The following is a 57,429-nucleotide window of genomic DNA, read 5'->3' on the forward strand; positions in this document are numbered from 1 at the left end:
CTCGGCTCGGCTCGGCTCGGCTCGGCTCGGCTCGGCTCGGCTCGGCTCGGCTCGGCTCGGCTCGGCTCGGCTCGGCTCGGCTCGGCTCGGCTCGGCTCGGCCCGGCTCGGCTCGGCTCGGCTCGGCTCGGCCCGGCCCGGCCCGGCCCGGCCCGGCTCGGCCCGGCCCGGCCCGGCCCGGCCCGTCGATCATGGACTCGTGGTGGGCGGAACATGAGTCAGCGCCCGGTTTGGGGGGCACCACAACTCCTTGATCGACGGCGCGGGGGCGCGGGCGCGGGGGCGGGGCGGGGGAGGTGGACGGTGGACGGTGGACGGTGTCAGGGCGTTTGTAGGGTGTTGGCCTTTTCGGTTAGCAGCCGCCACGCCTCGTCGATGTGTGCTTCGGTGCTCTGCGGTGAGCCGATCGCCAACCGCAGCGTGTAGCGGCCGGCGACCCGGGTGTGTGTCAGGTGCACCCGCCCGGTGCCGTTCACCCCGGCCAGCAGTGCCGCGTTGGCGTCGTCGTCGGCGCGCAGTCGGAAGCAGACCAGCGAGAACGGGTGCGCCGCCACCACTTCGAACCGGTCGTCGGAGCGGACCCGCTCGGCGAACCGGGCGGCCAGCGCCACCCGGAGCGGATGTGCGCCCGCAGCCCCTCGACGCCGTACCAGCGCAGCACGAACCACAGCCTCAGGGCTCGGAACCGCCGGCCCAGCGGCACCTGCCAGTCCCGGTAGTCGATCACCGCGCCGGATTCGGAGGCCGCGTTGCGCAGGAACTCCGGCAGCACGGTCAGCGCCTCGATCAGCTCGGCGCGGTCGGCCACCCAGAACGCATCGCAGTCGAAGCCGGTGAGCAGCCACTTGTGCGGGTCGAAGCAGTACGAATCGGCGTACTCCAGGCCGACGTGCGACCACCGCAGCTCGGGGCAGACGGCGGCAGCGCCCGCGTACGCGGCGTCCACGTGCAGCCAGATCCCGTACTCGGCGCAGATCGCCCCGATCTCCGGCAGCGGGTCGATGGCGGTGGTGGAGGTGGTGCCGATGGTGGCCACCACGATGGCGGGAACGTCTCCGGCGGCCAGGTCGGCCTCGATCGCCGCGCGGAGGGCACCCGGCAGCAGCGCCTGCGTGTCCGGGTCGACCTCGATCGGCCGGACCCCGTCGGTGCCCAGCCCGGCGATCCGGACGGCCTTCTCGATGGAGGAGTGCCCGTGGACGGAGGTGTACGCGCGGTAGCGCCGGTCGATGCCGGTGTCGCGCCAGCGGCCTCCGCTGGCCCGGTGCAGTGCGGCCAGGGTTGCCACCAGGGTCGCCGAGGAGGCCGAGTCCTGGATGACCCCACCGCCGGGGCCGGTCGAGCGGAACCGCCGCGGAAGGTCCAGCAGTTGGGCCAGCCAGTCCATCATCACCGTCTCCAGCTCGGTGCAGGCCGGGCTGGTGGCCCACAACATGCCCTGCACACCGAGCCCGGAGCTGACCAGGTCACCGAGCACGCTCGGGCCGGAGGTGTTGGCCGGGAAGTACCCGAAGAAGCCCGGGTGCTGCCAGTGGGTCAGCCCCGGTACGACGATCGAGTCCAGGTCGGCGAGGACCGCCTCGACCGGTTCGCCGCCGGCGGTGGGCGGCGCGGTGGGGAGAGCGGCGGCCACCGTGCCCGGAGGATCGGCCGGGGCGACCGGTCGTTGCTCCACCGTCGCCCAGTAGTCGGCGATCCAGTCGACGACGGCGTGGCCGGCGCGGCGGAACTCGGCGGGGTCCATGTGGGGAGCGCTCACCGAACGAGTTGATCAGTCATCGATCATCGGGGCAAGGCCAGGCGTGGTCGTCGGCTTGTCGAGAGCAAGCAACGGTCATCGATGTTGCGCCGTGGAAAGCGCTTGCCATACGATGCGCGGTGGAGTCGGATCCGTGAGTTCCAGGGCGTTCAACCCCCGATCAGATCGCCGTCCACCGCCGTCGCGGCAGACGCGTCCACTGTGCTTCCCGGGCTGGCCGGTGGGTCGCAGCGATCACCACCGGATCCCCGGAGGCAGTCCATGCACTCGTCCAGACATCGGCTGATCCTGCTCGCAGGTACGACGGTTGCCGCCGTCGTGGCCGGCACCCTCGGCACGGTGGTCGCCTCGGCCGCCGCCGCCGGCTGCCGGGTCGACTATCAGGTCACCAACCAGTGGCAGGGCGGCTTCGGCGCCAACGTCACCGTCACCAACCTCGGCGACCCGGTCACCGGGTGGGCCCTCACCTGGTCGTACACCGCGGGCCAACAGGTCACCCAGGCGTGGAACGCCGTCGTCACCCAGTCTGGTGCCCAGGTCACCGCACGCAACGTCGACTACAACGCCACCATCGCCACCAACGGCACCGCCACGTTCGGCTTCAACGCATCGTGGACCAGCAGCAACACGGCTCCGGCCAGCTTCGCGCTCAACGGCGTCACCTGCACCGGCGCCCCACCCACCAACGGACCGACCACCCCACCGCCCACCACGCCGCCGCCCACCACGCCGCCCCCGACCACCCCACCGCCGACCACCCCACCGCCCACCGGTAGTGGGATGCAGATGGAGGACCTGGACCGAGGGCTCATCAGCGTCCGCTCCGGCAGCGGCAACCTGGTCTCCTGGCGGCTGCTCGGCACCGAGACGTCCGGGGTGGCGTTCAACCTGTACCGGGGGTCGACCAGGGTCAACGCCAGCCCGATCACCGGCGCCACCAACTACCTCGACAGCGGTGCGGCGGCCGGCTCGGCGTACACCGTGCGGGCGGTGGTGGGCGGTGCCGAGCAGGCGGCGTCGGCGCCGGCCCTGGAGTTCGGCGCGGGCTACCTGGACGTGCCGTTGCAGGTCCCGGCCGGCGGCAGCACCCCCAGCGGCGAGAGCTACACCTACAGCGCCAGCGATGCCTCCGTGGGTGACCTCAACGGCGACGGCAGCTACGAGATCGTGCTCAAGTGGGAGCCGTCGAACGCCAAGGACAACTCCCAGTCCGGCTACACCGGCCCCGTCTACGTCGACGCGTACACACTCACCGGCACCCGGTTGTGGCGGGTTGACCTGGGCCGCAACATCCGGGCCGGCGCCCACTACACCCAGTTCCAGGTGTACGACTACGACGGCGACGGGCGCGCCGAGGTGGCCATGAAGACCGCCGACGGCACCCGCTCGGGCACCGGTCAGCTCATCGGGTCGTCGTCGGCGGACCACCGCAACTCCAGCGGCTACGTGCTGGCCGGGCCGGAGTACCTGACCATGTTCGACGGACGCACCGGCGCGGTGCTCTCCACCGTCAACTACGACCCGCCGCGCGGCACCGTCTCCTCCTGGGGTGACTCGTACGGCAACCGGGTGGACCGGTTCCTCGCCGGCACCGCGTACCTGGACGGGCAACGCCCCTCGCTGATCATGGCCCGGGGCTACTACACCCGTGCGGTCATCGCGGCCTGGGACTTCCGCAACGGCACGCTGACCAAGCGCTGGACGTTCGACTCGAACGCCTCCGGCAACGGCGCCGCCGCCGGGCAGGGCAATCACCAGCTCTCCGTCGCCGACGTCGACGGTGACGGCCGTCAGGAGATCGTCTACGGCGCCGCCACCATCGACGACAACGGTCGGCTGCTCTACTCGACGGGCAACGGGCACGGCGACGCCCTGCACGTCGGGGACCTCGACCCGGGCCGTGCCGGCCTGGAGGTGTTCAAGGTCGACGAGGACGCCAGCAAGCCCAGCTCCTGGTTCGCCGACGCCCGTACCGGTCAGATCCTCTGGTCCACCCCTGCCTCCGGAGACAACGGCCGGGGCGTCTCCGCGGACATCTGGGCGGGCAGCCCCGGTGCGGAGTCGTGGTCGTCAGCGGTCGCCGGACTGGCCAACACCAGAGGGCAGAACATCGGCCGCAAGCCGTCGTCGGCCAACTTCCTCGCCTGGTGGGACGGCGACCCGATGCGGGAACTGCTCGACGGCACGAAGATCGACAAGTATGGCACCGGTGGCGAGACCCGGCTGCTCACCGGCAGCTCGGTGGCGTCCAACAACGGCACCAAGTCCACGCCGGCGCTCTCCGGAGACATCCTGGGCGACTGGCGCGAGGAGGTGATCTGGCGAACCACCGACAGCCGGGCGCTGCGCATCTACAGCACACCCACACCGACCAGCACCCGGATCCACACCCTGATGCACGATCCGCAGTACCGGGTGGCGGTCGCCTGGCAGAACACCGCCTACAACCAGCCGCCGCACCCGGGGTTCTTCATCGGCGATCAGATGGCCAGCCCACCCACCCCGAACATCTACCTACGCTGATCTGACTCTGGCGGGCCCGAGCGGGGTCGCCTAGGGTGGCAGGCACCGGGCCGCAGCCGCGGAATCCGCTCAGCTCCGGCCCGGTGCGCCACACCGCGGCATTCCCGACCCGTCCCGACCGGGAATGCCGTACCACCACCGGCACCAACATTAGGCACCCCGCGGGTCGCGGGGGTGACGCCGACGTGAAGATCGTGTTTCACGCCTCCCGGCGTAGACCGCCTGCCACCTGCTCGGCGATCAGCTCGTACGACCGCACCCGGTCCTTCACGTCGTACACCAGCGTGGTCAGCATCAGCTCGTCCGCGCCGGTGCGCTCCACCAGATCGGTCAGCTGCCGGCGCACCGTCTCCGGTGAGCCCATCGCCTGACCGTCGCGGCGCTGCAGCACAAACTCCCGCTCGATCTCGGAGTACGGGTACGCCGCCGCCTCGTCGGGCGTCGACAGCGGCTCCGGCCGGCCGGAACGCAGCTTCAGGAACGACAGGGCGCTCGGCCCCGTCAGCCATTCGGCACGCTCGTCGGTCTCCGCGCACACCGCGTTGACCGCCACCATCGCGTACGGCTTGTTCAGCCACTGCGACGGCCGGAAGTTCTGCCGGTACAGGGCCAACGCCGGCAGGGTGTTGGCCGAGCTGAAGTGGTGCGCGAAGGAGAACGGCAGACCGAGCAGGCCGGCCAGTTGGGCGCTGAAACCGCTGGAGCCCAGCAGCCACACGGCCGGCTGCTCACCGCGACCCGGCGTGGCGATGATCTGCCCCGGCCGTTCCCCGCTGAAGTAGTTCATCAGGTCGTCCAGTTCGCGCGGGAAGCCCTCCGCCGACAGGCCCTCCATGGTGCGGCGCAACGCCAGCGCGGTCACCTGGTCGGTGCCCGGCGCCCGCCCGATGCCCAGGTCGATCCGGCCGGGGTGCAGCGCCTCCAGGGTGCCGAACTGCTCCGCCACGACCAGCGGCGCGTGGTTGGGCAGCATCACCCCGCCCGACCCGAGGCGGATCGTCGAGGTGTTCGCGGCCAGGTGCGCCAGCAGCACCGCGGGGGCGGAGCTGGCGATCGCCGGCATGTTGTGGTGCTCGGCCACCCAGAATCGGTGGTAGCCCAGCTCCTCGGTGCGCCGGGCCAACTCGGTGGTGGCTTCCAGGGCCGCGCCGACAGTGGTGCCCCTGGCGACCGGGGCAAGATCAAGAACAGACAACGGTACGGTAATCACACGCTTGGCCAACCCGTCGGCGGCCGGTTTTGTTCCGCGATGCGGTCATTGGTTGGCCAGTTCACCCGCTGCTCAGCCCATCCCGCGGGCCTGTTCGAAGATCAGGCTGGTCTGGGTGTGCTGCACCACCGGATTGACGGCGAGATGGTCCAGCACGAAGTCGCGCAACGCGTCACCGGACGCCGCCCGCACGTGCAGCACGTAATCCTCCGCACCCGCCACGTGGAACACCGACACCACCCCGGGCAGCCGCACCGACCGGGCCCGGAACGCGTCCACCGCCGCCCGCTCGTGCGCGGTCAGCCGTACCGACACCAGCGCCTGCAACGGCAGACCGAGCGCGGCCGGATCCACCTCGGCGTGGAAGCCGCGGATCGCGCCACGCTCGCGCAAGGCCCGGGTGCGGGTCAGACACGTCGACGGCGCCACCCCCACCCGCTCGGCGAGGGCGTTGTTCGGCAGGCGACCGTCCGCGGCCAACTCGGTCAGAATCGCGCGGTCCACCTCGTCCAGGGCCGGGTGGGACCGCACATCGTTCGGCTCAGGGCGCATCTCGCCATCCTCGTCCGAATCCGTCAGCAAAACCAGCCCGCTGAACAGAATTATCTCCCATCCTATTGCCTCTATGTCGGCGGATGTTCGACGCTACCGCCATGACAACGGTGGACACCCGGGCCGTGCACGCCGGCCGCGACGACCTGCGGACGCTCGGCGTGCACGTACCGCCGATCGACCTGTCCACCACCAACCCGCTGCCCTCGGTGGAGGACGGCGGGAACGCCTACGAGCAGCTCGCCACCGGCGGCCTCCGCCCAGCCGAGGGTGGCTCGGTCTACCAGCGGCTGTGGAACCCCACCGTGGCACGCTTCGAGACCGCTCTCGCGGAGCTCGAAGGCACCGAGCAGGCGGTCGCCTTCGCCAGCGGCATGGCCGCCCTCACCGCCACCCTGCTCGCCGCCGCCCGTGACGACCGCCGGCACGTCGTCGCCGTCCGACCCCTGTACGGCGGAACCGACCACGTGCTCGCCACCGGCCTGCTCGGCACCACCGTCACCTGGGCACGCCCCGACGAGGTCGCCGCGGCCATCCGCCCCGACACCGCACTGGTCATCGTCGAGACGCCCGCCAACCCCACCCTCGACCTGGTCGACATCGCCGCCCTCGCCGCCGCAGCCGGTGACGTCCCGTTGTTGGTCGACAACACCGTCGCCACCCCCGTCCTGCAACAGCCGGCCCGGCACGGCGCCGCCCTCGTGCTGCACAGCGCCACCAAGAGCATCGGCGGTCACGGCGACGTGCTCGCCGGCGTCGTCGCCTGCGACGCCAACTGGGGCGCCCGGCTACGCCAGGTCCGCGCGGTCACCGGTGCGATCCTGCACCCGCTCGGCGGCTACCTGCTGCACCGCGGCCTGCAGACCCTGCCACTGCGGGTCCGCGCCCAGCAGGCCAGCGCCGAGAAACTCGCCGGCTGGCTCGCCGAGCACCCCGCCGTACACCGGGTGCACCACCCCTCCGTGCACGACCCGGCGGCGCTGGTCGGCCGCCAGATGGCCGGACCCGGCAGCCTGCTCGCCTTCGAGGTACGCGGCGGCGCAACCGCCGCGGCCGCCGTCGCGGGCGCCTGCCAACTGATTACCCACGCGGTGTCCCTCGGTGGCGTGGACACCCTGATCCAGCACCCCGCCTCACTCACCCACCGACCCGTCGAGGGCGACGCGAAGCCCGTCGGCGCGCTGCTGCGCATCTCGGTCGGCCTGGAGGACCCCGAAGATCTGCGCGTCGACCTCGCCCGCGCGCTCGACACGCTCGGCTGACCGGACACCAGGTCAGATCAGGTCGCGGTTCCCCAACACCCTGTTGGGCGAGCCCTGCCGAGCCACCCGCAGCATCGCCCGGCCGATACCGTCGGTCGTGGTGATCTGATTCGGAAACAACCGGCGCAAGACCGGAAGGAGCGGGCGAGTGATCGCGTACCCGATCCGATAGGCACTGGTCCGCGACACCGCCCCGTACGTCGGCTGGATGAAACCGGGCCGTGCCGCATAGCCGTTGGGCAGCAGCTCGATGACCGCGTTCTCGGTACGACCCTTGACCCGCGCCCACGTCACCCGACCCCGACCCGACGAATCGGTCCCGACACCCGAGACGTAGACGAAGGTGACCTGCGGACTCACCTCGGCCAGCAGCCGCGCCGCCGCGAGCGGGTAGTCGTAGCTGATCCGGGTGTACGCGGCCTCGTCGAGGCCCAACGACGAGACGCCCAGGCAGTAGAAGCAGGCGTCGACACCGGTCAGCTCGGCTCGCACCGCGTCCAACTCGCCCACGTCGGCGACGGTCAGCTCACGCAGCTTCGGATCCTGCCGACCGGTCGGCCTCCGCCCGACCGTCACCACCTCCCGCACGTCGTCGGCGAGCAGGCACTCGCGCAGCACGCCCTGGCCGACCATGCCGGTCGCACCGAAGATGACCACTCGCATCAGTTCCCACCCCTGTCGTGAACTCGCCACCAGCTGTCCCGCCGCATCGCACCCAGGCTGTCACGGCCGACCTGAGCACCGAGGTGGGGGCGCGGCCGTCAGGACTTCGGGCCCACGTGCCGGTCCAGTGTGGCGACAGCTCCTCGCCGCGCCACCGAGAGCGAGTTGCGCCGGTTCATTCGCCAGGCGATGCCGAGCAGGTCGAGGCGAGATGTCCGTCGCCAGGTGGAGGCCGAGCAGGTAAAGGTATGCCGACGGATCTGTCTGATTCTCGACGTTGGGCCGGCAGCGAAAACAGCGTAGTGCGGTGTCGTGTCTTCCTGACTCAGCCCGCTCCCTGCACCAGCCCCGGACGGTTGGGTGGGGGAGTCTCAGGCGTCGAGCGACCTCGGCGACCGTGAGGCCGGCGAGGTGCTGCTGCGCCCGTATGCGCGGTTCAGGTGGATGCACACAGTGAGTTTGGAACAGCCGTACGACAAGTTTGGTGCCCCCGGTGGGATTCGAACCCACACTGTATGGATTTTGAAACCATTGTCTCTGCCATTGGACTACAGGGGCCTTCAGTTTCCCGCCGTGGATAGGTTACCTACTACGCTGAGGGCGGTGACACCCGGCTGGGCGGGTGCTGAGTTCGAACTGGTGGGGGTAGGGCTGGTGGCTGAGATGCCGACGGATGCCGAGCGCAGGCGCGTGTTGATCGCCGAGGACGAGGCGCTGATCCGGCTGGACCTCGCCGAGATGCTGGTCGAAGAGGGCTACGAGGTGGTGGGGGAGGCCGGTGACGGTGAGACAGCCGTCCGCCTCGCCGAGGAGTTGAAGCCCGATCTCGTCATCCTCGACATCAAGATGCCGATCATGGATGGGCTGGCCGCCGCCGAGCGGATCGCCGGCGCGCGGATCGCCCCGGTGATCATTCTGACCGCGTTCAGCCAGCGTGACCTGGTGGAGCGGGCGCGGGCGGCGGGCGCGATGGCGTACCTCGTGAAGCCTTTCCAGAAGAGCGACCTGGTCCCGGCGGTGGAGATCGCGCTGTCGCGCTACTCGGAGGTCGCGGCCCTGGAGGCCGAGGTCGCGAGCCTGACCGACCGCCTGGAGATCCGCAAGACGGTGGAGCGCGCCAAGGGCGCGCTGATGACCACGTACGGGATGACCGAGCCGCAGGCGTTCAAGTGGATCCAGCGCACGGCGATGGATCACCGGATGACCATGAAGGAGGTCGCCGAGCGGATCCTCACGGAGACCGCCGGCGGTGAAGTGGCGCAGCAGCCGACCGTCTGAGCATCCGACCCGCGCGGATTCGGGCTGCTGCGGGGCCACCACGCGCGGTGCTCGGTGACTAGCATCGACGTGTGTCCGTCCGACGGGTGACTGCGGTGTTCGGCCTCTTCGCGCTGCTGCTCGCCGGGTGCGACGGGCCGGCCGCGCCGAGCGGCGCCGGGTCGACGACGGCCGCCGCGCCGACGCTCCGGCCGGATTGGCAGCCCTTGGCGCTGCCGGCGCCGCCGGGTGGCGCGGGCCGTCTGCTGATACGCGACGCGACGTCGTGCGCGGGTCGATGGTTCCTGGTCGGTGGCGTCGCCGACGCCGCCGGCGGCACTCGTCCGGCGGCGTGGACCAGCGTGGACGGTGCGACCTGGACGGTGCTGCCGGTGCGTGCGGATTCCTTCTACGGTCGGCAGAACGTCTTCTTGTCGGTGGCTTGCCGGGACGGGAAGGCGGCGCTGATCGGTGCCAAGACCGGTGGCGCGCATGGCTATCCGCGGGTGAGCACGTGGCGGCAGGTGGCTGACGGTGCGCTGGTCGAGGTGCAGGCGTCGTTCGAGACGTACGGCGGGCCGACGGCGGTGAACGTGTCCCGCCTGGCGGCTGGCGCGCAGGGCTGGTTGATCGTCGGTAACCGTTCGGCGGGTGCGGCCTCCTGGGTGTCGTCGCCGGATGCGGCGGAGTTCGCGCTGGTGGAGGGTGCGCCGGAGCTGGCCAGTGACACCGTCGGGGTGACCTGGGCGTTCGACGCGGTGGCGACGTCGTCGGGCTGGCTGGCGGTGGGGGGTCTGTTGCCGGCCGGCCGGATCGACCGGGACCCCGCGTCGTGGTCGTCGCCGGACGGGCGGTCGTGGCGGCGCACCGTGTTGCCGGGCGGGTCGGAGTACGAGGAGTTGCAGCGGGTGGCGCTGGTCGGCGGGGTGCCGGTCGCGGTGGGGCTGCGCGGGGCGACGTTCGGCGCGTGGCGGCAGGAGACGGCGGGTTGGGTGGCCGCTGGGACGTTCGGGCGACGGGGCGGCGCCGGGGTGCCGGTGGTGTCGTCGCTGGTGTCGTCCGGGGATCGGCTGTTCGCCGCGGTGGCTGATGGGGCGCGGCACTCGGTGTGGGTGTCGACGGATCGGGGTGGGTCGTGGCGGGAGGCCGCGATGCCTCTCGATGTGCCGGCGGCCGTTGATCGGGATGTCACGCTGGTGGCGGTGGGTGACCGGTGGTGGTTGGCGGCGGACGACGGCGCGCGGGCCGGGCTGTGGTGGGCGGGCGTCTGAGCGCCAACGGTCGCCGTCGCGTGCCGCCCGGGTGCGATGCGCTGAGCCGTTTCCGCAGTTCAGTGGTCTTTTCGTCGGGTGGGGCCGGTCCGGGTGGGTGCGGGTGGACTCCGGCCCCGGACGCGGGTTTAAGGACCAAACGACGGGTTCACCTGTTACGGACATCGACGTGATTGCCCACGTCTTCGTAACGGTTTCGTAGACCCAGCGTTCAGGCCTTCCGGGACGGTATGCGGTGTCGGTACGCTCCGCCATCACGAGCCGTAACGCAGGGGCAGTCCCTGCGGGGTGGGTGGAATTGCGGTCTGCTGCTGTCGCCGGTGCTTCGGGTCAGCCGCGTCCGCATCTGGAGGAGGTCTGAAGCCGTGAGGCGAAGCTATGTACGGGCGCTGGGCACCGTTGCGCTCGCCGCGACCCTGGTGGTCGCGGCTGGTTGCCAGGATTCTGGTGGCGACGAGGGTGGAAACGCGTCCGGTGACTGCGGTGGCAAGATCGCGATCTTTGGCGCGTTCACTGGTGACAACGCGGGTCTGGTGATCCCGTCGCTGAACGGCGCGAAGCTCGCCGTGGAGCAGTTCAACACCGCGAACCCGAACTGCAAGGTCACCATGCAGGAGTTCGACACCCAGGGTGACCCCGCGGTGGCGACCCCGTTCGCGAACCAGATCGCGGGCGACAACTCGTTCCTCGGTGTCATCGGCGGTCACTTCTCCGGTGAGTCGGACGCGACGATGCCGATCTACCAGGCCGCGGGCCTGGCGATGGTCAGCCCGTCGGCGACCCGGACCGACCTGACCCAGAAGGGCAACACGTCCTTCTACCGCGTGGTCGGCAACGACGGCACGCAGGCCGGCGCGGTGGCGAGCTACCTGAAGACCCAGAACGCGCAGAAGGTCTTCATGGTCGACGACGCCAGCGCCTACGGCGCCGGCATCACCGACGAGCTGAGCAAGCAGCTCGGCCCGCTGGTCGTGAACAAGGACAAGATCCAGGAGCGGCAGACGCAGTTCGACGCCACCATCTCCAAGATCAAGTCCGCTCAGGCGGACTTCGTCTTCTACGGTGGCTACACCCGTGAGGCCGCTCCGCTGGTGAAGCAGATGCGTGCCGCCGGTGTCCAGGCCAAGTTCGTCGGGCCGGACGGTCTCTACGACACCGCGTTCCCGAAGGGTGCCTCCGGTGGCGCCGAGGGCGCGATCATCACCTGCCCGTGCCTCCCGGCCGACAAGGCCGGCGGCACCTTCTCCGCCGACTACCAGAAGAAGTTCGGCATCCCGCCGGGCTCCTACGGTGCGGAAGGCTTCGACGGCGCCACCATCTACCTGGACGCCTTCAAGGCTGGCAAGAAGAGCCGGGGGGACATCCTGGCGTTCGTGAAGTCGTACGACAAGCAGGGTGTGTCGAAGTACATCAAGTTCGACGCCAAGGGTGACGTTGACCCGACGAAGGTCGTCATCTGGGCCTACCAGATCAAGGGCGAGGCCATCGAGCCGCTGCAGGAGCTCAAGCTCAGCTGACGCCCACGCAATGGAGTGCGGCCGGGGTGTGTGTTCACCCCGGCCGCACTCGATTCAAGGAGACCCCCGGTGCATTTCGATGAACTGATCGGCCATCTCGGCCAGCACACGGTCGACGGCCTGTCCAAGGGCGCCATCTATGCCCTGATCGCCCTTGGCTACACCCTCGTCTATGGCGTCCTTCGTCTGATCAACTTTGCCCACTCCGAGGTGTTCATGGTCGGCACCTTCGCGGTGCTGATCGTCTGGAACCAGCTCGGAGTGGAAAATAACCCGCCTATCGGCCAGGCGATCCTGCTCCTGGTGCTCGGTCTGATCGTCGCGGCGGTCGCCTCCGGCGGCACGGCCCTGGCGCTCGAACGGATCGCGTACCGGCCGTTGCGACGCAAGAACGCGCCGCCGCTGATCTTCCTGATCACCGCGATCGGCCTGTCCCTGGTCTTCGTGGAGCTGTTCGGGCAGGTGCTGCCGAAGCTGCTCGGTGGCGTGTTGCCGGATGTATTCGGTAGGCCTCGGCAGATCGTCGGTATGCCGACGATCATCCAGCAGGAGACCCTATTCACCATCGGCAACACGGCGATCACGAACATCCAGCTGATCGTCTTCGTCGCGGCCGTGGCGATGATGGCGCTCCTGGACTGGTTCATCAACCGCACCCGGTACGGCCGGGGTGTGCGGGCGGTGGCCCAGAACCCGGAGACCGCCGCGCTGATGGGCGTCAACCAGGAGCGCGTGATCATGCTGATCTTCGTGCTCGGTGGCATCATGGCCGGCGCCGCCGCGCTGTTGTGGAGCATGCGGTTCGGCTTCACGCAGAACAGCATCGGCTTCGTGCTCGGTTTGAAGGCGTTCACCGCAGCGGTGCTCGGCGGCATCGGCAACCTGCGCGGTGCGCTGCTGGGTGGCCTCTTCCTCGGCATCGTCGAGGTCTACGGCGCGACGCTCTTCGCGTCCAACTGGGAGGACGTCATCGCCTTCGTGGTGCTGATCGTGGTGCTGATGTTCCGGCCCACCGGCCTGTTGGGTGAGTCGCTCGGGAGGGCCCGCGCATGATCGACAAAGTTCGCTCCGCAGATCGTCGCCGGGTCGGTTTTCTGACCTCGGTCGGCGAGCGCTGGCAGGCGCTGCCGAAGTGGCAGAAGGCCATCGGCGTGGTCGCCCTGCTCGTCTTCGTCTACTCCCTGCCGTACCTGGGCAAGCTGCCCGGTGGTCTGATGGTCCCCGGTCTGAACGACCTTCGCACCGACTCGATCGACGGCGGCAACAACTGGGCGGGCGTGCTCTTCGTCTGCGCCATCTACGTGCTTGTCGCGATCGGTTTGAACGTGGTGGTCGGCCTCGCCGGCCTGCTCGACCTCGGCTACATCGGCTTCTTCGCCATCGGCGCGTACAGCGTGGCGCTCTTCGGCTCGGTGAACTCGCCGGTCGTCAAGTGGATCCAGCAGGAGTTCAACCTGCCGCCGACCTGGGCGGTGACCTGGGGAATCTGCCTCCTGCTCGCGATCGTCCTGACGATGATCTCCGGTGTGCTGCTGGGTTGGCCGACGCTTCGGTTGCGCGGTGACTACCTGGCCATCGTCACGCTCGGCTTCGGTGAGATCATCCGCATCGTGGCCCGCAACGCCACCGGGGTCACCAACGGTCCGGTCGGTATCTCGGCCATTCCGGGTCCGGAGGGTCCGCCGTCGGCGGACAACAAGGTCTTCGGTCTGATCGACGCGAAGCCCTGGTACTGGTTGGCGATCACCTTCGTACTGCTGATGGTGATCCTGGTTCGTCGGTTGGAGCACAGTCGGGTCGGTCGCGCCTGGCTCGCGGTCCGCGAGGACGAGGACGCCGCCGCGGTGATGGGCGTGTATCCGTTCAAGTTCAAGCTGTGGGCATTCGCCATGGGCGCGGCGCTCGGCGGCCTGTCGGGCTTCCTCTTCGGCAGCCGTAACGCGTTCATCGACCCCACCCAGTTCAACGCGAACCTCTCGATCCTCTTCGTCGCCATGGTCGTGGTCGGCGGTTCCGGCAACATGATCGGCGTCTCGCTCGGCGCGGTCCTGCTGGCGTACCTGCCGGAGCGGTTCCGCGACTTCGCCGACTACCGGTGGCTGGTCTTCGGGTTGGCCATGGTGCTGGTGATGATCCTGCGTCCGCAGGGCCTGATCCCCAGCCGGCGGCGGGCCCGTGAGTTGAAGGACCGCGCGGCGGAGGCAGAGGAGGCGCCTGCTCATGTCTGACCAGACCACCAGCACGTCCGCGCCGAAGATCCCGGCCCAGCCGGGGCCCCGGTCGGTACTGCTCGAAGTCGACGACGTCACGCTCCGCTTCGGCGGCGTGGTCGCCCTCGACAAGATCAATTTCAAGATCTACGAGGGTGAGATCCTCGGTCTCATCGGGCCCAACGGCGCCGGCAAGACCACCAGCTTCAACGTGATGACGGGGGTCTACAAGCCGACCTCCGGAGCGGTCCGGTTCCAGGGTCAGCGGGTGACCGGCCGCAAGCCGCACCAGATCAGCCAGCTGGGCATCTCCCGGACGTTCCAGAACATCCGTCTCTTCCCGGAGATGACGGCGCTGGAGAACGTCATGGTCGGCACCGACTCCCGGCACAAGACCAGTGTGCCCGGGGCGCTCTTCCGGTTGCCTCGGCGCAGGCCGAAGCCGCACGAGTTGCCGCAGGTCACCGCCGAGTCGGGCATCCAGCGGTCGTGGCAGGAGATTCGTCGGACGTTCGCCAAGATGTTCGGGCTGTCCCGGCACATCCTGGAGGAGCGGGCGGCCGAGTCCAAGGCTCTCGAACTGTTGCGCTTCGTCGGGATCGCCGACCGGGCCAACGACGAGGCCCGCAACCTGCCGTACGGCTACCAGCGTCGGTTGGAGATCGCCCGCGCGCTGGCCACCGAGCCGAAGCTGATCTGCCTGGACGAGCCGGCCGCCGGCTTCAACCCGGCGGAGAAGGAGGAACTGCTCACCCTGATTCGGAACATCCGGGACATGGGCCTGACCGTGCTGCTCATCGAGCACGACATGCGGCTCGTCATGGGGGTCACCGACCGGATCGTGGTGCTGGAGTTCGGCCGCAAGATCGCCGAGGGTGCGCCCGCGGAGGTCAGCCGCGATCCGAAGGTGATCGCCGCGTACCTGGGGGAGCCCGCCGATGACGCTGCTTGAGCTTGAGGACGTCGCCGTTGCCTACGGCCGGATCGAGGCGCTGCACGGCATCAGCCTGAGGGTCGACGAGGGCGAGGTGGTGGCCCTGATCGGCGCGAACGGCGCCGGGAAGACCACCACCATGCGGGCCATCTCCGGGACCCGGGCGCTGGCCAGCGGGAAGATCACGTTCAACGGTGAGGACATCAGCAAGCTCCGGGCCGACCTGCGGGTGGTCCGGGGGCTGTGTCAGTCGCCGGAGGGGCGGCAGATCTTCCCGGGTATGACGGTGATGGAGAACCTGGACATGGGGGCGTACACCCGGCGGGACTCCGCCGGCATCGCCGCCGACCTGGACCGGGTGCTGACCCTCTTCCCGCGGCTGGCCGAGCGGCGCAAGCAGGCCGGCGGCACGCTCTCCGGCGGCGAGCAGCAGATGCTCGCGGTCGGCCGGGCGCTGATGAGCCGACCGAAGCTGCTGCTGCTCGACGAGCCGTCGATGGGTCTGGCCCCGTTGGTGATCCGGCAGATCTTCGACATCATCACGGAGATCAATCAGCAGGGCACGACGATCCTGCTGGTGGAGCAGAACGCCCAGCAGGCGCTGTCGCGGGCACACCGCGGTTACGTGTTGGAGACCGGTCAGATCGTGAAGGAAGGGTCCGGTCAGGACCTGCTGCACGATCCGTCGGTCAAGGAGGCGTACCTCGGCGTGGCCTGAGCCATCCAACCGGCGGCCGGTCATCCCTCGCGGGGTGGCCGGCCGCCGGCGTTCGGGCCGGCTGTCGTTTCGGCGTCGGGTCACCCGGTGCCGCCGGCCAGGGATGTCGGTGCGACGGACTAGAGTCGCTGCCGTGACAGCTACGACGCCGCGCCTGCTCCTCGTCGACGGACATTCCCTGGCATACCGGGCTTTCTTCGCCCTGCCGGTGGAAAACTTCTCCACCACGACAGGTCAGCCGACCAACGCGGTGTACGGCTTCACCTCGATGCTGATCAACGTGTTGCGTGACGAGCAGCCCACCCACATCGTCGTGGCCTTCGACGTCTCCCGCCACTCCTTCCGCACCGACAAGTACGCGGAGTACAAGGCCGGCCGCAGCGAGACCCCGACCGACTTCAAGGGCCAGGTCAGCCTGGTCAAGGAGGTCCTGGCCGCGCTGCAGATCCCGGTGGTGGAGATGCCGGGCTACGAGGCCGACGACGTCATCGCCACGCTCGCCTGCCAGGCCCGCGACCAGGGCATGACGGTGCTGATCAGCAGCGGTGACCGGGACGCGTTCCAACTGGTCGACGATCAGGTCACCGTTCTCTATCCACGCAAGGGCGTCTCTGACCTGGCCCGGATGGACCCGGCAGCGATCGAGGCGAAGTACGGCGTCGGGCCGCAGCAGTATCGGGACCTGGCCGCGCTGGTCGGTGAGACCAGTGACAACCTGCCCGGCATTCCGGGCGTCGGCCCGAAGACCGCAGCCAAATGGATCACCATGTACGGCGGCGTGGAGGGCGTGATCGCCCGCGCCGACGAGATCAAGGGCAAGGCCGGCGACAGCCTGCGCGAACGGCTCGCCGACGTGATCCGCAACTACGAGATCAACCGTCTCGTCTCCGACCTGGAGCTGCCGCTGCGCCCGGAGGACACCCGGTGGACCGGTTGGGACCGGGAGGCGGTGCACCAGGTCTTCGACACCCTCGAGTTCCGCATCCTGCGTGACCGTCTCTATCAATACCTGGAGGCGGTCGAGCCGGAGGCCGAGTCCGGTTTCGACCTCACCGGCGAGGTGCTCACCGAGCCCGGGGCGCTGGCGGGCTGGCTGACCACGCACGCCCCGACCGGCACCCCGGTCGGGCTGGCGGTCAAGCTCGACACCGGCCCCAACCGCCGGCACACCGCCTCGATCACGGGTCTGGCGCTGGCCACCGCTGGCGGTGCGGCGGCCTGGGTCGACCCGGCGGGGCTCGACCCGACCGACGAAGGCGCCCTGGCCAGCTGGTTGGCCGACGCCCAGCGCCCCAAGGTGCTGCACGACAGCAAACCGGCGGTGCTGGCCTGCGCCGCGCACGGTTGGCAGCTCACCGGCATCGTCCGTGACACCCAGATCGCCGCGTACCTGGCCCGCCCCGACCAGCGGTCCTACGATCTGACCGACCTCGCGCTGCGCTACCTGCACCGGGAGCTGCGGGTGGACGTCCCCGAGTCCGGCCAGCTCACCCTGGACGGGCTGGGCGACGAGGGCGTGGTCGAGCAGAATCTGATGCTCCAGGCCCGGGCCACCCTCGACCTGGCCGACGCGATCGACGCTGAGCTGTCCCGCGACGGCGAGCAGTCCGCCCGGCTGATGGCCGGGGTGGAGCTGCCGCTGATGCGGGTGCTGGCCGGCATGGAGAGCACCGGCATCGCCGCCGACACGGACTATCTGTCCGAGTTGGAGGCGCACTTCGCCGCCGAGGTGAAGGCTGCCGCGCAGGGCGCGTACGAGGCGGTGGGTCGGGAGTTCAACCTCGGCTCGCCCAAGCAGTTGCAGGAGATCCTCTTCACCGAGCTGGGCCTGCCGAAGACCAAGAAGATCAAGACGGGTTACACCACCGACGCCGACGCCCTGCAGTGGCTCTACGCGCAGAACCCGCACCCCGTGCTGGCCCACCTGCTGCGCCACCGGGACGTGGCCAAGCTCAAGTCGACCGTGGACGGTCTGCTCAAGTCGGTCTCCGACGACGGCCGGATCCACACCACCTTCAACCAGACGGTGGCGGCCACCGGCCGGCTCTCCTCCACGGAGCCCAACCTGCAGAACATCCCGATCCGCACCGAGGAGGGCCGGCGCATCCGTCGGGCCTTCGTGGTGGGGGAGGGCTACGAGTGCCTGCTCACCGCCGACTACAGCCAGATCGAGATGCGCATCATGGCGCACCTGTCGTCGGACGACGCGCTGATCGAGGCCTTCAACTCCGGCGCCGACTTCCACGCCACCACCGCCTCGTCCGTCTTCGGGGTGCCGCTCGACGAGGTCACCCCCGACCAGCGCCGCAAGATCAAGGCCATGAACTACGGCCTGGCGTACGGGCTGAGCGCGTTCGGCCTGTCCCAGCAGCTCAGCATCGGCACCGACGAGGCGCGCGGGCTGATGGAAAACTACTTCGCCGGCTTCGGCGGGGTGCGCGACTACCTACAGCAGGTGGTTGCCAGGGCACGCCAGGACGGCTACACCTCGACCATCCTGGGTCGCCGTCGCTACCTGCCCGACCTGGTCAGCGACAACCGGCAGCGCCGCGACATCGCCGAGCGGATGGCGCTCAACGCCCCGATCCAGGGCTCCGCGGCCGACATCATCAAGGTGGCGATGCTGCACGTCGACACCGCGCTTGGCGAGGCCGGTCTGCGTTCGCGGATGCTGTTGCAGGTGCACGACGAGCTGGTCTTCGAGGTCGCCCCCGGTGAGCGGGAGGCGTTGGAGGCACTGGTCCGGCGGGAGATGGGCGGGGCGTACCCGCTGTCGGTGCCGCTGGAGGTGTCGGTCGGCGAAGGGCGGGACTGGAACAGCGCCGATCACTGATTTTCTTGTTGCCCCGGAACCCTGACGAGGGGTTGTGATCGGTGCTGTTCGGCGTTGGTCATCTGAGTGGTTGGGCTGGCGACTCACCTGTCGCGAGCGTTATGACTCAGAGGCATATTTATACCTTTGGGTCATAACGCTCGTTGGGGTGTCGCCCCGGGTGGACCTCACGCTCCGTGTCGCCCCAGCGACGAGGCTGGCCTGGCCGGCTACTTCAGGGGGTCGTGGCCCCAGTTCATGAGGGACCAACGCCATCTGGTGTCGCGGACGTTGCCGGACGGGCGCTGCGCCATGTGCCGGCGTACGTAGCCGACCACCTTGCGCATGTGCTTGTAGTCGCCCTCGGACAGGTCGCCACGCTTGCGACGCAACAGGTTGACGATCTTCCGGCCGGAGTCGTGTCCAACGGACTCGCCGCCACCGGACTGGCCGCCCTTGTGCCAACCGACCTGCTTCGACTCGTCGGTTTCCAGCCAGCCGGACAGCTCGCCGGGCTTCATGTTCACCGCCTCGGTGAACTCCCGGTAGGTGTCCCGCCCGTCGTCACGACCGCTCATGACGCAGCACCTCGGGTCGGTGGGCCACGTCGCGGCCCGAATCGTCGTTGCGGATCCGGTACTGCGGGTCGTCGTCGGTCGCGTTCACGGGGTGCCCGCGTACGTGCGTCCGATCGGTCAGCTTCTCCTTGACCACGCCGTACGCCCGGCCGCTGTGACTGGCCCAGGAGACGTGGTCGCCGTCGCGGAATTCCCTCTGCTCGGCCATACGCTCCGGCTACCCGGCACCGCATGGGCGAAACGGCGGCCGAAGCGGCCGACTACGGCGTGATCTCGGCGATCGGCAGTTTGATGTCGAACGGTTCGGTCAGCTCGATCACGTCGGCACCGTCGGTGATCAGCTCGTACTGCCGCTCACCGCCGGGCCCGACCCGGTCGCGAGACGATCTCCACGGCGAGGACGACGTCCGCCCCCCGCGTCGACGAGTTCGACGCGGGGGGCGTCGTCCGGCAGGGCGAGCAGGTCCTCCAGCGTGTAGTCCGCGAGCGTACCGGCCATCGATGGGGTGGGGGTCGCGCCGCGCGTGCGACGCGGTCAGTCGGCGGGCTTCTCGGTGACGAAGATGGCGGTGCCGGGGAAGAGTCGACCCCGTAGCGGGCTCCACTGCCCCCAGATCCCCTCGTGTCCCTTCGGCCACTCCGGCTCCACCAGGTCCAGCAGCCGGAACCCGACACCGACCAGCTCGCGGATCCGGTCGCCGAGCGTGCGGTGCTGCTCGACGTAGGTGGCCACGCCGGATTCGTCCTGTTCCACGTAGGGGGAGCGGTCGAAGTACGAGTGCACGGCCGTCAGCCCGCCCTCGCCCGGGTCGTCGAGGAAGATCCAGCGCATCGGGTGGGTCACCGAGAACACCCACCGCCCCCCGGGGCGCAGCACCCGATGCACCTCGGCGAGCAGGGCCGCCGAGTCGTCCACGAACGGGATCGCGCCGAACGCGGTGCAGGCGACGTCGAACGACCGGTCGGCGAACGGCAGGGCCAGCGCATCGGCCTGCACCAGCGGTACGCGTACCCCGGTGCGGTCGGCGGCCTCGGCGGCGTGCCGCAACATGCCGGCGGACAGGTCGAAGGCGACCGGCCAGGCGCCCTGGGTCGCCAGCCAGCGGGCGGCCGCCGCCGCGCCGCCGCCCACCTCCAGCACCCGCCTCCCGGGAAGGTCACCGAGCAGCCGGGCGTCGGCCTCGCGCAGCCCTTCCGGGCACCAGACGAAGTCCACGTCACCGAGGAACGCGCCGTGCTCAGCCTGGTAGTCGTCGGCGTCGGTGTCCCACCAGCCGCGGTTGGCCCGCCGGGCCTCGGCGTCACCCACCCGGCGCCGGGTGACCCGGCTGTCGTCATCCACGCGCTCACGCTAGGCCCCGCCACGGCTCCTGGGGGCGGTGGGCGGGGCCGACCCGCCGGGACGCTCGCACCGCCAGTCAACCCACCCGTCCCGTGGTGCTCCTGGGACCGCTGTGACGTAGGAGACAGCAGGGGTGGTTTCCGGGCGATTGTTCGGCTTTCGCAGGTCATCGCACGAAGAGAAGCCGGGAGGGCTTGCACGCTGTGGTAATGCGCACGGTAGGCTAGACGATGCGCTCGCGGATCGTGTGTCTCGGCAGGGAGCAGGTGCGCGGTCGACGGAGTCACATCATGATCTCACTGTGATCGTTCGGTGTGCCCGGCGACGGATCCGCTGGCGCGAACAGGTCACTGCGACACCAGCCTGCTGTGACAACCCACCGACCGGAGCAACCGCCCACATGACGAGCAGCATCGAGGCCCCCTCGAGCGCCACCCGGGTCACCCACGACGATCTCGGTTCCGAGGAGGCATTCCTCGCCGCGATCGACGAGACCATCAAGTACTTCAACGACGGCGACATTGTCGAAGGCACCGTCGTCAAGGTCGATCGGGACGAGGTCCTGCTCGACATCGGCTACAAGACCGAGGGTGTCATCCCCTCTCGTGAGTTGTCGATCAAGCACGATGTGGACCCCGCCGACGTTGTGACGGTTGGTGACCACATCGAGGCCCTGGTCCTCCAGAAGGAGGACAAGGAGGGTCGTCTGATCCTCTCCAAGAAGCGGGCACAGTACGAGCGGGCCTGGGGCACGATCGAGAAGATCAAGGACGAGGACGGCGTCGTCCGCGGTTCGGTCATCGAGGTGGTCAAGGGCGGCCTCATCCTCGACATCGGGCTGCGCGGCTTCCTGCCCGCGTCCCTGGTCGAGATGCGGCGCGTGCGCGACCTGCAGCCGTATGTCGGGCGGGAGCTCGAGGCCAAGATCATCGAGCTGGACAAGAACCGCAACAACGTGGTTCTGTCCCGCCGGGCCTGGCTGGAGCAGACGCAGTCTGAGGTGCGCACCGAGTTCCTCAACAAGCTGCAGAAGGGCCAGGTCCGCAAGGGCGTCGTGTCCTCGATCGTCAACTTCGGCGCATTCGTGGACCTCGGCGGCGTCGACGGTCTGGTGCACGTCTCCGAGCTGTCCTGGAAGCACATCGACCACCCGTCCGAGGTCGTCGAGGTGGGCCAGGAGGTCGAGGTCGAGGTCCTGGACGTCGACCTGGACCGCGAGCGGGTCTCGCTGTCGCTGAAGGCGACCCAGGAGGACCCGTGGCGGCAGTTCGCCCGCACCCACGCGATCCAGCAGATCGTGCCGGGTAAGGTCACCAAGCTGGTGCCGTTCGGTGCGTTCGTCCGGGTGGACGACGGCATCGAGGGCCTGGTCCACATCTCCGAGCTGGCCGAGCGCCACGTGGAGATCCCGGAGCAGGTCGTCCAGGTCGGCTCCGAGGTCATGGTCAAGGTCATCGACATCGACCTGGAGCGCCGCCGGATCTCGCTGTCGCTCAAGCAGGCCAACGAGGGCTTCGTCGAGGGCGAGGAGCACTTCGACCCGACCCTCTACGGCATGGCCGCGACGTACGACACCGAGGGCAACTACATCTACCCGGACGGCTTCGACCCGGAGACGGGCGAGTGGCTCGAGGGGTACGACAAGCAGCGCGAGACCTGGGAGAGCCAGTACGCCGAGGCTCGTCTGCGCTGGGAGGCCCACACCAAGCAGGTGCAGACCTCTCGGGCTGCCGACGCCGAGGCCGCTGCCAACCCGACTCCGGTCGTTCCGGCCGCTGGCGGCGGTGGCGGTGGCACCACCTCTTCGTCCAGCCCGGCCCCGAGCCGGCAGGCCGAGGAGCCGGCTGGCACCCTGGCCACCGACGAGGCGCTCGCCGCACTGCGGGAGAAGCTCGCCGGCGGTAAGTGACCCGCTGAACGACGACAGGCCCCGTCCCCGCGATCTCCGGATCGTTGGGGGCGGGGCCTTCGCCGTACTCCGGCGGGCTGCGGCCAGCGCGCCACGCGCGGAGGCCGGCTGATTACAAGATCGCGCTCGATCCAGGATGTAGGGGCCTCCGTGCCGCCAGAACACCACTACATCCTGGATCGAGCACGATCTTGCGGGGTCGGGGTCGGGCCGCGTGATGTTGCTGGGTTGTTGGTGGGTTTGGCGGCCGGGCTCGTGATCCGGTTGACTGGTCGGGTGCTGAGGGTGGGGTTGACCGGCGGGATCGGGTCGGGCAAGAGCGCGGTGGCCGCGCGGCTCGTCGAGCGGGGCGCGGTGCTCATCGACGCCGACCGGGTGGCCCGGGAGGTCGTCGCGCCGGGCACGGAAGGACTGGCCGAGATCACTGCCGCCTTCTCCGACGCGGTGCTGGATGCCGATGGCGCGCTGGACCGTGCGGCACTGGGCGCGGTGGTGTTCGCCGACGAGACCGCCCGCCGTCGGCTGGAGGCGATCACCCACCCCCGGATTCGGGCCCGCACCGCAGAGTTGACCGCCGCGGCGGCACCCGACGCGATCGTCGTCAACGACGTACCGCTGCTGGTCGAGGTGGGTCTTGCGCCCACGTACCACCTGGTGATCGTGGTGCAGACGGCCGTGACGACGCGACTGGAACGGCTGGCGCGTGACCGGGGGATGGGTCGCGCGGAGGCCGAGCGGCGAATCGCCGCCCAGGCCGACGACGCCCGTCGCCGGGCTGCTGCGGACGTGGTGCTGACCAACGACGAGAGCCTGGCGGCGTTGCATGACGCCGTGGACGCGCTCTGGTGGCAGCGGCTGCTGCCCTACGAGAACAACCTGCGCGAGCGGCGGGTGGTCCCGCCGGGTCGGGTCGACCTGGCCGGGAGCGACGCGAGTTGGCCCGAGCAGTACGCGCGGCTGGCCGCCCGGATCCGGCATGCGCTCGGCTCGGACGACCTGCGGATCGACCACGTCGGCTCGACCGCGGTGTCCGGCCTCGCCGCCCGGGACGTCATCGACGTCCAGGTGGCCGTGCCCAGCCTCGCCGACGCCGACGGGGCGCTGGCTGACCGGTTGGCGAACGCCGGTTTCCCGCGGGTGCCGGGGCAGTGGTGGGACGATCCGCGCCCGGCCGGCGGTGGTCGGTGGGAGAAGCGACTGCACGGCAGCGCGGACCCGGGCCGCCCGGTGCGCCTGCACGTGCGGGCGGCGGGCTCCCCGGGCTGGCGGTACGCGCTGCTGATGCGCGACCACCTGAGTGCCGACCCGGATCAGCGGGCCGCGTACCTGCTGCTCAAGCGGGACCTGGCCGACGCGGCGCCGGAGGCCGGCGACTCCGGCACGGCCGGCCACCCGTGGTTCGACGAGGAGTATCTGCGGGCCGAGCGGTGGGCCACACAGGCCGACTGGCGGCCCTGAGGGGCACGGGTCAGCGGGCGCGGGGCCGAGGGGTCGGCGGGTCAGCGGGCGCCGGGCCGAGGGGCCGGCGGCCGAGGCTTGGCGGCCGGGCGGGGAATCGGGGCCAGTCGAGGCACCACGGCGGGGTTGAGATCCAGTTGGGCCCACGCGCTGGCGCCGGTGTGCAGCTCCAGCCGGCGTAGCGACCCGTCCCGGTCGATCCAGTAGCGCAGCCGCGCGTCGGCCGGGCCCAGCTCGACGACGTCCACGGTCCGCCCGACGACGACGTCCTCGCGTACCCGGACGGCCGCACCGCTCGGCCCGACCGACCCGGCGGCCACCGCGGCGTCAACCAGCAGGCTCAGGTCGTCCCCGCCGGATCGGGAGACCCGCCACGCCCCGGCCGGCGGCGCCAGCGGTGGCCGGCCCGGCGCCTCCGCGGTGCCGCCACCAGCAGCGACCGCCGGCAGATCCGCCCGGGCCAGACCGCCGCTGTCGCGCCGCAGCAGGGTCCGCCGGTCCGGCGCGCCCAGGTCGGCAACCGCGAGGTACGCGGTACGCGCGGTCCAGCTCAACCAGCCGGCGCCCCGCAGGTTCGTTTCCGTGCCCACCGGCGCGGTCAGCGTCACCGTGGCACCACCCTGCGCGCGTAGCCGGGCCGGCAGCCGGTCCAGCCGGCGCTGCTCGGCGTTGGTCAACGCGCGGGGCAAGCCGGGCCGGCCGCCGAGCGCGTCCACCGGCCGCAGTGTCGGTCGGTCCGCCCGGTTGAGAATCATCGTGACCGGGCCGACGCCGGGCAGCCGCGTCACCAGCTTGTGCAGCCGGGCGTCCTGGTCGAGCCAGTACCGGGTCTGCGTGTCCGGATCGGTGCCCGCCGACCCGGCGTCCGGCACGGGTGCCACGGTGCCCGGTGCCGTGCTACCCGGTGCTGCGCTGGCGGCGGGTGGTGTCCGGGCGGGCAGGGGCGCCTGAAGGACGTCCACCGGGCCGCCCGCCATGGTGTCCCGGGAGATCCACCGCGCGCCGCCGCCGGGCACCGTCCGGGTCGTGTCTGGGCGGTCGGCGGCGAGGCCGAGGAGCAGATCGAGCACCGGTGCGAGGTTCGCCCCGGGTGCCAGGCGGTGCAGCCGCCAACGGTCCGATGGAGGCACCAGTGGCGGGGCGGCGGGGGTGGGCACCGCCGCCGGGTCAGGCCGGATCACCAGCACCGGGCCGGCTCTCTGCAACAGCCCGCGCTCGGCACCCGCGCCGGGTCCGCCCACGTCGACGTAGAGCAGTGACCGAGACCAGTCGACCCAGCCCACCAGCTCGATCCGGGCTGCGTCGGTGCCGGCGGTGACGCGGACCCCGGTGCGCAGGTCCCGCAGGTTGGTGACCCGCATGGCGGCCAGCCGCTCGCCCTCCGCGATGGTCAGCGGCCGGGCCGGCTCGGGCGGATCGGGCGCCCAGCTCAACAGCCCGAGCACCAACGCCGTCGCGGACGTCGCCGCGGTCAGGGCGAGCAACAGCAGCACCGTACGTCGGCGACGGCTGGCCGGGGCCGGACCGGCGGTGTCTGCCGTTCGGGAGGCGGAGTCTGCGGTGTCGTCGAGGTGGCTGGTCGTCCCGATTTCCTCGGGCCCCCTACCGGTGGCGGCCCGGCGGGCGCCGGTGGGCCACCCGGCCGTGGACCCGCTGCCGGTGTCGGTGGTCGGGGTGGCCTCGGAGGCGCTGGCCGAGCCGTTGCGGTGCCGTCCGGTGCCTGGCCGCCCGCCGGCGGTGGGGCCGCTGGGACGCCCGGCGGCGGTGCTGTCCGGCCGGGGCGTGCCCCTGGGCGTGGTGTCAGGTGCCGGGGTCGGGGAGGTGTCCACGGAGGTGAAACGGGCGGGGAGGCGCTGGGGTGACGAGCAGGGGCGCTCGCGGCGGCCGGTCTGCGCCTCGAGCGCGACCACACGGGTGCGCACGCCGGACGAGCCGGGTGCTGCGACCGCAGTGCCGGGGGCGGCCGGCCGTGATGACGGCCTGGCCACCGGCCCGGTCGGCCGCCGCGAGCGGCCTACATGGAGAGGGTAGTCCCGGTGACATGCGCCACACAATGGGAATATTGAAGCTGATCACGTACCTGGCGTGACGGCCGTTCCTGTCGGACCTCCGGCGTACCGTTGAGGTCATGGCGCTCGACATTCCTCGGCTCGACGGCCGCTTCCAGGTCGTCAGTGACTTTCAGCCGGCCGGCGACCAGCCGGCCGCCATCGACGATCTGGAGCGTCGGGTTCGGCGCGGCGACCGCAACACCGTGCTGCTCGGCGCGACCGGCACCGGCAAGAGCGCCACCACCGCGTGGCTGATCGAGCGGCTGCAGCGCCCGACCCTGGTGCTCGCCCCGAACAAGACGCTCTGCGCGCAGTTGGCCAAGGAATTCAGCGAGCTGATGCCGGACATCGCCGTCGAATACTTCGTCTCGTACTACGACTATTACCAGCCCGAGGCGTACATTCCGCAGACCGACACCTACATCGAGAAGGACTCCTCGATCAACGAGGAGGTCGAGCGGCTGCGGCACTCGGCCACGATGTCGCTGCTCACCCGCCGCGACGTGGTCGTGGTGGCCACCGTGTCGGCGATCTACGGCCTGGGCACCCCCGAGGAATACCTCGACCGGGCGATCCGGGTCGGCGTCGGCCAGGAGGTCGACCGCGACCAGTTGCTGCGGCGGCTGGTCGACATCCGCTACACCCGCAACGACATGGCCTTCCAGCGGGGCACCTTCCGGGTCCGCGGCGACACCCTGGAGATCATCCCGGCGTACGAGGAGCTGGCGGTCCGCATCGAGCTGTTCGGTGACGAGGTGGAGAAGCTCTACTACCTCAACCCGTTGACCGGTGACGTGGTCCGCGAGGTCGACCAGCTGGTGATCTTCCCGGCCACGCACTACGCGGCCGGTCCGGAGCGGATGGAGCGGGCGATCCGTGACATCGAGGCGGAGCTGGCCGAGCGGCTCGCCGAGCTGGAGCGGCAGGGCAAGCTGCTGGAGGCGCAGCGGCTGCGGATGCGCACCACCTACGACATCGAGATGATGCGGCAGGTGGGCTTCTGCTCCGGCATCGAGAACTACTCGATGCACATGGACGGGCGGCTGCCCGGCAGCCCGCCGCACTGCCTGCTCGACTACTTCCCCGACGACTTCCTCACCGTGGTCGACGAGTCGCACGTGACGATCCCGCAGATCGGCGGCATGTACGAGGGCGACGCGTCCCGCAAGCGGATGTTGATCGACCACGGTTTCCGGCTGCCCAGCGCGGCCGACAACCGGCCGTTGCGCTTCGACGAGTTCCTGGAGCGGGTCGGCCAGATGGTCTTCCTCTCCGCGACCCCCGGTCCGTGGGAGATGGGCCAGGCCCAGGGCGAGTTCGTCGAGCAGGTCATCCGCCCTACCGGCCTGATCGACCCCGAGGTCGTGATCAAGCCGACCAAGGGTCAGATCGACGACCTGATGCACGAGATCAAGCTGCGTACCGAGCGGGACGAGCGGGTGCTGGTCACCACCCTGACCAAGAAGATGGCCGAGGACCTGTCCGACTACCTCCTGGAGAACGGCATCCGGGTGCGCTACCTGCACTCGGAGGTCGACACGCTGCGCCGGGTGGAGCTGCTGAGCGAGCTGCGCAAGGGCGACTACGACGTGCTGGTCGGCATCAACCTGCTCCGCGAAGGTCTGGACCTGCCCGAGGTGTCGCTGGTGGCGATCCTCGACGCTGACAAGGAGGGCTTCCTGCGCAGCGGCAGGTCGCTGATCCAGACCATCGGGCGGGCCGCCCGTAACGTCTCCGGTCAGGTGCACATGTACGCCGACAAGATCACCCCCTCGATGGCGAACGCCATCGACGAGACCGATCGGCGCCGGGCCAAGCAGATCGCGCACAACGAGGCGCACGGGATCAGCCCGGAGCCGCTGCGTAAGAAGATCCACGACATCCTGGACGACATCTACCGCGAGGCGGAGGACACCGAGAACTCCCGGGTCGGTGGTGCGGTGCGTCAGCTCTCCCGGGGCAAGGCGCCGGTCAAGGAGACCCGCAGCCGGAGCCGGGCCTCCGCCACCACCACCTCGCGAGAGGGGATGGCCCGCGCCGACCTTGCCCAGCTCATTCAGGAGCTCAACGACCAGATGCTGGCCGCGGCCCGCGAGCTGCAGTTCGAGTTGGCTGCCCGGATCCGCGACGAGGTCTCCGACCTGAAGAAGGAGCTGCGCGGCATGGACGCCGCCGGCGTGAAGTGACGACTACCCGGTCGGCCACGACCAGTGCTCCGCTGGGGTGCGGTCGGCCGGGGCGCACGAAGGGCGGGCGGGGTTGACGGCGGTGGCACCGGTCGACGAGATGGTCCTCGGGCTGCCCGACGTCCGCCTCCGTCCGTTCGTCGACCGGTACGTCGGCTACCGGGAACGGGCGGACACACCGCTGGTCCGCCGGGAGTCGGCGGGCGTCTTCGTGGTGCTGATCCTGGGTTGGGGCGCGCCGCTGGACGTGACCGACCCGCGCAGCGCGGAGCGCGGCGTCCAGAGGGTCGACTCGTTCGTGGCCGGCACCTTCGACGGCTGGTGCACCACCCGCACGGTGGGTGTGGGGGAGGGCGTCGAGTTGCTGCTCGCGCCACTGACCGCTCGCCGACTCCTCGGCCTGCCGCTGAGCGAGCTGACCAACCGGGCCGTCGGGGTCGGGCAGTTCCCGGGCCGTTGGCTGGATCGGCTGCGCGTCCGGCTCGCCGAGGCGGCGGGCTGGCCGGAGCGGTTCGCTCTGCTCGACAGGATGCTCGCCGCTCGGCTGGCGGCGTCCCCGCCGGTGGACGCCCGGCTCGACTGGGCGTGGCGGTGGCTCGTCGCCAGCGGTGGGCAGGGGAGTGTCGGTGTGCTCGCCGACGAGCTGGGCTGGAGTCGGCGGCACCTCGCGTCCCGGTTCCGGCAGGAGGTCGGGCTGCCGCCCAAGATGGCCGCCCGGTTGTTGCGCTTCCAGCACGCGTGCGCGGTGCTGACCGACGTCGGCGCGATCACCGGACCGAGCGCCATGGGCGGGCCGGGTGCCGGGCCGCCGGCCGGGTCTGGGCAGTCCGAGGCCGGTGGGGGCTCGGCCAGCGCGGGACGGATCGTCGACTGGGCCGCGGTGGCGGCTCGATGCGGCTACTACGACCAGTCTCACCTGATCCGGGACTTCCACCAGTTCGCGGGGGCCACCCCGGCCGCGCTGCTGGCCACCCGGTCGACAATGGCCGGCTGACGCCACCACGCAGCCGAGGGGCGACCTGCCGAGGTCACATTCGTCCAATCCGGATCCGGGCCGCCGGCGGCAGAATCGGGTCATGCGAACCGTCTACCCGATCCTCCGTTACTCCGATCCCCGCTCCGCGATCGACTGGCTCTGCTCCGCCTTCGGCTTCCAGGTGCACGAGGTGCACGAGGCGCCGGACGGCACGGTCGCGCACGCCGAACTCGTCCTCGACACCGGCATGATCATGCTGGGTGGCCGGGCCGACGCGACGCCTCGGCCGGCCGACGACGGCTGGTCCGTGTACGTGGCGGTGCCGGACGTCGACGCCCACTGCGCCCAGGCCCGCGCGGCTGGCGCCGAGATCACACGCGAGCCGTTCGACACCGACTACGGGTCCCGTGACTACGCCGCCCGCGACCTGGCCGGCACCGTCTGGGCCTTCGGCACCTACCGCCCCTGACCGAGCCGCGCCGGCACCGGACTGAGGCCGTGCCGGCCACGGGAGTCACGCCGTGCCGGCGACGGGACTCACGCCGTGCCGGCCACGGGACTGAGGCCGCGCCGGCACCCGCCGCCGACGTGCGGAAACAGCAGGTGCGGGCCGGTCCGGTCGGGCGACAGCGTGGATTGACCTGATTGCGGTGCGCGAGCAAGCTATTGCACTGGGTGATCGTCCTGCGTACTCTCCCTCGGTGGGGAGGCCGGGATGCCGCTGCCAACAAGTCCTGTCATTCGACGTGCACGTCTCGGCGCGGAGTTGCGCCAGCTACGCCGGCGCGAGGCGCTGACCCTGGAACAGGTCTGCGACCGGCTGGGCTGGGCCTCGACGTCGAAGCTGTCCCGCATCGAGCTGGGCCAGAGCCGCCCGGACCTCGCCGATGTGCTGGATCTGCTGGACATCTACAAGGTGCCGACACCGGCCCGCGACGCGCTGATCGTGATCGCCCGGGACGCGGCGACCAGCCGAGGCTGGTGGAAGACGCTGGGCGACATGAGCGAGCGGCAACGCACCTACGCCGAGTTGGAGGCGGGTGCCGCGGACATCGTCGAATACCAGCCGGCGGTCGTGCCGGGGCTGCTCCAGACACCCGCGTACGCCCGGTTGCTGGTCGCGGCCGGCGCCCAGCTCACACCGGAGGTCGATGTGGAGGCCGAGGTGCGCGCCCGGGCGCTGCGGCAGGAGGTGCTGCGCCGGGCGTACCCGCCGCGTTACACGGCGGTGCTCGCCGAGGCGGTCTGCGACCCGGGTGACCTGCCGGTAGCGGTCTGGCGTGAGCAGCTGCGACACCTGGTCGCCGTGACCGGGCTGTCCCATGTCACGGTGCGGCTGCTGCCACGTGGGGTGGCCGGCGGCGGGCTGCACCCGCTCACGCCGTACTCCTGTTATGCCTTTCCCGACCCGGCGGACCCGCGGACGGTGATGATCGAGGCGTTGACCACCGACGTCCGGTTGGCCACCGTGCTCGACGTCGACCGCTACGAGCGGATGACCGAGGCGCTGCTCGCGGCCGCGCTGTCACCGGAGGAGACGGTCACCGTGCTGGCCCGCCGCGTCGGCGAGTGAGGGCCGCGCCGGCCCGATGACGCCCAGGGTGGCGCGCCGCGCGGCCACCGGGCCCGGCGCCCCCGAGCCCGTCGGGACCGGCGGCCGGCGCGTGCGCAGGGCACGATAACCGCGGGGTACGACAGCTCCACTCAGGCCGGTACGTCGAGGAAGTGCTCGACCACGGGCGGCCCGGCGAAGTGCGGCCCGATCAATGCCCGCCACTGCTCGAACCGCTCGGTGGCTCGGAAGTTCTCCTCGTGCGCCTCGACCGAGTCCCATTCGACCAGCAGCACGAAGCGGGTCGGAGACTCGATCCCCCGGGTCATCCGCACGGACCGGCAGCCGGGCGTCCCGGCGAGCACCGGGTGACCCTCGGCGTACGCGGCGGCGAACGCGTCCTCGTGTCCGGGTAGTACGTCGATCAGCGCGACCTCAAGCACCATGTCGAAAGCCTCCCACGGAGGGCGGGGCTCACGGTCTCGCGGGGTCTGTTCCGGCGTCGGCGGTGCCCCTAGGGTGGCATCGTGATCATTGATTGGCTCACCGGCACCGCGTTCCGGGTGGCCGGTACGGGCACCACCTGGGCCGAGCTGCTGGGGTTCGCGACCGGTGTGCTCAACGTGTGGCTGGTGGCCCGGCAGAAGATCGCCAACTGGCCGATCGGCATCGCCAACGTGCTGCTGCTCATGCTGCTGTTCTGGACCGCCGGGCTGTATGCCGACGCGGGGCTCCAGGTCGTCTACGTCGCGCTCGGCTGCTATGGCTGGTGGCACTGGCTGTTCGGTGGCGAACGACGGAGTCGACTCACGGTGAGCCGGACCGGGCGACGGGAGTGGCTGGCGCTGGCCGTCGTCGGGGTGCTGCTCACCGGTGCGCTGTGGGCCCTGCTGGACCGGGCCACCGACTCGACCGTGCCGCTGCCGGATGCGCTGACCACGGTGCTGTCCCTGCTGGCCACGTACGGGCAGACCCGCAAGCGGGTCGAGAGCTGGTGGCTCTGGATCGCCGCCGACCTGATCTACATCCCGTTGTACGCGTACAAGGGGCTGCACCTGACCGCCGTCCTCTATCTGGTCTTCCTCGCCCTGTGCGTGCTCGGACTGCGCGCCTGGCGGGCCGACCTGCGTCGGGTCGACCGGCCGACGCCCGTCCCGCCCGGCCCGGCCCCGGTCACCGCGTGAGCGCCGGGGCGCCGGGCCGTGCGCCGACATCGGGCCAGCCAACGCGGGCGGTTGCCCCTGACTTCGGGCATGGGATGGTGGTGGGGAAGTTCTACCCGCCACACGCTGGGCACCACGCGCTGATCGAGGCCGCTGCCGCTCGCTGCGCCACGGTCACCGTCGTCGTGGCGCCCTCGCCCCGGGAGTCCGTCTCGCTCACGCTGCGGCTGGACTGGCTGCGGGAGGTGCACGCGGACACGCCCTGGGTCCGCTTCGTCGGCCGGTACGACGACCACCCGGTGGACTACGCCGACCCGGCCGTCTGGGATGCGCACTGCGCGGTGTTCCGCGAGGCGGTCGGGCCGGGGCAGGTGGACGCGGTCTTCTCCTCCGAGGCGTACGGCGCTGAGCTGGCTCGCCGCTTCGACGCCGTACCCGTGTCGGTGGATCCGGATCGGCGGACCGTGCCGGTGTCCGGCACGGCCGTCCGCGCGGACCCGGCGGGTCACTGGCGGTGGCTGAGCCCGCCGGTGCGCGCCTGGTTCGTCCGGCGGGTGGTGGTGGTCGGCGCCGAATCGACCGGCACCACCACGATGGCCGAGGCGCTCGCGGCGCACTACGGCACGCCGTGGGTGCCGGAGTACGGCCGGGAGTTGACCGCCCGCAAGCTGGCCCGGTTGCGGGAACGGTTACCGGAGGCGACCGTCTTCGACGTCACCTGGGACCGGGACGACTTCCGCGCCGTGGTCCGCGAGCAGCAGGTGGCCGAGGACGCGGCGGCTCGGATGAGCGGGCCCCTGCTGGTCTGCGACACCGACGCGCGGGCGACCGCGGTGTGGGAGGAGCGCTACCTCGGCAGTGCGTCGCCGGAGGTACGGGCGGCGGCCCGCCGGCCGGCGTTGTATCTGCTGACCGACCACCGGGACGTGCCCTTCAGTGATGACGGGCTGCGCGACGGCGAGCACCTGCGGGGTTGGATGACCGAGCGGTTCCGCACCGAACTGGCCGGGTGCGGGGTGCCGGTGGTGGAGCTGGCCGGGTCGCACGCCGAGCGGTTGGCCCGAGCCGTGCGGGCGTGTGACGCCCTGCTCGCCGCAGGCTGGTCGCTGGCCGACCCGATCGCCGCACCCAACTCGCACTAGTCTCCTAGGACGGCACAGTGGGTGTGACGCGCGCGATATTCCCCGCCGACGAGTGGCCGGCCCCACCGGCCGCCCCGGGTGTGATCACGGGGCGTGGTGGGCAACAATGGTCACCGAGGAGGGGAGTATTCCCCCGCAACGGAGTCGTCAGCACGGTCGATCGCCGGAACCACGGCGGCCCGACCCGGCCCCGTAGGTCGTCGTCCGTTCACGGGCGGCGGCGGAAGAGACCTCCGACAGTCACCAGAGTGAGCGACAGCGGCACGCCAGCCCTTTCGGGGGCGTACGGTGTGCCCGACGCCGCGTGTCTGCCGGAGGAATGAACGTTGGACGTGTCCGGATTGGTGTGGGCGGGGACGCTTGTCGCACTGACTGCGGTCCTGCTCGTCGACCTGTTGATCATCGGTCGGCGCCCGCACGAGCCGAGTGTGCGGGAGTCGAGCCTCTGGGTCGGCTTCTACGTCGGTCTGGCCCTGCTCTTCGGGGCCGGTGTCTGGTTGAGCGCGGGCGCCAGCGCGGCCGGGCAGTTCTACACCGGCTGGCTCACCGAGTACAGCCTCTCGGTGGACAATCTCTTCGTCTTCGTGATCATCATGGCTCGCTTCGGCGTGCCCCGGCAGTACCAGCAGAAGGTGCTGCTCGTCGGCATCGTGCTGGCACTGGTGATGCGCGGCGGGTTCATCGCCGCCGGTGCGGCGCTGATCTCGCAGTTCTCCTGGGTCTTCTACATCTTCGGCGCGTTCCTCATCTACACCGCGGTCAACCTGGCCCGGCAGGGTGAGCCGGACGAGGACGAGTTCTCCGAGAACCTGCTGATCCGGTGGAGCCGCAAGGCGCTGCCGATCTCCAAGGACTACGACGGCGCGAAGCTCACCACCCACGTGTCCGGCAAGCGGCTCTTCACCCCGATGCTGATCGTGATGATCGCGATCGGCACCACCGACCTGATCTTCGCTCTGGACTCGATCCCGGCGATCTTCGGCATCACCCAGGAGCCGTACCTGGTCTTCACCGCGAACGTCTTCGCGCTGATGGGCCTTCGTCAGCTCTACTTCCTGCTCGGTGGCCTGCTCAACCGGTTGATCTACCTGAGCTACGGCCTGGCCGTCGTGCTCGGCTTCATCGGGGTGAAGTTGGTGCTGGAGGCGTTGGCCGACAACAACCTGCCGTTCATCAACGGTGGCGAGCACGTCGGCTGGGCCCCGCACATCCCGATCTGGCTGTCGCTGCTGATCATCATCGGCACCCTGGGCATCGCCACCGCGGCCAGCCTGGTCAAGTCCTCCCGGGACCGGCGCCGCGAGTTGACCGACGCCCGACGCTGACCCGCGTCGCCGGCCGGGTGCGGAAACGCGCCCGGCCGGTCAGACCCGGTGCGCGCCCACGAGCGTGGCGTTCCGCTCGGCCGACAGCGGCTCCTCGATGACCCGCTGCCGGTAGCAGGCGTGCAGCATCCGCCGCCGGCCGCCGTCGCCGGGCGTGGCGGTGACGATGCCGATGTGGTGGATCTTGCGGCCGGGTCGGGCGAAGAAGTAGAGGTCACCAGGGCGTTCCGCCCCCAGCGCCAGCGGGGTGGTGGCCACAGCCTGATCGTCGGCGTCGCGGGGTAGCAGCACCCCGAACCGCCGCCAGGCCAGGTGCACCAGCCCCGAGCAGTCGATGCCGTGCGCGGAAAGACCGCCCCAGATGTAGACCACGTCCAGCATCCGTTGCGCCACCGCGAGTGCCTGCTCGGCGATCGGCGCCGCGGCCGACGCCGCGACGAGGTGACCGTCGGGCAGCCAGAGCGGCGCGGCCTGACCGGGGACGTGCACCGGCCGCCAACCGTCGCGCGCGGGGCCTGCCGGGACGAGGCGGGTGCCGACGACCACGCCGGGCAGCACCACCGGCCCGTCCGGCGCGGCGTGCAGCCCGGTGACCGTGGCGTCGACCACCAGCGGGTCGTCGGTGTCGGTGTCGGTGACCGGGGCGACGGAGGTCAGTTGGTCGGTGGGGAGCCAGCCCGGGTAGCCCCGCGGGTCCAGCTTGGCGGCCGGCTGCTCGACGGCGACGACCCGGGCCCAGCCGTCCGGGCGCAGCTCGCTGACGAGGACCCGCTCGCCGAGCAGGAGCTGGCTCAGCACGCAGTCGCCCACCCGTTGGTCGGTGTCCAGGCCGGAGACCCAGGTCGGGATGTCGGCGCCAGCGGTCAGCGCAGGGCGGTCGACCGGGCGCACCGCCTCGGGGGAGGCCCACAGCGTCGCCACCGCGACCCGGACAACGGCCTCACGGCCCGGTTGCAGCTCCACGTCAACCCCCAGATCGTGTCGGCTGTTGAGGGGACCTTATGAAAAAAACCAACGATCATCAACTACGCGTCTGCACCTTTGCTTCAGTGAGACCGGAGATGCCCAGGCCGGGGGCATCCGGCAGCACCACGGTCGCCCCGTCGTAGCGTATCCCGCCCTGCACCGGCGACCAGGCCAGCCACCAGGCGGCGTCCAGGTCGGAGACGGCGGTGGTGCCGTACGCGGCGACCAGGCTCGCCGCCGCCCCGATGCCCACCTGACTCTCCATCATCGAGCCGACCACCGTGCCGAGCCCATGGGCGGTGGCCAGATCGAGGAGGGTACGCGCCGGATGCAGCCCGCCACACTTGGCCAGCTTGACGTTGACCAGGTCGGCAGCCCGACGGCGGATCACCTCCACCAGGTCACGGACCCCGAAGACCGCCTCGTCGGCCAGGATCGGCACGGACACCCGGTCGCTGACCCAGGCCAACCCGTCCAGGTCCCAGCGGGCCACCGGCTGCTCGACCAGCTCCACGTCGAGCCCGGCGTCCTCGATGCCACGGATCACCCGGACCGCCTCCCGGGGCGTCCAGCCCTGGTTGGCGTCGAGCCGGATCCGGATCCCCGGGCCGACGGCCGCGCGGACGGCCCGCACCCGGTCCAGGTCGCCGGTCGCGTCGGTGCCGACCTTCACCTTGAGAACGCCGAAGCCATCGGCCTGCCGCTGCCGTCCGGCAGCCGCCAGGTCCACCGCGTCGCCCGCCGCCAGCGTGACGTCCGTCGGCACCCGCAGCGTGGTCCCCCCGAGCAACCGCACCAGGGGTACGCCCAGCCGTCGGGCGGCGAGGTCGTGCAGGGCCACGTCCACCGCCGCCTTCGCGGCCTCATTGCCGACCACGGCACGCTGCACCTCGGCGCAACGGGCCACCAGGTCGTCCGGGTCACGGCCGATCAGCTGTGGGCCGAGCAGTTCGCGTACGCACGCCTGCGCGCCGCCGACTGACGCGCCGGTGACCTGCCAGACCTGGGGCGCCTCGCCGAAGCCGGACCTGCCGTCCGTGTCGACCAGTTCGACGACCAGGGTGTCCACTGTGGTGGTCCGGCGTAGTGCGGTGACGAACGGGGTGTGTAAGGGTGCGGAAACCCGGTGGGTGCGTACCGCCGAGATCGTCATGTGGGGCACCCTATACGCAGGCGCACGGTGGGAGGGGAGACCGGATGACCGGGCAGGGCTGGGAGCTGGTGGGCGCACCGAACGCGCGTGACCTGGGTGGGCTCGTCGGTGCGGACGGGCGGCGGGTCCGCGTCGGGCAGCTGATCCGCACCCCGGCGTTGGGCCGGCTCACCGACGAGGACCTGCCGGTGCTCGCGAAGCTGGGGCCGGCCTGCGTGCTCGACCTGCGCGACGGCTCGGAGATCGCGGTCGCCCCGGCGGACCGGCTCGCCGGTGAGCCACGGGTGGTGCACCTTCCGGTGCACGACCCGGAGCACCCGGTCTTCACGTACGTCGCCGCGGTGCTGCTCGGCCACGACCTGGACGCGTACGCGGAGCTGGCCCGGCAGGGCACGGCGGGGGCGATGGCGGCGATCTACCGGTGGTTCATCACCGGAGAGTCGGCGCGGGTCGGTTTCGCCGAGGCGGTGCGGCTGGCCGCCCAGCCGGAGAACCTGCCGCTGGTCTACCACTGCTCCGCCGGCAAGGACCGCACCGGTTGGCTCACCGTCATCCTGTTGACCGCGCTCGGGGTGGACGAGGCCGCGATCCGCGCCGACTACCTGCGCAACAACGCGTTGACCGACAGCCTGCGCGCGGTGATCATCGAGGCGATGCGGCGGCGGCAGCCCGACCTCGACGTCAACGCGGTGCTGCCCGTGCTGGAGGTCCGCGCCGAGTACCTCGACGCCGGTTACGACGAGGTACGCCGGGTGCACGGCTCGTTCGACGGCTACCTGCGCGACGGGCTGGGGCTCACCGACGAGAACCTCACCGGGCTACGGGCGCGGTTGCTGGAATGACCGGCGCGCCGGGCGGCGTTGCGGCGCGGGCGGCCCGGCCGATGACGATCAGCGCCTGGCCGGCCGCGTAACTCGCCATGACCAGCACCGGCGCGCCGGGTGGCTGGGCCACCCCGGCTACCCCGGCGGCGATCAACAGGTCGGAGCCGAGGAACAGCGCGGCGCCGACACCGACCCGCCAGCCCTGGGTGGCGGCGGTGCTGGCCATCGCGGCCAGCGCGACCGCGTACCCGGCCACCGGAACGGCCAGCCCGGCGTCGGTCAGCCCCGCCCACATCCAGCTCAGCGCGATGACGGTCAGCACCGCGTACCCCAGCGGGACCGCGACCAGCGGCGCACGACGCAGCGCGGTCGCGGCGCCGTGCCGGGTGAACGCCGCGAGGTAGCACAGGTGCGCGGCGAGGAAGCAGACCATGCCGGCTATGAACCAGCCGGTGCCGTCGCCCAGCAGCGCTACGTCGCCGCCGGTGGAGAAGGCCAGCGCGGCGAGCACCAGCCGGTCCGGACGGGCGCCGCGCTCGGCGGTGGCCCGCCAGAGGTACGCGGCGAGCAGCGGCATCAGCAGCGGCTTGGTGAGCACCTCGGCCACGCCGCCGCCGGTGGCGTTGGCCAGCAGGTTCGCCGCCGTCACGACGAGGAAGGCGGCCAGAAGGGTACGACTGCGGGGCATTGGCGACTCCGGGGTGGGGGTGCGAGCAGCGTAGCCGGAGTCGGTGGTGCGGGGTCAGAGCTGGTGGCGTGCGGCCCAGACCTGCGCCGAGATGTTCGCGATCAGCCGGCAGGCGTCGTCCTCGGCCTCGTCGCCGCTCGGGCCGCCGTCGGCCAGGTCGGTGGTGGTGCAGACAGCGATCAGGTACGGCGGGGCGTCGTCAGGCAGGACCACCCCGGCGCCGTGCCGGACACCGCGCACCCAACCGTTCTTGTGCGCGATCCGGGTGCCCTCGGGCAGGCCGGCGGCCAGGTCCTCGCGGTGCTCCTGAGCGAGCAGGACGTCCAGCATGGCTCCGCAGGCGGCCGGCGAGGCGATTCGGCCGGGGGTGGTGGCCCCGGTGGCCAGTGCGCCGAGCAGGGCGGCCAGGTCGGCGGCCGTGACCATGTTGGTGATGCCGGCCTCGCGGGCGGCGAAGTCCTCGATGCCCCGGCCCGTGACGCTGTGCCGGGCGCCGGCCAGCGCCCACGCCTCGGCCACCGCGGGCAGCCCGACGTGCCCGATGACCAGGTTGGTGGCCAGGTTGCTGGACCGCACGATCATTCGGTTGGCGAGCCAGCGCAGCGGCGCGGTGCCACCCACCCGGTCCCAGACCGCGTCGTCGTTGTCGTAGTGCTGGGCGCAGGAGAACCGGGGTGCGCCGGGCTGGGCGGAGGCGAATTCGTTGACCACCGGGACCGGGGCGTCCAGCTCCAGCGTGCCGGCCTCGGCCGCGCGGTGCAGCGCGACGAGCACCGCCACCTTCATGGTGCTGGCGGCGTAGTGGGCGGCGCCGGCGTGGCGGGTCCAGGTCGGCGGCGCGTCGAGCCGGCCCACGTACGCCGAGACGGTGCCGGGCACCGTGGCCAGGTGGGCGTCGAGATCATCCCAGGTCATGCCGGTGACCGTAGCCGATCACGGGCGGGCGCCGACCGGGTAGGGTCGCGTACCCCCGCCGGAAAGCCGACGGGCGCGCCGGCCGCAAGCGGCCGACGCGCCCGGTGCCGGGTGCTGGTGAGATCAGCCGGTGTGCTTACGGCGGGCCGCCGCCCGACCACGCAGCTGCTGGTCGAGCACCACCTTGCGGATCCGGACGTTGGTCGGGGTGACCTCGACGCACTCGTCCTCGCGGCAGAACTCCAATGCCTGCTCCAGCGACAGCTTGCGCGGCGGGATCAGCTTCTCGGTCTCGTCGGAGCTCGACGCCCGCATGTTGGTGAGCTTCTTCTCCTTGGTGATGTTGACGTCCATGTCGTCGGAACGGGAGTTCTCCCCGACGATCATGCCCTCATACACCTCGGTGGTCGGATCGACGAAGAGCTGACCGCGCTCCTGCAGGTTGATCATGGCGAAGGCGGTGACCGCGCCGGAGCGGTCGGCGACCAGCGAACCGTTGTTGCGGGTCCGCAGCTCGCCGAACCACGGCTCGTAGGACTCGAAGACGTGGTGCAGGATGCCGGTGCCCCGGGTGTCGGTGAGGAACTCGGTGCGGAAGCCGATCAGGCCGCGCGCCGGAACCAGCCACTCCATCCGGATCCAGCCGGTGCCGTGGTTGACCAACTGCTCCATCCGGCCCTTGCGGGTGGCCAGCAGCTGGGTGATCGCGCCCAGGTACTCCTCGGGCGCGTCGATGGTCAGCCGCTCGACCGGCTCGCAGGTCTTGCCGTCGATCTCCCGGGTGACCACCTGCGGCTTGCCGACGGTCAGCTCGTAGTTCTCCCGGCGCATCTGCTCGACGAGGATGGCCAGCGCCAGCTCACCTCGGCCCTGCACCTCCCAGGCGTCCGGCCGCTCGGTGGGGAGCACCCGCAGCGAGACGTTGCCGATCAGCTCCTTGTCGAGCCGGTCCTTGACCATCCGGGCGGTGACCTTGGAGCCCTTGACCCGGCCGACCAGCGGCGAGGTGTTGGTGCCGATGGTCATCGAGATGGCCGGCTCGTCGACGGTGATCAGCGGCAGCGCCACCGGGTTCTCCGCGTCGGCCAGCGTCTCACCGATCATGATCTCGGGGATGCCGGCGACCGCGATGATGTCGCCCGGGCCGGCCGACTCGGCCGGCTTGCGCTCCAGGCCCTCGGTCATCAGCATCTCGGAGATGCGGACCCGCTGGGTGCTGCCGTCGGTGCGGCACCAGGCCACCGTCTGGCCCTTGTTGATCGTGCCCTGGCGGACCCGGCACAGCGCCAACCGGCCGAGGAACGGCGAGGCGTCGAGGTTGGTGACGTGCGCCTGCAGCGGAGCGCCGTCCTCGTACGCGGGCGGCGGGATGGTGCCCAGCAGGGTGCGGAACAGCGGCTCCAACGAGGTGCTGTCGTCCGGCACCGAGCCGTCGGCGGGCTGGGTCAGCGAGGCGATGCCGTCGCGGGCGCAGGCGTAGACGATCGGGAAGTCGATCTGCTCCTCGTCGGCGTCCAGGTCGAGGAAGAGCTCGTAGGTGTCGTCCACGACCTCCTTGATCCGGGCGTCGGGGCGGTCCACCTTGTTGATCACGAGAATGATCGGGAGGCGCGCCCGCAGTGCCTTGCGCAGCACGAAGCGGGTCTGCGGCAGCGGGCCCTCGCTCGCGTCGACGAGCAGCACCACGCCGTCGACCATGGTCAGGCCGCGCTCCACCTCGCCACCGAAGTCGGCGTGGCCGGGAGTGTCGATGATGTTGATGGTGACCGGGTCGGAGCCATCCGCCGGCAGGTAGTGCACGCCGGTGTTCTTGGCCAGGATGGTGATGCCCTTCTCCCGTTCCAGGTCCCCGGAGTCCATCACCCGCTCGGTCGTCTCACCCCGGGCGCCGTACGCGCCGGCCTGCCGCAACATGGCGTCGACCAGGGTGGTCTTACCGTGGTCGACGTGAGCGATGATGGCGACGTTGCGGAGGTCGGTGCGAAGCTGCATACCCTCTATCCTTCCGCCTGCGCACGCGCAGGCTGCGTCGGGGTCACCCCCAGGTGCCCCTGATCTCTGGTGAAACTGCTGTCCGGGTCGTTCCCCCGGCTGGCATGCTGACTCCCGTGTCCCGGGGGCCTGAGTGCACGACCTGCTGACCTTGGTGCAGGGTCTGCCCACCCTGTGGATCTACCTGGTCGCCGCGCTGATCGTGGCGGGCGAGACCGCGGTGATCTTCGGCCTGCTGGTGCCGGGTGAGGCTACCCTGCTGCTCGTCGGCTTCCTCACCTACAACGGTACCTTGCGGCTGGGCCCGGCGTTGCTTGCGATGATCGTCGCCGCGGTCGTGGGTGACGGGCTGGCGTTCCGCGCCGGACGGCGGTACGGCCCACGGCTGCGTGCCGGGCTGGGTCACCGGGTCGGGCCCGAGCGGTGGGGCCGGGCCGACGCCATGCTGGCCCGGCTCGGTGGGCGGGGCGTGTTCGCCGCCCGTTGGGTGGCCTTCGCCCGCACCCTGGTTCCCCGGCTGGCCGGTGCGTCCGGAATGCCGTACCGACGGTTCGCACCGTGGAACCTGGCCGGGGTGGTGACCTGGGTTGGCGGCTCCGTGCTGCTCGGTCACCTCGCCGGTGAGTCGTACCACACGGTCTCCCGGCTCCTCGGCCGGGCCACCGGCGCGGCGCTGGTGCTGCTCGCCGGCCTGTTGGGTGTGGTGCTCGCCGGCCGGTGGTTGGGCCGCAACCCCGACCCGGCACGCGCGCTGGTGTCCCGGGCGGGCGCGTTGCCCCCGGTGCGCTGGCTCACAGCCCGCTACGGGGTGCTGTTCTTCCTGGTGGCCATGCGGATCGGGCCGGCCTGGACGCTGCTGCTCAATCTGGCTGCCGGGCTCCTGCTGCTCTTCGCCGCCGGGCTCGCCATCGCCGGTCTGCTCGCGGTGGCGGTACGCAACAGTGGGCTCGCCGCGTTGGATGGTGCGATCGCGGGTTGGTTCGCCGCCCGACGCACCCCGGACGCCGCAGACGCCACGATGGTCCTGGTGTCGGTGGTACGCGGGTCGGTGTTGATCGTGTTGGTGGCGCTGGTGGCCGCGGTGCTGGCGTGGCGCAACCGACCCTGGCGGGCGGACCTGCTCAGCGTGGTCGGCACGGTGGGTGCGTTCGTGCCGCTGGTGGTGCTGGCCGTGGTGGCCGAGCTGACCGGGCCGCACGGGACCACCCCGGGCGGCGGCGAGACGGCCCCCCTTTCGACCCAGAACGCCGTGGTCGCGGCGAGCTTCTGCACCCTGGCCTGGCTGGTGTCGCGCAGTGCCCACTGGCCGGTGGCGGTGGCCGCCTGGACGGCCGCCGCCGCAGGGGTGCTCGGCATCGGCGGCGCGCGGCTCTACCTGGGACTGGACACGGCGAGCGGGACCGCCGCGGCGGTGCTGCTCGGGGTGCTCTGGACGGTCGTGTTCATGGTCGCCTGGGCCACCCGGGACCGGGCGGTGGGGGATCGGGAGCAGCCGGCGGACCAGGCCCGGCCGCCGTCGCAGGGGCACCGTCGCCCGGTCGAACCTTGCTAGGGTGCGGCGACGGTCACACGGGGGAGGCACCGGCATGGTTCGACGGACGGCTCGACTCGGCGCCGCGGTGCTCGCCGGGCTCCTGCTCGCGAGCGCGCTGGCCGGCTGCGCCGGCAAGGGGGAGAGCCCACAGGACCTGGCGGCGCCGGTCGCGGTCGCCGATACGCCGACGGACGCACCCTCCGATGAGGTCACCGAAGAGCCGAGCCCGTCGGTGAGCGCCGTGGCGTCGATGGGTGCCGCGCCGAGCCGCAGCGCGTCCCCGACCCCGAAGCCGACGAAGAAGCCGACCCGCGCGGCGCCGAAACCGCGCGCGGTGGCGAAACCGCCCACCGAGACCAAGGTCCCCCCGGCCCCACCGAAGCCGGGGCCGAGCTCCTGCAAGCCGAGTTACAAGGGCACCCAGGCGACCCGGGCCGAGGTGAAGGCGGCGCTGACCGACGCGGCCGGTCGCACCTACTGGCCGACCTCCGCACCGGACATCAAGATCCCGCTCAACCTGCTCAAGGCCACCGCGTGGCAGGAGAGCGGCTGGCAGTCCAACATCTACGCCTGCGACAGCGGCGTCGGGCTGTTGCAGGTGATGCCGGCTACCGCGACCTGGATGAACCAGCGGTTCGAGAAGAGCTACAAGATCGACGCCTACCGGGACAACGCCTACCTCGGCGCCACCTACCTGGCCTGGGCGACCAAGTACATCGGCGACATGTACTTCGACTCCGACTTCCGTCTCGACCCGGCCCTGTGCACCGCCGAGCTGAATTCCTGCCTGCTCAACGCGGTCATCGCCGCCTACAACTTCGGGCACGGTGCGGTGGCGCAGGAGGGGAAACCGCTGGTCATCCCCAACCCGTCGTACGTGCGAAACGTGCGGGCACTGATGACCGAGTGCGTCTGCCTGGACTACTGACCCGACGCCGACGGGGCCGTGGCGGATTCGCCACGGCCCCGTCGCATGCGCGGTGATTCGGTCAGTCGCGAGCGGCGACCAGCTCCCGCGACGCCGGGGTGTCCTCCACACGGTCGCGGGTGATTCGGCCGGGCCACCAGAAACGGTCGCCGAGCATGAATGCCAGCGCCGGCACCAGCACCGTGCGGACCAGCAGGGTGTCCAGCAGGACGCCGATGCAGACGATGATGCCGATCTGGGTCAACGTGATCAGCGGCAGCACGCCGAGCACGGCGAAGACCGCGGCGAGCAGCACTCCGGCGCTCGTGATGACGCCACCGGTGACCCGCAGCGCGGACAGCATCCCGTCCCGGGTGCCCACCTTGCGGGCGTCCTCCCGGGCCCGGGTGACCAGGAAGATGTTGTAGTCCACGCCGAGCGCCACCAGGAACACGAAGGCGAGCAGCAGCACGCCGCTGTCCAGGGCCGGGAAGCCCAGCACGTGGTCGAAGAGCAGCCAGGCCGCACCGAGACTGGCGAAGAACGACGCGATCACGGTGAGCACCAACAGCACCGGCGCGAGCAGCCCACGCAGCAGCAGCACCAGGACGGCGCCGACCAGCAGCAGGATGATCGGCAGGATCAGCCGCAGGTCGCGGTCGTTGGCCTCGTCGGAGTCGTACGTGGCGGCCACGGATCCGCCGACGAGCGCCCCGGACGGCGCGTCGGCGCCGGCGGCGGCCGGAGGTGCGGAGTCGGGTACGGCGGCGACCGCCGCACGCAGCGCCTCGATGGCGCGGTCCGAGGCGGTGGTGCCGGGTTCGGCGTCCAACACCACGTCGACCTGGGCGACGGTGTCGCTGGCGTCGCCGGGGCGCGCCGAGGCGACGCCGGGGACGCTGGTGGCTACGTCGGTGACCGCCCGCACCGCCGTCGGGGTGGTGATCACGGCTACCGGCTGGGTGCTGCCTGCGGGGAACGCCCCGGCCAGGGTCTGCGCGCCGACCACCGCCTCGGGCTCGGCCCGGAACTGCTCGGTCTCGGACAGGCCCGTGCGGATGCCGAGCCCGCCCAGCGCGAGGCCGCCGAGCAGCATGGTGGCCAGCACCGCGACCACCACCGGGCGGCGCTCCACGGCCGTGCCGAGCCGGCCCCAGAGCCGGCCCTCGCGGACCGGGCCACCGACGCGGGGAACGAACGGCCAGAACAGGCCGCGACCGAAGAGCACCAGCACGGCGGGAAGCACGAACAGCGCGGAGAGCATGGCGAAGACCACACCGGTGGCGCAGGCCACCGCCAGTGCCCTGTTCGTCTCCTGCTCACTGAGCAGCAGGGTGAGGACGCCGAGCACCACGGTTCCGCCGCTGGCCAGGATGGGCTCGGCGGTGCGGCGTAGCGCGGCCCGCATCGCGGCGAACCGGTTCTCCTCGCGCCTCAGCTCCTCCCGATAGCGGGCGATGAGCAGCAGGGCGTAGTCGGTGGCGGCACCGAAGACCAGCACACTGGCGATGCCGGTGACCTGGCCCTGCTGGAGGTTGATGCCGAAGGCCGGCACGATCGTGTCCACCGCGCGCAGGGTGATCTGCTCGGTCGCCGCGACGACCACGAGCGGCACGACCCACAGGAACGGGCTGCGGTACGTGATCAGCAGCAGCAGCGCGACCACGGCGGCGGTCACCGCGAGCAGGGTGACGTCGGCGCCGTCGAAGACCGAGGACAGATCGGCGGTGAACGCGGGAGAGCCGGTGACCTCGGCGGTCAGCCCGTCGGGCAGGTCCGCCGCCAGAGCGGCGCGCAGCTCAGTGACCGTCTCGACGACCTCGTCCTGGCCACCGGCGGTGCTGAGCGGCACGGCGACCAGCGCCACCGTGCCGTCCGGGGAGATCTGCGGGGGGCTGACCTGCCCGCCCACCGCGAAGCGGCCCAGCTCGTTGGAGCGCGTGGCCACCGCGGCCCGGTCGTCCTCGCTCAGCGCGGCGCTGTCACCCCGACTGACCACCACGATGGCGGGCTGGACCTCGTTGGACGGCAGTTGGTCCTGCAGGCGCTGCACCTGTGTCGACTGCCACTCCACCGACAGGCCGGTGGCCGAGACCGGTTGGGGGTTGTCCGGCTGGGGCATACCGAAGACGGCCGCGCCGACGACGATCGCGATGGCCACGGTGAGCCAGGCGGCCAACCGGCCGCGGGCGACCCTGGTGAAGAAAGACATCAGGTGACCTCAAGGTCCTTCGAAATTCGAGTATCTTGATTACCTACACTATCCACGACTGATCTATGCTGCAACTCCGAGGACCGACGAGGGGGGAGAACCGGCGCGAGGTGGCGACTCACGGCATGTACCGGCGGCGCGACACACGCCGCGAGCAGCTGGTCGCGGAGATCACCAACAACCTCCGGCGGTACTCGGCGGACGCCCAGCAGGTCGGCCACGCCTTCGCCAACCTGCACGGCCTCAACCCGACCGACCTGCAGGCGTTGATCGCGGTGATGGACGCCGAGCTTCTGGGTGCCCCGATCACTCCCGGCCGCCTCGGTGAGCGGCTCAACCTCTCCTCCGGCTCGGTCACCGCCCTGATCGACCGACTGGAGCGGGCCGGCCACATCCGCCGGGACCGGGACACCGTCGACCGACGCAAGGTGCTGCTGCACTACGCCGACCAGGGCGCCGCCCTGGCGATGGAGTTCTTCCGGCCGCTGGGCGCCCGTACCGACACGGTGATGGCCCGCTTCAGCGAGGACGAGCTGGAAGTGGTGCAACGGTTCATGGCGGAGATGAGCGAGTCTGTGCGGGCGCACCGTGACGAGGTGCGCGCCACCCGGCCCGAGCCGCTCCGCCGCCCGACGGGCTGACCGGTGCCGGCCCGCCTCGTCACCCGCCTCGCCGGCGCGGTGCTGCGGCTGCCACCGACCCGACCCGGCCCGGTGCGGGTCACCCGAGACATCCCGGTCCGGGCCCGCGACGGTGTGATGTTGCGCACCGATCACTACGCCCCGGGCGTTCGGGACGCGCCGACGGTGCTGATCCGCACTCCGTACGGGCGGGGCGGACCGCTGCGGCTGCTCGGCCGGCTGCTCGCCGCGCGGGGTCGGCACGCGGTGATCCAGTCGTGCCGGGGCACCGACGGCTCCGGCGGGACGTTCGCCCCGCTGGTGCACGAGCGCGACGACGGAATGGACACCCTGGACTGGCTGCGTCGCCAGCCCTGGTGGTCCGGGCAGCTCGGGATGTTCGGGGTCAGCTACCAGGGCTTCGCGCAGTGGGCGTTGGCCGCCGACGCCGACGAGGAGCTGCGCGCGATGGTCGCGGTGGTGACCGCCTCGGCCACCCGGGACTCGACGTACGCGGGGGAGTCCTTCGCCCTGGACACCGTGCTGACCTGGGCGGAGCTGCTGCACGCGCAGACCGTGCCGTGGCTGGCCCGGCAGTGGGAGCTCAAGCGGGGACAACCCCGGTTGGCCGCCGCGTTGGAGCACCTACCGCTGGAGGCCGCCGACCGGGTGGCCACCGGCGTGACGATTCCGTTCTTCCAGGAGTGGTTGCGCCACCACACCCCGGAGGCCGTGTACTGGCGGACCCGGGTCTTCGCCGACCAGGTGGCCCGGGTGCGGGCGCCGGTGGTCATGGTCACCGGTTGGCACGACATCTTCCTGCCCGCTCAGCTCGACGACCACGCCACCCTGCGTGCCGGCGGCGCGGAGCCGCGCCTGGTGATCGGCCCGTGGACGCACGGCAGCCCCGGCCTGTTCGTGGCCGCCCTGCGGGAGGGGTTGGCCTGGCTCGACGAGCACCTGGCGGCTGCGCCAGCGGCGGGCGGCCGGTCGCGCCATGACGCGTCCGCACCGGTCCGGCTGTACGTGGGTGGTCCCGCCGGTGGCTGGCGTGACCTGCCCGACTGGCCACCGCCGGCGGTCGAGACCGCCTGGCACCTGCATCCGGGTGGTGAGCTGGCGGTGCGCCCACCGGTCGCCTCGGCGCCGGACGAGTTCCGGTACGACCCGGCCGACCCCACCCCGTCGCTGGGTGGGCCGCTGCTCGTGGCCCAGCGGGCCGGCCCGGTGGACAACCGGCGGGTCGAGGCCCGCCCCGATGTGCTGACCTACACCAGCGCCCCGCTGACCGGGCCGGTCGAGGTGATCGGCCCGGTACGCGCGGAGATTCACGTCCGCACCGAGCTGCCGCACCTGGACGTCTTCGTCCGACTGTGCGACGTGGACCGCCGGGGTCGTTCGTGGAACGTGTGCGACGGTCTGGTCCGGGTCACGCCCGACCGCTTCCCGGCCGACCCGTCCGGGGTGCTGCGGGTCCCGGTGCCGCTCTGGCCGACCGCGTACCGGTTCGCCGTCGGGCACCGGCTGCGGGTGCAGGTCGCCGGTGGGGCCCATCCGCGCTGGGCACGCAACCCCGGCACCGGGGAACCCCTCGGTACGGCGGTGACGCTGCGTGCCGGTTGGCGGCAGGTTCTGCACGACCCGGCGTACCCCTCGGCGCTGTTGTTGCCGATCGTCCACTCTGGCTCGCCGCAACCTCCAATCTGAACTGACCCCCTCTGAGCTGGGCATTCTTCCAAAACGCGGGCTATCGTTGAGCCAACGCCCGGCGCCGTGCAGCAATAGGCCGGGCTCGCCCGAAGCCCCGCACCGCGTACGCGGTGTGACGTCGTGCCCGGTCCCCGCCCATCAGAGAGGGGGACCCCATGACCCGGGCCCCGGCTAACCTGTTGGCCGTCCGAAGCCTGCTTCTCACCTACCTCGACAACGCCCCCGGGCCCGACGATCTGGAGCCGGCGGAGGTCGGCATCGTCGGCGACCCGGCCCACCGGGGCGGCTACCACTGTGGATCGGACCGGGTGGTCGCCGGCGACTACTCGGTGGTGGAGTCACCCCGGGACCGTGCCGGCCTGACCCTCGACGCGGCGGCGCTGGACGTCGGCGGGTTCGAGGTCCGCTCCGGTGGACGAACACACACCATGGCCAGCTTCGCAGTCTGGTGTGTGGGGCAGTGCGCCGCGAACGCGGCCGACACCCGGGACATCCGCGAGATCATCTACAGCCCCGACGGCACCACGGTGAAGCGGTGGGACCGCCTCGGCAAGCGCAGCACCGGCGACAGTTCACACCGCTGGCACACCCACTTCAGCTTCTTTCGTGACGCCATCAAGGCGGGCCGCGACCAGCGGCCATTGTTCCGCCGCTACCTCACCACCATCGGCCTAATCGCCACACCACCGTTGACGGAGGAGACTGAGATGGAACTCACCGACAAGATCAAGCGCGACACCGGCCGCCCGCAGCGCACCGTCGACGACGTTCTGGCCGACCTGTCGAACCTGCGGAACTGGCTCGTGTCGGCGCCCGGCACACCCGGTGTGGTCGGTGCCCCGGCGCCAGGCTCGCCCATCGCGGTCATCGCCGCGGCGGCTGACCGGCCGGCCGGGGATCCGGACGAGCAGGCGATCATCGCCGGCGTGCTGGCCGGGCTGACGCCGGAGAAGATCGCCGCCGCGATCCCGCCCGCCATGGCCAAGCAGGTCGCCGACGAGTTGGCCCGCCGGCTCGTCGCCTGAGCGAGGGGCGGCCCGCCCCCACCGGGCCGCCCCTCCCAGCGTTTCCACTCCGCAACAACTGTTGGGCAATAGCCATTGCGCAACAGTTGTTGCGAATGCCATCCTGACGGCATGGAGACACCCGACGTACGCCAGATCACCGACTCGCGGGTGCTGGCCGCCATGGCCCACCCGCTGCGCCGCCGGCTGATGGACGTGCTCAAGGTGCACGGGCCCTCGACCGTCGGCCTGCTCGCCGAGCGCACCGACCAGGCGCCCGCGAACGTCAGCCACCACCTCAAGGTCCTCGCCGCCGCGGATCTGGTCACCGAGGCCCCCGAGCTGGCCCGGGACCGGCGCGAACGGTGGTGGCGGCTGGTCACCCGAGGGCTGCGCTGGTCCAACACCGACTTCGACGCCGACCCGGCCGCCCGCGCGGTCGCCGACGCGGCCACCTCGCTCAACCTCGACCGGCACGTCGCCCTGGCCCGGGCGTGGCACGCCGCCGACGAGGCCGAGCAGGCATCATGGCACGACGCCGCGTTCTCCACCGACCACTGGCTGCGCCTCACGCCCGAGGAACTGGCCGAGCTGAGCCGCGAGATGATCGGCATCCTCTCGCGCTGGGCCAACCGTGACCTGCCCGACGACGACGCCGAGCGCCAACCGGTGTTCGTGTTCGTCCACGGCGTGCCGGCCCGACCGTGACCGCCGCCACCCGCAGCGGCCCGACCCACGTCCGCCAGGCCGGCGGGCTGCTGCGGCACCGCGACTTCCGGCTGCTCTGGACCGGCCAGACGGTTAGTAGCATCGGCAGCAACGTCACCACTGTCGCGCTTCCGCTGGTTGCGGTCGCCGTCCTGGACGCCGGCACCTTCCAGGTGGCGGTGCTCACCGCCGCGGCCTGGCTGCCCTGGCTGCTGATCGGTCTGCCGGCCGGCGCGTGGGTGGACCGGCTGCCCCGCCGACCCGTGATGGTGGCGTGCGATCTGTTCCGCGCGCTGCTCTTCCTCAGCGTGCCGCTCGCCGCCGCACTCGACCGGCTCACCGTCTGGCACCTGCTGCTGGTGGCGCTCAGCGCCGGCGTGGCCCGGGTCTTCTTCGAGACAGCCGACCAGGTGTACCTGCCGGTGCTGCTGCGACCCGAGCAACTGCCGGAGGGCAACGCGAAGCTGCACGCCGCCCAGACCGCGAGCTATGTCGTCGGGCCCGGCCTCGCAGGTCTGATCGCCCAGCTCATCGGTGCGGTCACCGCTCTGCTGCTGGACGCGATCAGCTTCCTGGTCTCCGCGGTGTGCCTGCTGCGGATCCGTACCGTCGAACCGCGCGTCCGCCGAGTGGACCAGTCCCGGTCACTGCGCCGCGACATCGCCGAGGGACTGCGTTTCGTCGCCCGAGACCCGTACCTGCGGGTGCTGACGGTCTTCGGCGCGGCCAGCAACATCGGGCTGACCGGCTACCAGGCCGTCCTGGTGGTCTTCCTGGTCCGTGAGTTGCGTCTCGAACCGGGCCTGGTGGGCGTCCTGATCGCCGTGATGAGCGCCGGAGGGATCATCGGGGCGTTGCTCGCCACCACGCTGGGCCGGCGCTGTGGCACCGCGCGGGCACTGCTGATCGGGGCGGCGCTCACGGGCCCGCCCGCCCTGCTCATCCCGCTCGCCGCACCCGGCACCGGGCTGGCCTGGCCAGCCCTCGGAGGCCTGCTGATCGGCCTTGGCGTGGCCATCGGGAACGTGGTCAAGGGGGCTTTCCGGCAGACGTACACGCCGCACCACCTGCTGGGCCGCGTGACGGTGAGCATGCATCTGCTCAACTACGGCACGATCCCGCTGGCGGCCGTGTTGGCCGGTGCGATCGGCGCGCGCTACGACGTCGGGACAGCAATTTTCGTGATGACCGCCTGGCTGGCGGTCACCCCGGTGATTCTGTTGATCGGGCCAATCCGAAGGCGGCGGGACCTGCCCGCCGCCCCGGCGGCGTCTTGAGTGCGCTGCGACGGCGGCCGGAGACCGGCCGCCGTCACCGGCACGGAGCTACATCGGGCGGACGTTGTCCGCCTGCGGACCCTTCTGCCCCTGGGTCACCTCGAACTCGACCTTCTGGCCCTCGTTGAGCTCCCGGTAGCCGCTCGAAGCGATGGCGGAGTAGTGGACGAACACGTCCGGACCTCCACCGTCCTGCTCGATGAAGCCAAAGCCCTTTTCCGAGTTGAACCACTTAACCGTGCCGGTTGCCATGCATCTCTCCCTGTTCAAAGCGGCTGACCACCGACCTCTGGCCGGTGATCGCCCGTACCTGTTCGACAGTAACGGGCAAAACCCGGATCCGCTGGCCGAAGTGCCGTAGGTCTTTCTGTGAAGTCGGGTGAACTTCTGCGCGCCGGCATGCGAAAGCCGCCCCGACCACCCGTCGCTGGGGCATGCTTGCGCCGATGAAGGGTGCCGCAGCCGACGCGCTGACCGAGCTGGAACGCGAGATCGAGACGTCCGGCGACGGCCTGGACCGGCTCCGGTTGGTGCCCACCCCGTTCGTTCCCGAGGTGCGGCTGTACCTGGCCGAGGACGCGATCGTCTGGTGGGCTCGAATGGAGGCCGCCGCCGGGCACGCCCTGCCGGCGCCGTACTGGGCGTCCGCCTGGGCTGGAGGCCAGGCCCTGGCCCGCCACCTCCTGGACAACCCGGAGCTGGCCGCCGGTCGCCGGGTGCTCGACCTCGCCTCCGGGTCGGGCCTGGTGGCCATCGCCGCCGCGCTGGCCGGTGCCGCGGAGGTGGTCGCCAACGACATCGACCCGTACGCCGTCGCCGCCGTCACACTCAACGCGCGGGCCAACCGGGTCGCCGTCGACGCTTTCGGGGACGACCTGCTCGACAGCACCGACGCGGAGGCGGACCTGGTCGTCGCCGGGGACGTCTTCTACGACCGCGCCATGGCAGACCGGATGCTGCCGTTCCTGCAGAGGGCCGCCGCCGGAGGTGCCGATGTGCTGGTCGGCGACCCCGGCCGGGGTCACCTACCGGCAGACCGCCTCACGGTGCTGGCCGACTATCCGGTGCCCACCACCGAACCCTCGGTCGACTCGTCGCTACGCCGGGTGCAGGTGCTGCGACCTGCCTGAGCGCAGGCGCGCCTCAGGGACGACCCCGAGGCGGATACCAGGGGTCGCTGGGGGCTCTGACCGGATGTCCAGAGTGGTGGGGCGGCCATAGCGTACGAGGCATGACGCAATGGCTGGCCCAGATCGGCGAACTGCCCCTCCTGCTGCTGATGGGTGCGCTCGGGCTCGTCATGCTCTTCGACGCCGTACCCCTGCTGGGTGTCCTGGTCCCCGGTGACGTGGCGATCCTGGCCGCCGTCGGGGTGGGCCGCCCGACCACCGGGCTGGCCACCTTCGCCGCGGTGCTGGTCGGCTGCCTGGCCGGCTGGTCGTTGAGCTTCCTGATCGGCCGCCGCTACTCCGAGCGGCTACGACGCAGTCGGGTCGGCGGCTGGATCGGCGAGACGCGCTGGACGGCGGCCGAGGGAATCCTGCGTCGCGGAGGCGGCCGGATGATGGTCGTCGCGCCGTTCCTGCCAGTGTTCAACGCGCTGCTTCCGCTGGCCGCCGGTGGGCTGCGGATGTCGTACCGGCGATTTATCGGCTGCGCCGCGCTCGGCGCGGCCGCCTGGGCCGGTCTCTACCTCGCGCTGGGCGCCGCGTCCCGGTCGCTGGCCGGGCTGCTGCCGGGGGCGCCCAACCCGCTGCTGGTCACGATGGGGGTCGGGCTGGTGTTGGCTTCCGTCGTGCTGCTGGGGGCTCGGCGGCGGTTGTTCTCTTTGACTGGTTGAGTTCTTGGTTTCGGTGCGGCCTGTTGGTGCGGGGGCCGTTGGTTGCGGTGCGGGGGCCGGGTCCGTTGGTTGCGGTGCGGGGGCGGGGGCCCGCCGTGCCCGGCTCCGGGCGGTCAGGCTTGATCCCTGCGCCGGGCACGGCGGGCCCCGCCCCCGTCGTGGTGGGAGTCCGTCCGGGGGTGCCGTGCCCAGCGGTGGGTTATGGATCCTGGTGGTTTTCGGTCAGCGTTTACCAGCCTCGGGTTCGCCACTGGGGGAGGGCTGGGCGTTCTGCTCCCAGGGTGCTGTCCTTGCCGTGGCCGGGGTAGAACCAGGTGTCGTCCGGTAGTTGGTCGAACAGCTTGTGCTCGACGTCGTCGATCAGCGCGGCGAAGCGCTCCGGGTCCTTGTCGGTGTTGCCCACACCGCCGGGGAAGAGGCTGTCGCCGGTGAACAGGTGCGGGGTGCCGGCCGGGTCGCGGTAGAGCAGCGCGATCGAGCCCGGGGTGTGCCCCTTGATGTGGATGACCTCCAGCGCGCAGTCGCCGACCGGCACGGTGTCGCCCTCGGTCAGCACCTCCGCCTCGATCGGCAGCCCTGCCGCGTCGTCGGCGTGCACCAGCGCCCGGGCGCCGGTCTTGGCGACCACCTCCTCCAGGGCCACCCAGTGATCCATGTGCTGGTGGGTCGTCACCACGGCGGTGAGGCCGCCGTCGCCGATCAGGTCCAGTAGCCGCGGTGCCTCGTTGGCGGCGTCGATCAGCACCTGATCCCCGGTGCCCGTGCAGCGCAGCAGGTAGGCGTTGTTGTCCATCGGGCCCACCGACAGCTTGCTGATGGTGAGCCCGTCCAGCTCCCGCACCGCCGGCGCGCCGCCGTGGGTGACGTCTCCGCTGTATGTCATGAGGTGTCTATATCCATTCCGGTGGAGTAGGCAGGGGACCGTCGGGAGTGACGGAGAGTGGGTCGCCGTCGGCCCGGCCGATCAGCCAGGCGGCGAGGTCGGAGACGGGGCCGGCGACGATCGGGGCGCCGACGCGGTCCCCGATCACCACATCGTGCTCGCTGCCGTCGAGGCGGAGCACCATCGACGGCGGTTTCGGCCCGTTGGCGTGGTGGCTGGCCGCCTCGCGCAGCAGCCGGTGCGCGAACGTCTCCGACCAGTCTGCGGGTCGGTAGTCGGCGGCCAGGTCGAGGTGGTGCACCTCGATCTCGCGTAGGCGGCCCCAGACGAGCAGGGCGGCGGGCCACGGGCCTCGGCGAGCCTGCACCGTCGCCGCCCAGGCGTCGGCCGGCATCGCCGCGACCGCCTCGGTGAACAGGTCGGCGGTGCGCCGCAGGTCGTCCAGCTGCTCGTCGGGTGGCCGGCCCGCGCCGGCTTCGATGTCCGCGGTGCGGGCCGTCGGCGAGGCGTACATCGGCAGCGGCTCGCCGGTGCGGGCCGCGGTGAGGAGGTTGACGAAACCATCGGCGTTGCGCGCCAGGTGGGCCAGCACGTGGCCGCGCGTCCAGCCCGGGAGCAGCGACGCGGTGGCCAGGTCCGCGGCGTCGAAGGAGGCCGCGGTACGCAGTAGCCGGCTGGTGGCCGCGTCCACCTCGCCCATCAGTAGCAGAGGATCCGTGGTCACCCGTCGACCCTAACGGTCCGCCGTCGCGCCGTCGCAGGGGAAATCGCTTTCGGCGCGTCGGTGCGGACCCTACCGTCAGCGGCATACGCGGCACCGGGACATCGGACGGGGGTGGTGATCATGCCGGACGTGGCACGCGTGTTCCGCCATCACCAGCTTCGACACCGATGAGGATGCCATGACGATCGATCTGACCGCCCTCGGCTGGGACGCCGAGTGGGCGACGTACGCCGCGCGACGCGGCGAGCACCACCCGGGTCGGGTGGCCCGGGCGGACCGGGGGGTCTGCACGGTGCTCACGGCCGCCGGCCCGGTCCGGGCCAGCCTGGGCGGGGCGGTGCTGGCCGCCGCCGCCCGGGACCCGTCCGCGCTGCCCTGCGCCGGGGACTGGGTGCTGCTCACGCACTGGCCGGACCGCCGCGTCACCGTGGAGGCGGTGCTGCCGCGGCGGGCCGCGCTGATCCGGCGTACCGCCGGCAAGGACGCCAGCGGCCAGGTGCTGGCCGCCAACCTCGACGCGGCCGCCGTGGTGGAGCCGGTGCACCCCGAGCCGGATGTGGGCCGGATCGAACGGCTGCTCTCCCTGGCCCACGAGTCCGGCGCCCGCCCGCTGGTGGTGCTGACGAAGGCCGACCTCGCGGCCGACCCGGCCGCGCTGGCCCGCCAGTTGGCCGCGGTCGCTCCCGGGGTGCCGGTGCTGCCGGTCAGCGCCGAGCGTGGCATCGGTCTGGACCCGCTGCGCGCCGAGGTGGCACCCGGCCGCACGCTCGGCCTGCTCGGACCATCCGGTGCCGGCAAGTCGAGCCTGGTCAACGCCCTCGCCGGGGCGGTGATGATGCCGACCCAGGCGATCCGGCGGGTCGACGGCAAGGGTCGGCACACCACCACCTGGCGGGCCCTCGTACCGATCCCCGGCGGCGGCGCGGTGATCGACACACCCGGTGTGCGGGCGGTCGGCCTGCTGGACGGCTCGGCCGGGCTGGGCCGGGCGTTCGCCGATATCGCCGGGCTGGCCGAGGGCTGCCGGTACGCCGACTGCGGGCACGACGGCGAGCCCGCCTGCGCGGTCCGCGAGGCCCTGCACACCGGCGAGCTCTCCACCCGCCGGTGGGAGAGCTGGCAGCGGCTGCAGGGGGAGGTTGTTCACGAGAGTCGACGGCGGGATGCGCGGGCGGCGGCGGAGCGGCGTGGCGGCTGGCGTTCGGCCCGACGTCGGGCGATCCGGCCACCGACGCCCGGAGGCTACTGACCGGCGTCCTCCATCGGCGCTGCTGGCGGCGTCCGATCGGCGGCTTTCATCCGGAGCTGCCAGCGGCGTCCGATCGGCGCGGCCGACCGGGCTGAGCTGGGGGAATGTGCGGGCGGGGAAAACTGTCATACCTCGGGGCTAGAGTTGCCGAGGCGTGTTTTCCGCGCCCGCACGACCGCTCAGAACCACCCCAGAGCGGGACAGATCCTCCGCTTTATCTTCTCCCGGGAGTACACGCACCGTGGCCGACCGACTGATCATCCGTGGCGCGCGCGAGCACAACCTGCGTGACGTCAGTCTCGACCTGCCCCGGGACGCACTCATCGTGTTCACCGGGCTGTCCGGGTCGGGCAAGTCGAGCCTGGCCTTCGACACGATCTTCGCCGAGGGGCAGCGCCGCTACGTCGAGTCGCTCTCGTCGTATGCCCGGCAGTTCCTCGGTCAGATGGACAAGCCAGACGTCGACTTCATCGAGGGCCTGAGCCCCGCCGTCTCGATCGACCAGAAGTCCACCTCGCGCAACCCGCGCTCGACCGTCGGCACCATCACCGAGGTGTACGACTACCTGCGCCTGCTCTACGCCCGCATCGGCGAGCCGCACTGCCCGGTCTGCGGCGAGCGGATCTCCCGGCAGAGCCCCCAGCAGATCGTCGACCGGGTTCTCGCCATGGCCGAGGGCACCAAGTTCATGGTGCTCGCCCCGGTCATCCGCGGACGCAAGGGCGAGTACGTCGACCTCTTCGCCGAGCTGCAGGCCAAGGGCTACGCCCGGGCCCGGGTCGACGGCGTGGTGCACCCGCTGACCGAGCCGCCGAAGCTCAAGAAGCAGGAGAAGCACACCATCGAGGTGGTGATCGACCGGCTCACCGTCAAGCCGAGCGCCAAGCAGCGGCTGACCGACTCGGTCGAGGCGGCCCTGGGTCTGTCCAGCGGCCTGGTGCTGCTCGACTTCGTCGATCTGCCGGAGGACGACCCGGACCGGGAGCGCCGTTACTCCGAGCACCTGGCCTGCCCCAACGACCACCCGCTGGCCATCGAGGATCTTGAGCCCCGGGTCTTCTCCTTCAACGCGCCGTACGGCGCCTGCCCGGAGTGCGCCGGCCTGGGCACCAAGAAGGAGGTCGACCCGGAGCTGCTGGTCCCCGACCCGGAGCGCAGCCTGCGCGAGGGCGCCGTCCAGCCCTGGTCCACCGGGCACAACCTGGAATACTTCCTGCGCCTTCTGGAGGCGCTCGGCGAGGCCCAGCACTTCGACGTCGACACCCCGTGGCGGGCCTTGCCGGCGCGGGCGCAGAAGACGATCCTGCACGGCTCCGACGACCAGGTGCACGTGCGCTACCGCAACAAGTACGGCCGCGAGCGCTCCTACTACACCGGTTTCGAGGGTGTGGTGCAGTGGATCGAGCGCCGGCACTCCGACACCGAGTCCGAGTCGTCCCGCGACAAGTACGAGGGCTACATGCGCGACGTGCCGTGCGCGGCGTGCGGCGGCGCCCGGCTCAAGCCCGAGGTGCTCGCCGTCACACTGGCCGGCAAGAGCATCGCCGAGGTCTGCAACCTGTCCGTGGGCGACTGCGCCGACCTGCTCGCCGGCATCGAGCTGACCGACCGGCAGAAGATGATCGCCGAGCGGGTCCTCAAGGAGATCAACGCCCGGCTGCGGTTCCTGCTCGACGTCGGTCTGGACTACCTCTCCCTGGATCGGCCGGCCGGCACCCTGTCCGGCGGTGAGGCGCAGCGCATCCGGCTCGCCACCCAGATCGGCTCCGGCCTGGTGGGCGTGCTCTACGTGCTCGACGAGCCGTCGATCGGGCTGCACCAGCGCGACAACCACCGGCTGATCGAGACTTTGAT

Annotated in this window: 51 protein-coding genes and 1 tRNA gene (1 of these 52 running past the window's edge); 32 read left to right on the forward strand and 20 right to left on the reverse strand. The window is 71.3% G+C overall.

The genetic code is table 11. The features are described from left to right. Positions 1-216: hypothetical protein (locus ABZT18_RS22335; RefSeq protein ID WP_355252396.1), on the forward strand; the 216-nt coding region annotated here is incomplete at its 5' end. 103 nt (positions 217-319) lie between these two features. On the opposite strand, the gene ABZT18_RS22340 is transcribed toward ABZT18_RS22335, so the two are convergent. Together ABZT18_RS22340 and ABZT18_RS22345 are read right to left on the reverse strand one after the other, a co-directional pair. After that, entirely contained in the window at positions 320-553 is a 234-nt protein-coding gene (locus tag ABZT18_RS22340; RefSeq protein ID WP_355252399.1) for a hypothetical protein, read from the reverse strand. Then, complete coding sequence (locus ABZT18_RS22345) at positions 472-1,758, reverse strand: pyridoxal-dependent decarboxylase (RefSeq protein ID WP_355252402.1); 1,287 nt, start codon at positions 1,756-1,758, stop codon at positions 472-474. Before ABZT18_RS22345 ends, ABZT18_RS22340 begins: the two co-directional genes overlap by 82 nt. Before the next feature lie 261 nt (positions 1,759-2,019). On the opposite strand from ABZT18_RS22345, the gene ABZT18_RS22350 reads away from it, so the two are divergent. Beyond that, entirely contained in the window at positions 2,020-4,281 is a 2,262-nt protein-coding gene (locus tag ABZT18_RS22350) for a cellulose binding domain-containing protein (RefSeq protein ID WP_355252405.1), read from the forward strand. Between the two features lie 199 nt (positions 4,282-4,480). Here the strand turns inward: ABZT18_RS22350 and ABZT18_RS22355 are convergent, their stop codons facing one another. Further along, the gene (locus ABZT18_RS22355) at positions 4,481-5,503 is read right to left on the reverse strand and encodes an LLM class flavin-dependent oxidoreductase (protein WP_355252408.1); all 1,023 of its coding nucleotides are present in this window, start codon (positions 5,501-5,503) and stop codon (positions 4,481-4,483) included. Between the two features lie 60 nt (positions 5,504-5,563). Beyond that, positions 5,564-6,043, reverse strand: coding sequence for an Lrp/AsnC family transcriptional regulator (locus ABZT18_RS22360; protein ID WP_355252411.1), 480 nt, complete (start codon positions 6,041-6,043; stop codon positions 5,564-5,566). Between the two features lie 83 nt (positions 6,044-6,126). Between ABZT18_RS22360 and ABZT18_RS22365 the strand changes: the two genes are divergently transcribed. Continuing rightward, positions 6,127-7,305, forward strand: a complete 1,179-nt coding sequence (locus tag ABZT18_RS22365) for an aminotransferase class I/II-fold pyridoxal phosphate-dependent enzyme (protein ID WP_355252414.1) — start codon at positions 6,127-6,129, stop codon at positions 7,303-7,305. Between the two features lie 12 nt (positions 7,306-7,317). Here the strand turns inward: ABZT18_RS22365 and ABZT18_RS22370 are convergent, their stop codons facing one another. Next, positions 7,318-7,968 carry an NAD-dependent epimerase/dehydratase family protein gene (locus ABZT18_RS22370; RefSeq protein WP_355252417.1) on the reverse strand — a complete coding sequence of 217 codons (651 nt, stop codon included), beginning with the start codon at positions 7,966-7,968 and terminating at the stop codon, positions 7,318-7,320. Positions 7,969-8,450: 482 nt separating this feature from the next. Next, positions 8,451-8,526 (reverse strand) — tRNA-Leu (locus ABZT18_RS22375). Positions 8,527-8,622: 96 nt separating this feature from the next. Between ABZT18_RS22375 and ABZT18_RS22380 the strand changes: the two genes are divergently transcribed. The 8 genes from ABZT18_RS22380 to polA all read left to right on the forward strand — a co-directional run bounded on the left by ABZT18_RS22380 (position 8,623) and on the right by polA (position 18,708). Then, the gene (locus ABZT18_RS22380; RefSeq protein WP_354994970.1) at positions 8,623-9,246 is read left to right on the forward strand and encodes a response regulator; all 624 of its coding nucleotides are present in this window, start codon (positions 8,623-8,625) and stop codon (positions 9,244-9,246) included. Positions 9,247-9,317: 71 nt separating this feature from the next. After that, entirely contained in the window at positions 9,318-10,496 is a 1,179-nt protein-coding gene (locus ABZT18_RS22385; protein WP_354994761.1) for a hypothetical protein, read from the forward strand. Between the two features lie 365 nt (positions 10,497-10,861). Further along, positions 10,862-12,013: a branched-chain amino acid ABC transporter substrate-binding protein gene (locus ABZT18_RS22390; protein WP_354994760.1), complete on the forward strand. Its 1,152-nt coding sequence runs from the start codon at positions 10,862-10,864 to the stop codon at positions 12,011-12,013. A 69-nt stretch (positions 12,014-12,082) separates the two neighbouring features. Beyond that, complete coding sequence (locus ABZT18_RS22395; RefSeq protein ID WP_354994759.1) at positions 12,083-13,066, forward strand: branched-chain amino acid ABC transporter permease; 984 nt, start codon at positions 12,083-12,085, stop codon at positions 13,064-13,066. Next, entirely contained in the window at positions 13,063-14,241 is a 1,179-nt protein-coding gene (locus ABZT18_RS22400; protein ID WP_354994758.1) for a branched-chain amino acid ABC transporter permease, read from the forward strand. The genes ABZT18_RS22395 and ABZT18_RS22400 overlap by 4 nt, the downstream gene beginning before the upstream one ends. Continuing rightward, positions 14,234-15,175, forward strand: a complete 942-nt coding sequence (locus tag ABZT18_RS22405; RefSeq protein ID WP_354994757.1) for an ABC transporter ATP-binding protein — start codon at positions 14,234-14,236, stop codon at positions 15,173-15,175. Before ABZT18_RS22400 ends, ABZT18_RS22405 begins: the two co-directional genes overlap by 8 nt. Beyond that, positions 15,162-15,875: an ABC transporter ATP-binding protein gene (locus tag ABZT18_RS22410; RefSeq protein WP_354994756.1), complete on the forward strand. Its 714-nt coding sequence runs from the start codon at positions 15,162-15,164 to the stop codon at positions 15,873-15,875. The genes ABZT18_RS22405 and ABZT18_RS22410 overlap by 14 nt, the downstream gene beginning before the upstream one ends. 133 nt (positions 15,876-16,008) lie before the next feature. Next, positions 16,009-18,708: a DNA polymerase I gene (gene polA / locus ABZT18_RS22415; RefSeq protein WP_354994755.1), complete on the forward strand. Its 2,700-nt coding sequence runs from the start codon at positions 16,009-16,011 to the stop codon at positions 18,706-18,708. A gap of 209 nt (positions 18,709-18,917) precedes the next feature. Here the strand turns inward: polA and ABZT18_RS22420 are convergent, their stop codons facing one another. The 3 genes from ABZT18_RS22420 to ABZT18_RS22430 form a co-directional block, all read right to left on the reverse strand. Next, positions 18,918-19,265: a DUF3140 domain-containing protein gene (locus tag ABZT18_RS22420; protein WP_354994754.1), complete on the reverse strand. Its 348-nt coding sequence runs from the start codon at positions 19,263-19,265 to the stop codon at positions 18,918-18,920. Further along, entirely contained in the window at positions 19,252-19,473 is a 222-nt protein-coding gene (locus ABZT18_RS22425) for a DUF2945 domain-containing protein (protein ID WP_354994753.1), read from the reverse strand. Before ABZT18_RS22425 ends, ABZT18_RS22420 begins: the two co-directional genes overlap by 14 nt. A gap of 327 nt (positions 19,474-19,800) precedes the next feature. After that, the gene (locus tag ABZT18_RS22430; RefSeq protein ID WP_355252420.1) at positions 19,801-20,607 is read right to left on the reverse strand and encodes a class I SAM-dependent methyltransferase; all 807 of its coding nucleotides are present in this window, start codon (positions 20,605-20,607) and stop codon (positions 19,801-19,803) included. A gap of 301 nt (positions 20,608-20,908) precedes the next feature. Between ABZT18_RS22430 and rpsA the strand changes: the two genes are divergently transcribed. Both rpsA and coaE read left to right on the forward strand, forming a co-directional pair. Next, the gene (rpsA, locus tag ABZT18_RS22435; protein ID WP_354994750.1) at positions 20,909-22,516 is read left to right on the forward strand and encodes a 30S ribosomal protein S1; all 1,608 of its coding nucleotides are present in this window, start codon (positions 20,909-20,911) and stop codon (positions 22,514-22,516) included. A 276-nt stretch (positions 22,517-22,792) separates the two neighbouring features. Continuing rightward, complete coding sequence (gene coaE, locus ABZT18_RS22440) at positions 22,793-23,974, forward strand: dephospho-CoA kinase (RefSeq protein ID WP_355252423.1); 1,182 nt, start codon at positions 22,793-22,795, stop codon at positions 23,972-23,974. Between the two features lie 41 nt (positions 23,975-24,015). Here the strand turns inward: coaE and ABZT18_RS22445 are convergent, their stop codons facing one another. Beyond that, a complete protein-coding gene (locus ABZT18_RS22445) occupies positions 24,016-25,896 on the reverse strand; it encodes a hypothetical protein (RefSeq protein ID WP_355252426.1) in 1,881 nt (626 codons plus the stop codon). A 206-nt stretch (positions 25,897-26,102) separates the two neighbouring features. On the opposite strand from ABZT18_RS22445, the gene uvrB reads away from it, so the two are divergent. From uvrB to ABZT18_RS22465, 4 genes are all read left to right on the forward strand, one after another. After that, positions 26,103-28,211 (forward strand): excinuclease ABC subunit UvrB, encoded by a 2,109-nt coding sequence (gene uvrB / locus ABZT18_RS22450; RefSeq protein WP_354994747.1) that lies wholly within the window; start codon positions 26,103-26,105, stop codon positions 28,209-28,211. An 82-nt stretch (positions 28,212-28,293) separates the two neighbouring features. Then, a complete protein-coding gene (locus ABZT18_RS22455; RefSeq protein ID WP_354994746.1) occupies positions 28,294-29,205 on the forward strand; it encodes a helix-turn-helix domain-containing protein in 912 nt (303 codons plus the stop codon). 82 nt (positions 29,206-29,287) lie between these two features. Continuing rightward, positions 29,288-29,656 carry a VOC family protein gene (locus ABZT18_RS22460; RefSeq protein ID WP_354994745.1) on the forward strand — a complete coding sequence of 123 codons (369 nt, stop codon included), beginning with the start codon at positions 29,288-29,290 and terminating at the stop codon, positions 29,654-29,656. Between the two features lie 246 nt (positions 29,657-29,902). After that, on the forward strand, positions 29,903-30,760 hold the full coding sequence (locus ABZT18_RS22465) for a helix-turn-helix transcriptional regulator (RefSeq protein WP_354994744.1): 858 nt from the start codon (positions 29,903-29,905) through the stop codon (positions 30,758-30,760). 131 nt (positions 30,761-30,891) lie between these two features. Here ABZT18_RS22465 and ABZT18_RS22470 read toward each other — a convergent pair whose 3' ends face one another. Continuing rightward, positions 30,892-31,185 carry an antibiotic biosynthesis monooxygenase family protein gene (locus ABZT18_RS22470; protein ID WP_354994743.1) on the reverse strand — a complete coding sequence of 98 codons (294 nt, stop codon included), beginning with the start codon at positions 31,183-31,185 and terminating at the stop codon, positions 30,892-30,894. 81 nt (positions 31,186-31,266) lie between these two features. On the opposite strand from ABZT18_RS22470, the gene pnuC reads away from it, so the two are divergent. The 3 genes from pnuC (at position 31,267) to ABZT18_RS22485 (ending at position 34,369) form a co-directional block, all read left to right on the forward strand. After that, positions 31,267-31,923, forward strand: a complete 657-nt coding sequence (pnuC, locus tag ABZT18_RS22475; protein WP_354994742.1) for a nicotinamide riboside transporter PnuC — start codon at positions 31,267-31,269, stop codon at positions 31,921-31,923. Between the two features lie 74 nt (positions 31,924-31,997). After that, on the forward strand, positions 31,998-33,044 hold the full coding sequence (locus ABZT18_RS22480; RefSeq protein WP_355252429.1) for an AAA family ATPase: 1,047 nt from the start codon (positions 31,998-32,000) through the stop codon (positions 33,042-33,044). A 326-nt stretch (positions 33,045-33,370) separates the two neighbouring features. Continuing rightward, entirely contained in the window at positions 33,371-34,369 is a 999-nt protein-coding gene (locus ABZT18_RS22485; RefSeq protein WP_354994740.1) for a TerC family protein, read from the forward strand. A 39-nt stretch (positions 34,370-34,408) separates the two neighbouring features. Here the strand turns inward: ABZT18_RS22485 and ABZT18_RS22490 are convergent, their stop codons facing one another. After that, positions 34,409-35,332 carry an NlpC/P60 family protein gene (locus tag ABZT18_RS22490; RefSeq protein WP_355252432.1) on the reverse strand — a complete coding sequence of 308 codons (924 nt, stop codon included), beginning with the start codon at positions 35,330-35,332 and terminating at the stop codon, positions 34,409-34,411. Positions 35,333-35,390: 58 nt separating this feature from the next. Further along, positions 35,391-36,488 carry a dipeptide epimerase gene (locus ABZT18_RS22495; protein WP_354994738.1) on the reverse strand — a complete coding sequence of 366 codons (1,098 nt, stop codon included), beginning with the start codon at positions 36,486-36,488 and terminating at the stop codon, positions 35,391-35,393. A 44-nt stretch (positions 36,489-36,532) separates the two neighbouring features. Here ABZT18_RS22495 and ABZT18_RS22500 point away from each other — a divergent pair, with 44 nt between their 5' ends. Beyond that, positions 36,533-37,330: a tyrosine-protein phosphatase gene (locus tag ABZT18_RS22500; RefSeq protein ID WP_354994737.1), complete on the forward strand. Its 798-nt coding sequence runs from the start codon at positions 36,533-36,535 to the stop codon at positions 37,328-37,330. Here the strand turns inward: ABZT18_RS22500 and ABZT18_RS22505 are convergent. The 3 genes from ABZT18_RS22505 to typA all read right to left on the reverse strand — a co-directional run bounded on the left by ABZT18_RS22505 (position 37,299) and on the right by typA (position 40,907). After that, on the reverse strand, positions 37,299-38,000 hold the full coding sequence (locus ABZT18_RS22505) for a lysoplasmalogenase (protein WP_354994736.1): 702 nt from the start codon (positions 37,998-38,000) through the stop codon (positions 37,299-37,301). The genes ABZT18_RS22500 and ABZT18_RS22505 overlap by 32 nt on opposite strands. A gap of 54 nt (positions 38,001-38,054) precedes the next feature. Then, a complete protein-coding gene (locus tag ABZT18_RS22510; RefSeq protein ID WP_355252435.1) occupies positions 38,055-38,915 on the reverse strand; it encodes a serine hydrolase in 861 nt (286 codons plus the stop codon). A 123-nt stretch (positions 38,916-39,038) separates the two neighbouring features. Beyond that, positions 39,039-40,907, reverse strand: coding sequence for a translational GTPase TypA (gene typA, locus ABZT18_RS22515; protein ID WP_354994734.1), 1,869 nt, complete (start codon positions 40,905-40,907; stop codon positions 39,039-39,041). A 133-nt stretch (positions 40,908-41,040) separates the two neighbouring features. Between typA and ABZT18_RS22520 the strand changes: the two genes are divergently transcribed. Together ABZT18_RS22520 and ABZT18_RS22525 are read left to right on the forward strand one after the other, a co-directional pair. Continuing rightward, the gene (locus tag ABZT18_RS22520) at positions 41,041-42,459 is read left to right on the forward strand and encodes a DedA family protein (RefSeq protein WP_354994733.1); all 1,419 of its coding nucleotides are present in this window, start codon (positions 41,041-41,043) and stop codon (positions 42,457-42,459) included. Between the two features lie 34 nt (positions 42,460-42,493). Then, the gene (locus ABZT18_RS22525; protein ID WP_354994732.1) at positions 42,494-43,369 is read left to right on the forward strand and encodes a transglycosylase SLT domain-containing protein; all 876 of its coding nucleotides are present in this window, start codon (positions 42,494-42,496) and stop codon (positions 43,367-43,369) included. Positions 43,370-43,430: 61 nt separating this feature from the next. On the opposite strand, the gene ABZT18_RS22530 is transcribed toward ABZT18_RS22525, so the two are convergent. Continuing rightward, entirely contained in the window at positions 43,431-45,560 is a 2,130-nt protein-coding gene (locus ABZT18_RS22530; RefSeq protein ID WP_354994731.1) for an efflux RND transporter permease subunit, read from the reverse strand. Between the two features lie 125 nt (positions 45,561-45,685). Here ABZT18_RS22530 and ABZT18_RS22535 point away from each other — a divergent pair, with 125 nt between their 5' ends. The 5 genes from ABZT18_RS22535 (at position 45,686) to ABZT18_RS22555 (ending at position 50,879) form a co-directional block, all read left to right on the forward strand. Next, a complete protein-coding gene (locus tag ABZT18_RS22535; RefSeq protein ID WP_354994969.1) occupies positions 45,686-46,201 on the forward strand; it encodes a MarR family transcriptional regulator in 516 nt (171 codons plus the stop codon). Between the two features lie 3 nt (positions 46,202-46,204). Next, positions 46,205-47,887 (forward strand): CocE/NonD family hydrolase, encoded by a 1,683-nt coding sequence (locus ABZT18_RS22540; RefSeq protein WP_354994730.1) that lies wholly within the window; start codon positions 46,205-46,207, stop codon positions 47,885-47,887. A gap of 158 nt (positions 47,888-48,045) precedes the next feature. Continuing rightward, the gene (locus ABZT18_RS22545) at positions 48,046-48,915 is read left to right on the forward strand and encodes a hypothetical protein (RefSeq protein ID WP_354994729.1); all 870 of its coding nucleotides are present in this window, start codon (positions 48,046-48,048) and stop codon (positions 48,913-48,915) included. A gap of 111 nt (positions 48,916-49,026) precedes the next feature. Continuing rightward, positions 49,027-49,602, forward strand: coding sequence for a metalloregulator ArsR/SmtB family transcription factor (locus ABZT18_RS22550; RefSeq protein ID WP_354994728.1), 576 nt, complete (start codon positions 49,027-49,029; stop codon positions 49,600-49,602). After that, positions 49,599-50,879, forward strand: coding sequence for an MFS transporter (locus tag ABZT18_RS22555; protein ID WP_354994727.1), 1,281 nt, complete (start codon positions 49,599-49,601; stop codon positions 50,877-50,879). The genes ABZT18_RS22550 and ABZT18_RS22555 overlap by 4 nt, the downstream gene beginning before the upstream one ends. Before the next feature lie 48 nt (positions 50,880-50,927). On the opposite strand, the gene ABZT18_RS22560 is transcribed toward ABZT18_RS22555, so the two are convergent. Further along, positions 50,928-51,131, reverse strand: coding sequence for a cold-shock protein (locus ABZT18_RS22560; protein ID WP_007462771.1), 204 nt, complete (start codon positions 51,129-51,131; stop codon positions 50,928-50,930). A gap of 194 nt (positions 51,132-51,325) precedes the next feature. Here ABZT18_RS22560 and ABZT18_RS22565 point away from each other — a divergent pair, with 194 nt between their 5' ends. Together ABZT18_RS22565 and ABZT18_RS22570 are read left to right on the forward strand one after the other, a co-directional pair. Beyond that, complete coding sequence (locus ABZT18_RS22565) at positions 51,326-52,009, forward strand: 50S ribosomal protein L11 methyltransferase (protein ID WP_354994726.1); 684 nt, start codon at positions 51,326-51,328, stop codon at positions 52,007-52,009. Positions 52,010-52,110: 101 nt separating this feature from the next. After that, on the forward strand, positions 52,111-52,719 hold the full coding sequence (locus ABZT18_RS22570) for a VTT domain-containing protein (RefSeq protein WP_354994725.1): 609 nt from the start codon (positions 52,111-52,113) through the stop codon (positions 52,717-52,719). 229 nt (positions 52,720-52,948) lie between these two features. On the opposite strand, the gene ABZT18_RS22575 is transcribed toward ABZT18_RS22570, so the two are convergent. Then, on the reverse strand, positions 52,949-53,602 hold the full coding sequence (locus tag ABZT18_RS22575; protein ID WP_354994724.1) for an MBL fold metallo-hydrolase: 654 nt from the start codon (positions 53,600-53,602) through the stop codon (positions 52,949-52,951). Positions 53,603-53,609: 7 nt separating this feature from the next. Further along, positions 53,610-54,326 carry a maleylpyruvate isomerase family mycothiol-dependent enzyme gene (locus ABZT18_RS22580; RefSeq protein WP_355252438.1) on the reverse strand — a complete coding sequence of 239 codons (717 nt, stop codon included), beginning with the start codon at positions 54,324-54,326 and terminating at the stop codon, positions 53,610-53,612. A gap of 178 nt (positions 54,327-54,504) precedes the next feature. Between ABZT18_RS22580 and rsgA the strand changes: the two genes are divergently transcribed. Together rsgA and uvrA are read left to right on the forward strand one after the other, a co-directional pair. Then, positions 54,505-55,575 carry a ribosome small subunit-dependent GTPase A gene (gene rsgA / locus ABZT18_RS22585; RefSeq protein ID WP_355252441.1) on the forward strand — a complete coding sequence of 357 codons (1,071 nt, stop codon included), beginning with the start codon at positions 54,505-54,507 and terminating at the stop codon, positions 55,573-55,575. A gap of 241 nt (positions 55,576-55,816) precedes the next feature. Next, positions 55,817-57,429, forward strand: partial view of an excinuclease ABC subunit UvrA gene (gene uvrA, locus ABZT18_RS22590; RefSeq protein WP_355252444.1) — the 5' portion only. Its footprint extends 1,333 nt past the window's final position; the window shows 1,613 of its 2,946 coding nt (coding positions 1-1,613); it begins with the start codon at positions 55,817-55,819; its stop codon lies beyond the right edge, outside the window.

The organism is Micromonospora sp. NPDC005291, from assembly GCF_040607415.1.
Taxonomy (GTDB): domain Bacteria; phylum Actinomycetota; class Actinomycetes; order Mycobacteriales; family Micromonosporaceae; genus Micromonospora.

Bases quoted from the DNA above. Each gene is read 5' to 3' on its own strand.
- ABZT18_RS22350 (WP_355252405.1), top strand. From the start codon at position 2,020: ATGCACTCGTCCAGACATCGGCTGATCCTGCTCGCAGGTACGACGGTT.
- ABZT18_RS22360 (WP_355252411.1), bottom strand. From the start codon at position 6,043: ATGCGCCCTGAGCCGAACGATGTGCGGTCCCACCCGGCCCTGGACGAG.
- ABZT18_RS22365 (WP_355252414.1), top strand. From the start codon at position 6,127: ATGTTCGACGCTACCGCCATGACAACGGTGGACACCCGGGCCGTGCAC.
- ABZT18_RS22370 (WP_355252417.1), bottom strand. From the start codon at position 7,968: ATGCGAGTGGTCATCTTCGGTGCGACCGGCATGGTCGGCCAGGGCGTG.
- ABZT18_RS22400 (WP_354994758.1), top strand. From the start codon at position 13,063: ATGATCGACAAAGTTCGCTCCGCAGATCGTCGCCGGGTCGGTTTTCTG.
- ABZT18_RS22405 (WP_354994757.1), top strand. From the start codon at position 14,234: ATGTCTGACCAGACCACCAGCACGTCCGCGCCGAAGATCCCGGCCCAG.
- ABZT18_RS22410 (WP_354994756.1), top strand. From the start codon at position 15,162: ATGACGCTGCTTGAGCTTGAGGACGTCGCCGTTGCCTACGGCCGGATC.
- ABZT18_RS22420 (WP_354994754.1), bottom strand. From the start codon at position 19,265: ATGAGCGGTCGTGACGACGGGCGGGACACCTACCGGGAGTTCACCGAG.
- ABZT18_RS22425 (WP_354994753.1), bottom strand. From the start codon at position 19,473: ATGGCCGAGCAGAGGGAATTCCGCGACGGCGACCACGTCTCCTGGGCC.
- uvrB (WP_354994747.1), top strand. From the start codon at position 26,103: ATGGCGCTCGACATTCCTCGGCTCGACGGCCGCTTCCAGGTCGTCAGT.
- ABZT18_RS22460 (WP_354994745.1), top strand. From the start codon at position 29,288: ATGCGAACCGTCTACCCGATCCTCCGTTACTCCGATCCCCGCTCCGCG.
- ABZT18_RS22465 (WP_354994744.1), top strand. From the start codon at position 29,903: ATGCCGCTGCCAACAAGTCCTGTCATTCGACGTGCACGTCTCGGCGCG.
- ABZT18_RS22470 (WP_354994743.1), bottom strand. From the start codon at position 31,185: ATGGTGCTTGAGGTCGCGCTGATCGACGTACTACCCGGACACGAGGAC.
- ABZT18_RS22480 (WP_355252429.1), top strand. From the start codon at position 31,998: ATGGTGGTGGGGAAGTTCTACCCGCCACACGCTGGGCACCACGCGCTG.
- ABZT18_RS22495 (WP_354994738.1), bottom strand. From the start codon at position 36,488: ATGACGATCTCGGCGGTACGCACCCACCGGGTTTCCGCACCCTTACAC.
- ABZT18_RS22500 (WP_354994737.1), top strand. From the start codon at position 36,533: ATGACCGGGCAGGGCTGGGAGCTGGTGGGCGCACCGAACGCGCGTGAC.
- ABZT18_RS22505 (WP_354994736.1), bottom strand. From the start codon at position 38,000: ATGCCCCGCAGTCGTACCCTTCTGGCCGCCTTCCTCGTCGTGACGGCG.
- ABZT18_RS22510 (WP_355252435.1), bottom strand. From the start codon at position 38,915: ATGACCTGGGATGATCTCGACGCCCACCTGGCCACGGTGCCCGGCACC.
- typA (WP_354994734.1), bottom strand. From the start codon at position 40,907: ATGCAGCTTCGCACCGACCTCCGCAACGTCGCCATCATCGCTCACGTC.
- ABZT18_RS22525 (WP_354994732.1), top strand. From the start codon at position 42,494: ATGGTTCGACGGACGGCTCGACTCGGCGCCGCGGTGCTCGCCGGGCTC.
- ABZT18_RS22530 (WP_354994731.1), bottom strand. From the start codon at position 45,560: ATGTCTTTCTTCACCAGGGTCGCCCGCGGCCGGTTGGCCGCCTGGCTC.
- ABZT18_RS22535 (WP_354994969.1), top strand. From the start codon at position 45,686: ATGTACCGGCGGCGCGACACACGCCGCGAGCAGCTGGTCGCGGAGATC.
- ABZT18_RS22545 (WP_354994729.1), top strand. From the start codon at position 48,046: ATGACCCGGGCCCCGGCTAACCTGTTGGCCGTCCGAAGCCTGCTTCTC.
- ABZT18_RS22550 (WP_354994728.1), top strand. From the start codon at position 49,027: ATGGAGACACCCGACGTACGCCAGATCACCGACTCGCGGGTGCTGGCC.
- ABZT18_RS22560 (WP_007462771.1), bottom strand. From the start codon at position 51,131: ATGGCAACCGGCACGGTTAAGTGGTTCAACTCGGAAAAGGGCTTTGGC.
- ABZT18_RS22565 (WP_354994726.1), top strand. From the start codon at position 51,326: ATGAAGGGTGCCGCAGCCGACGCGCTGACCGAGCTGGAACGCGAGATC.
- ABZT18_RS22570 (WP_354994725.1), top strand. From the start codon at position 52,111: ATGACGCAATGGCTGGCCCAGATCGGCGAACTGCCCCTCCTGCTGCTG.
- ABZT18_RS22575 (WP_354994724.1), bottom strand. From the start codon at position 53,602: ATGACATACAGCGGAGACGTCACCCACGGCGGCGCGCCGGCGGTGCGG.
- rsgA (WP_355252441.1), top strand. From the start codon at position 54,505: ATGACGATCGATCTGACCGCCCTCGGCTGGGACGCCGAGTGGGCGACG.